We start from the raw sequence: 57,671 nt of genomic DNA on the forward strand, positions 1-57,671 counted from the left end.
TGATGATGGCTGGAGTCTTGGAAACAATTCTGGCTGCCGCCATATAGTTGGTGGTTCGCGCGATAGCGTGGCGGGGTAACTGCTGGCTGCTTAGCCAGTTATCAATTGCGCTAGTGGTGTCTCCCGTAAGGTCAGAAAAAACCACATGTGTTAATGAGACAAACTGCTCCACTGACAACGACTCTTTTACTAAGTGGTTATCTTTGCCGACTAAGCAGACAAATTTTTCTGTTCTCCACTGCTCAACTATCAAATGTGCCGGGATCTTTTGTGTTGTATCCATGCCTACGACGATATCGACCTGCCGGTTTTCCAGGCGAGTAGAAGACGCGTGTTCGCTTATCATCTCTATTTCTAATGTGATGTTGGGAGCAATAATTTGTAGGTGTTTGAGCAAGTCAGGAAAGATCACTGACTCAAAATAATCTGTGCAGGCAATGCTGAAAGTGCGGTCGCTCTTATGTGCTACGAATGAAGCAGAGGGGGCGATAGTGCGGTTGATAAGCTGCAATGCTTCTCGCACATCGGGTAGCATCTCTAATGCTCGGGGTGTGGGCTGCAAGCCATTCTGCGTTCTTATCAATAACGGATCATCGAGTTGTTGGCGTAAGCGGTTGAGTGCATGGCTCATGGCTGATTGGCTAAGAAAAACCTTTTCTGCGGCTTTGCTGACATGGCACTCAGTTATAAGCGCTTCAAAAATAATCAGTAAATTAAGATCAAACTGGCGCAGTGGTTTCATAGCGGGCTTCATAAAAGATTCGTCGAAAAATATTAACTACATGCATTTATATATTATAACTATGCATTTAACTAATAATATATTGAGGGGTATTCTGTTCTCACGTTTTGTTTAGACGCTGGTGGGTTTTAGCGCATAAATAGTGAGGAGTAGAAGATGTCTGAGGTTGATGGTAAATCGAGTCCAAGCGTCGCTAATAGCGCGGCTGTAGCTGATGCTGATATGCCCTTATATGGTGCTATGGGTATGACGTTCATGCAATTTCCTGCAGTCACCACATTGTCACAGTGTGGTGCAGAGGTGATCGTCAGTGGTGTGCCTTTTGATATGGCCACATCGGGGCGCTCGGGCTCACGCTTTGGGCCGCAAGGCATTCGCCAAGCATCGGTTAACCTAGTGTGGGAGGGAGCGCGTTGGCCTTGGGCGTTTGCTTTGGATGACCACCTTGCAGTGGCAGATGCCGGTAATGTCATCTTTAAGCATGGCGAACCACAGACATTGGTTGATAATCTTGAGGCACATATCAGTGCGATTATGCAGGCAGGAAAGAGCGCGTTAACCTTTGGCGGAGATCATTTTATTACGCTACCTATTTTGCGTGCTTACGCTAAAAAATATGGCCCGGTTGCGCTGGTTCACTTTGATGCACACACCGATACTTATTCTGGCGGCAGCAAATATGACCACGGCACCATCTTTCACCATGCAGTACAAGAAGGCTTAGTGGATACGGAACACTCTTTACAGATAGGGATTCGTACGGCGTATACCGTTGAAAACCATCCGTTTGAAGTCTTGGATGCTGCTTGGGTGGGTGATTATGGACCTGCAACAACGTTAGAGCGCATTCGACAACGTGTAGGAGATAAAAAAGTCTACGTAAGTTTTGATATTGATGGGCTAGATCCGGCCTTTGCTCCCGGTACAGGTACGCCGGTTGTTGCGGGGATTAGTATGGATTGCGCATTGAAAGTTATCCGCGGTTTACAAGGTTTAAATCTCATTGGTATGGATGTCGTTGAGGTGGCGCCTGCTTATGACCAGGCAGAGATCACTTCTTTGGCTGGAGCAACCTTAGCACTGGAATATTTATACGTATTAGCGGCTAATAAAATGGCATAAAAAAACCGCCTGCTATGGCTAGGCGGTAAAGTGCATATTCAAAGAAGAGCGTCGATGCGATATAGCATGGCGACACCATTCCTGTATCTTGCTGAATGCAAGTGGTCGCTTTATATACCCTTGAGTGGGTAGCTAATGAATGATCAACGCCTAGCAATATAGGCTACCTACTCAGGTGTATATATTGTCTGGCTAAGGTTCTCGTAGACTGGCTCTTATAAGCGATACCTACGGTTAAGCAGAGAGAGTAAATCATGACAAACCATACCCAGTGGAAAGCGTTGAGCGAATCTGTTGTTTTGCGCCATCAAGCCTATATTAATGGTGCTTTTCAGCCCGCCGTGAGTGGTGAAACGTTTCCCTGTATTAATCCGGCAACAGAGAAGCTGCTGGTTGATGTCGCAAGTTGTGATGAAGCGGATGTTAATTTAGCGGTAGACAGTGCATTACAGGCTTATCGCTCCGGTGTTTGGTCAGAGTTAGCACCTAAGCAGCGTAAACAAATATTGCTGAAACTGGCTGATCTGCTTGAGCAGCATAAAGACGAATTTGCGCTATTAGATACATTAGATATGGGGAAGTCGATCTCTGAAATGACAGCGATTGATATTCCAGACAGCATTGATTGTATTCGTTGGACAGCAGAGTGTATCGATAAGCTTTATGGTGAAATAGCGCCAACAGGTAACGATACCTTGGCCTTGATTAGTCATGAACCGGTGGGTGTTGTAGCTGCTATTACGCCGTGGAATTACCCACTCATGATGGCTACTTGGAAGCTTGCGCCAGCATTGGCCGCAGGTAACAGTGTCATTTTAAAGCCTTCAGAAAAATCACCGTTAAGTGCGCTGCGTTTAGCTGAACTAGCAACGCAGGCAGGTATCCCAGATGGGGTGTTTAATGTGTTACCAGGCTTTGGGCATACAGCGGGCAAAGCACTAGGCTTGCATCACGATGTTAATGTTCTGGCATTTACCGGCTCAACACGTGTGGCCGGTATGTTGATGGAATATGCCGGCCAATCCAACCTTAAGCGTGTTTGGTTGGAAGCCGGCGGTAAGTCACCTAATTTGATTTTTGAAGATTGTGACGATGTAAAGAAAGCCGCCGCTACTGCTGCTGCCGCTATCTTCTCAAACCAAGGTGAAGTGTGTATTGCATGCTCACGTATCTATGTACAAAAAAGTATCAAAGCAGAGTTCACTGCTGCGCTTGTTGAAGCGGCTAGTCATTACCAACCGAGTGACCCACTTGATCCTGCTACCAATATGGGGCCGATGGTTGATGGGGCGCAGTTAGAAACAGTCGCGCGCTTTATCCGTTCTGCTAAAGAAGAAGGAGGAGAGGTGTTATTGGGTGGCGTGCCAGAATATGTTGAAGGGCAGGGCTTTTATGCTAAACCGACCATTGTTTCTGAAGCGCACAATGGCATGACATTCGTACAGGAGGAGATTTTCGGGCCGGTATTAGCGGTATGTGAATTTGATACTGAAGAGGAAGCTATCGCGCTAGCGAATGACTCTAAATATGGTTTAGGAGCTTCTGTATGGACGGCTAATTTATCACGAGCGCATCGTGTTAGCCGCAAGATTCACAGCGGTATGGTCTGGGTGAATACATGGGGCGAAGGTGATTCAACCGTCCCTTTTGGTGGTGTGAAAGCATCCGGTAATGGGCGTGATAAATCATTACATGCGATGGAAAAATACACGGAACTAAAAAATGTATGGATTCGTCTATAAGGAGCTTGCACCAACAAGGTTAGCGCACTCTATGCGCTAACCTTATTTACATTTTTTGGCTTTAAATAATTAGAGAAAACTCACCCTGCCAATGCAATCTTGTTTGAGAGAGAGGCATCTGATGAAGATGTTGTCGCTTCCAGCTCGCTCAAGTGCACGAGGAAAAGTGTGAATATTTCAGATTGAGTCGATGTGTTAAGGCGGGTATGAATGTTCTTACGATGAACTTTAACTGTACCCAAACTGATATTTAGTTTGCTGGCTATCGCTTTAGAGGAGTGTCCTTGCAATATTAGCCCGGAAATTTCTTGTTCTCGCCGTGTCAATACACCACTTCCAAAAGTGTTTAATGCTTGTTTCATCGCCCCTTCAGATTTTTCGTACTGTACATACTCTTGAGACTGCGATAACCAGAACTGGCGTACTAGTGAATTAACGATGGGATATATCTCGTTGAGACGATTTAGTTCAGCGCGAGTGATAGTGCCCATGCTAGATTTTCGGCCTAAGGATATCGCGCAGGTGACGTCATTATCCAATTCGATGATCAGGTTGATCTCATCAATTAAATCAAAATCTTTATAACAGGTTTGGTAATATTCGGTGGTTTCAAATGAATCGGGTGCGATCTCAATTAAGCGGCTCAGTCCTGAATTTATACCAGTTTGTATGGCATTGAACAGCGGATCCAGAATATACGCTTGGTTGATATAGGTGCGCAGTGTTGGGCTTTGTTCAGCGGGGTCAGTGGGGTGTAAAATGATAGGTTTAAAAGACTTCTTGTAGGTTACCATTAAAATGGTGCTGATATTACACTGTGTTGCTAATAGCTCTGCCAAGGCTTTTGGGAAATTACGCAAGCGAATATGGTCGATAACGTAAGCAAGATCTTTCTGCCAGTTGGCTGATGTACTGTCCAGGCTGGGTTTATGATTCATTGCAGCTTCCCTCTATCTGGGTTCGTGTATACATCTAAGTGGCCAGAGGTGATAGTTACTGGCCATTTTTTATATGTGTTATTCGCTAACGGACTTCAGTGTTAAATCAAAGCATAAACGTGCTTTTTCACATAGCTCATCGACTTCTGCATGGCTAATAACCAGTGGTGGAGAAAGCACCATACGGCTACCCACAGCACGCATAATTAAGCCGTTATCAAAGCAGTGATCACGACAAATCAATCCTACATCTAAGTCGCTTGGGAAAAGCTCTTTGGTCTCTTTGTTTTTAACCAACGCAATACCTGCGATTAAACCAACCCCTTCAATATGACCCACTAAAGGGTGGTCTGTCAGCATATCGCGAAGTTTTTTCTGTAGGTAAGGCCCGATGTCATTAGCCACATACTCAACAATGTTTTCTTGTTTCATGAGCTTTATATTGGCAATGGCAACAGCCGCCGATACAGGGTGGCCTGAGTAAGTGAAACCGTGGTTGAAGTCGTCGTCATGCTCAATGAACGCGTTGGCAATGCGGTTGCCCACAGCTACGGCTGCAATCGGTAAATATCCAGAAGATAGTCCCTTAGCCATCGACATAATGTCCGGTGTAATACCTAATGTTTCGCTACCAAACCAGCTACCCGTACGGCCAAACCCACAAATGACTTCATCAGCTGCCAGTAGTACGTCGTATTTGGTGCATATTTTTTGAATCTCTGACCAGTAGTTCGCTGGGGGTACGATAACACCGCCTGCCCCTTGAATTGGTTCACCAACAAAGGCAGCCACATTATCAGGGCCTACTGCTAAGATTTTTTCTTCCAGCGCAGCAGCACAGGCAATGCCAAACTCTTCTTCTGACATATCACCCGCTTCACCATACCAATAAGGTTGGCGAATACGTTCGATATTGGGCAGTAGTGGCGCGCCCTGTTTGTGCATACCGCTCATACCACCAAGGCTTGTACCGCCAACGGTGCTGCCGTGGTAAGCATTTTCACGGCTAATAAGAATGCTTTTGTACGGTTTTCCTTTGATAGCCCAGTACTGGCGCACCATACGAATAATGGTGTCTATTGCTTCCGATCCTGAATTTGCAAAAAAGATATGGTTAAGGTCACCGGGAGTAACGCTAGCAATTTCTTTAGCTAATTCAGCAACAGGGGCATGTGTTGTCTGGAAAAAAGTATTGTAGAAAGGAAGCTCAGTCATCTGTTGCGTAGCGGCATCTGTTAGCTCTTGGCGCCCGTAACCCATATTGACGCACCACAGACCAGCCATGGCGTCTAAAATCTTATTGCCTTCACTGTCCCAAATGTAGACGCCTTCCCCTTTAGTGATGACACGTGCTCCCTTTTTGTTAAGAGCGCCTGTATTGGTGAAAGGGTGTAAATGGTAGCTGGCATCAAGGAACTGAATATCTGCAGTGATTGATGAGCCGTTGTTTTTATCTGTGAGCATCTCTCTCTCCACAATGCTTTCGTGAGTAGTTGAAAGCGAAAAGTTGTCACATTGAGTTATCAATTGTGATCATTAAATGGGGGGTCTCTACTGATGGTGTCATCAGATTATGATTTCATTTTGTGATCACAAAATTAAAAAGTCAATCAAAAAACATTCAGTTTTATATTTTCAGGATCATTTAAAGGCTTTTGTTAGTGTGCTTTTATAGAAGTTATGAAGAAGAGAGAGTGCGCCTTGAAGCTTACGCACATTGATAAAGTTAGTGCGCTGCGGTTCTGGATTTTTCTATAAAACGATGTAGTAATTCAGGTGTACTAGCGAAGGCGATGCCTTCGCGAATATCAGCTGTGATGGCCAGTTGTAATGCAAAAGCATCCTGCTTTTCTATGGCGAGCATCGCTTCATTATGTCTATCTATTACATAATGCTCTTCAAGTTTGCTGGTGGCTAAACGCATGAAAGGCCCTAGTTGTAACCACAAACTTTCAATGAGTGGTAAGGTTACTTGGTGTGGGTTGGCTGTGTAGAGTAAGCGGTGAAAATTTTGATTAAGAATGCTTATTTTCTCAAGGTTGCCATCTTCTTGGGCTTGGTCGATTAAGCGGTCTAGACTGTGTAACTCAGTTAAGCGTGCAGCATCTATATAAGGTAATGCTCTGGCTGCTGCATGTGACTCTATGGCAATGCGCGCCTCACATAACTCAGTGAATTTCATAGCCGTCATAGTGGGGACCATAACGCGTCGGTTGCCTTGTATTTCTAATGCACTCTCAGCGGCCAGTTGGCGTAGTGCTTCTCTTATAGGCATAGGGCTTACATCAAGTAATGCGGCTAACTCTCTAATCGTGAGCGCACGCCCAGGAAGAATTTGACCATTCATTACGGCGCCTCTTAACGTTTCATATACCCACTGGGTGATAGTTACAGAGTCATCGCGCTCAGTTAATGTAATTTGTATGGGAGACTTCTTGTCCATAATCGGTATCGGTTCTGGCTGTTTTTTTCTATTCTAATGCGATCACTAAACAGGGTGAAAGATTTTTTTCATAAAGTGTCAATTGACCTTGTTTTAAATTTTTGATTACATAAAATTATTTTTGTGATCACAAAGTATGATTTTTCTTAAAGTGATTATGTGAAACTATGTACTTAATCAGCTTCGGCTAACCGAGTGCACAAAAGATGTCGAGTGAGAATCTTATATGAATTCCAAAAAAGACAATGAGTTTGACCTATTTATTACAGACCTAAACGGTAATTTACGTGGCAAGCGCATGCCAGGAAGCGCTTTGCATAAAGTAAAGGATGAGGGTGTAAAGTTGCCTCGCTCGGTGCTGGGATTTGATTTTTGGGGTGATGATGTTTTAGAGAACGGTTTAGTTTTCGAAACAGGCGATAGTGATGGTGTTTGTATGCCTGTTCATGAAGGCTCTGTTCCCGTGCCTTGGGCTGAGTCTCCGCGTGATCAGGTTTTGGCTATGATGTTTAATCCAGACGGAACCCCGTTTGGTGCCGACCCTCGTCAGGTGTTGAGTGGTGTTGTTAAGCGCTTTAAAGCGTTGGGGTTAACACCGGTTGTTGCCACAGAACTAGAGTTTTATTTAATGGATGGGAAGTCTGAAGAAACGCAGCGCCCTCGTCCACCTATCCTGATTGAAGGCCATGGTCGTCGTTTATCTGAGACTGATTGCTACTCCATTGATGAAATGGACTGCTTATCTGCATTTTTCACTGAGGTTCGTGAAGTCTGCGATATTCAAGGCGTTCCTGCGGATACGATTATTTCTGAGTTAGGCCCAGGGCAGTTTGAGATCAATCTCAATCATGTACCAGACCCAATGCAGGCCGGTGATCAGGCGATTATGTTTAAGCGTCTTGTGAAAGGGATTGCCAGAAAACAAGGTTATGCAGCGACATTTATGGCGAAGCCGTATGCTAAGAAAAGCGGTAATGGTATGCATGTGCACTTTAGCCTATTAGATGAAGCAGGTAATAATGTTTTTGATAACGGTGGTGAAGAAGGTACTGATGTTCTCAAGCATGCAGTAGCTGGTTTGATGCATACTATGGCAGATAGCATGCTGACTTTTGCTCCACATATGAACTCATATCGCCGCTTTATGGCGGGTGCACATGCACCTACTTATGCGAGCTGGGGCTATGAAAACCGTACCGTTGCCATCCGTATACCTGAAAGCCCTCCTATTGCGCGTCGTATTGAGCACCGTGTAGCTGGGGCTGATGCTAACCCGTATTTAGTATTGGCTTCTATTTTGGCGGGTGCTCTCTACGGTATCGAAAACAAGCTATTGCCGCCTGCTCCCATTGAAGGTGATGCTAACGCTGAAAATAACGATAAGTTGGTGCTACCGAATAAGTGGGATGAATCCACAGAGATCTTTAATAAGAGCGATGTGCTTAAAGAGTATCTGGGAGAAGAGTTTATCCGAGTTTACACGGCTGCAAAGCGCCAAGAACAGAAAAAACTGCATGAACAAATTTCTGATATTGAGTATGAGGCTTACTTAGGATTGTTGTAGTAAATAGCCAATTGTTGGCCTCTACTACTTTGGGCTAAATACCCCCCGATGGGTATTTAGCCCACATACAGAGCTAGCGTAGGTTTAAGGAAGTAGATAAAAATAACAATATGCAGGACTTTGATTAACGCTTAATAGTCTGTAGTGAGAAAATGCATACTGTGCTAGTTGAGGTTTTTTGAAGAGCTGCAACTGAATACGGATGAGAATTCCTATTCGGATAATACAGGCCTAGCCTGAAATGGAGAACGTTCAATGAGTCCTAAAAAACTTGGTTTAGCCGCCGCACTGACATTCGCACTTTCTAATACTGTGGTTGCCGAAGAGCAGGTGCTTAATATCTATAACTGGTCAGACTACATCAATCCTGAAGCGGTGACCCAGTTTGAGAAAGAAACCGGTATTAAAGTTAACTATGACGTTTATGATTCTAATGAAGTATTAGAAGCTAAGCTGATGTCTGGTAGCACCGGTTATGACCTTGTTGTACCAACAGGCTCATTTTTAGAACGCCATGTGCAAGCGGGTATTTATGCTGAGGTTGATCGTTCAAAACTAACTAACTATGCCAACTTAGATACGGTGCTGGCAGAAAAAATTTCACGCCATGATGCAGGCAATAAGCATAATGTTCCTTATGCATGGGGAACCATTGGTTTGGGCTTTAACGAAGCGATGGTTAAAGAGCGCTTAGGTGAAATGCCACTCGATACATTAGATCTGATTTTTAAACCAGAAGTCGCTGCTAAGTTGGCAGACTGTGGCATCGGTTTATTAGACTCTCCTGCTGAAGTTATGTCTATTGCACTAAACTATTTAGGACTTGACCCTAACTCCGAGAAAAAATCGGATCTTAAGAAAGCAACAGCATTGGTGAAATCTGTACGTTCTAGCTATAAATATTTCCATTCAGGCCAATATATTTCTGATTTGGCAAATGGTGAAGTATGCGTCGCCTTAGGTTATAACGGAGATATTTTACAAGCGCAGAGCCGCGCGGAAGAAGCAGGCCAAGGTAATGTGATTGGCTATGCCATCCCTAAAGAGGGCACCTTGGTGTGGTTTGATTTGTTAGCCATTCCTGCGGATGCCCCGCATCCAGATGCAGCCCACAAGTTTATTGATTTTGTTCTGAAAGCAGAAACGGCGGCAGGTATTTCTAACTACGTTTATTACGCGGTAGCGAATACGGCGGCCGAACCATTATTGCTAGATGAAGTACGTAACAATCCAGGTATTTATCCTTCTGATAAAGTGAAAGCTAACCTTTTCACACAAAATGCTCATACGGCTAAATTTGACCGTTTATTAACGCGCGCTTGGAGTGGTATTAAAACGGGGCGCTAACTTCTGCTTAATAAAGCAATAAATTAGTAATAAGGGGTGTTCGGTCTGCCCCTTATTGCTCCAAGTAAGAGTCTCTAAGTAAGCCTTTTGTTTGCACCTGGAAAAATCTAACTGCCAGGTTTATTTAGAGATTCCCTGATAATAATAAATACCTGAGGGGTTGTTATGACGTCGTCTCAACTTAATGAACTAGCTACGTCTACTGTAGCTAACGCTACTGAAGTTCCTTTGTGGAAGCAGGACGGTGCAGAACCTTTTTTAAAAATTGAAAACGTCAGCAAAATGTTTGGTGAATTTACCGCTGTTGATAACATTTCGTTGGATATCTATAAAAACGAACTGTTCTGCCTTTTAGGTGGATCAGGATCAGGTAAAAGTACACTATTACGTATCTTGGCCGGGTTTGAATCGGCAACCAGTGGCCGTATTCTTATTGATGGCGTGGATATGGCGGGTATTCAGCCATGGAAGCGTCCTGTTAATATGATGTTCCAGTCCTACGCATTATTTCCTCATCTAAGTGTTGCTGATAACGTGGCATTTGGCCTTCGCCGAGAAGGCGTAGCACGTAGTGAGGTAAAGCAACGTGTTGCACAAATGTTAGATATGGTGCAATTGAGTGCTCTTGGTAAGCGTAAACCGAATCAGCTTTCCGGTGGCCAGCGCCAGCGTGTTGCATTAGCGCGCTCTCTAATTAAGCGTCCTAAGTTGTTGCTTTTAGATGAGCCTTTAGGCGCTCTTGATAAAAAGCTACGTGAAGAAACTCAGTTTGAGCTTATCAATATTCAAGAAGAGCTGGGTGTTACTTTTGTTGTCGTGACACATGACCAAGAAGAAGCGATGACGCTGGCGACGCGTATTGGCGTAATGAGTAACGGTGTGATTGTACAAACTGCTGAACCGCATGTGGTTTATGAGTACCCGAATAGTCGCTTTGTTGCCGAGTTTGTTGGTTCGGTCAATTTGTTTGAGGGTAAGGTCGTTGAAGACCTGCCTGATAGCGTACGTATCCGCTCTAAAGAAGCGGGTGTTGAGTTATTTGTTAACCACGGTATAAGTTGTGCTCCAAACCAAACCGTGCATATGGCAATACGCCCAGAAAAGATCAAAATTAGCCGTAATAGGCCAGAGCAAACAGAAAACTGTATTCAGGGTATTATCGAAGATATTGCCTATATGGGCAGTCTTTCTGTCTTTAAAGTGCGCTTAGCTAATGGCAAAGATGTTCGTGTCACTCAGCCTAATTTTGTAAGAGATATGGGCGCTCGTTTTACCTGGCATGAGCAGGTTTACTTGTCATGGGATATGGATAGCAGTGTGGTTTTGACCTCATGAGTATCCCGTCAGGATCCGCCTGGATCGATAAGTCAGCAACAGGCATGGCAAGGTATAACTTATTTAGAGGCGTCAACTGGGGGCGTTTGAGTGTTATTGCTGTCCCGGGCCTGTGGTTAGGGATCTTCTTCTTTATTCCTTTTTTGGTGGTTTTCAAAATATCGCTATCCGAATCTGCGATTGCGGTACCACCATACTCGGCGATGCTTGAATGGGATCTAGAAGAGGCTTATGCCACCTTTAAACTAAACTTTGGAAATTACCTGTATCTGTTTGAAGATACTTTCTATCTGGACGCTTATATAAGTTCGGTAAAGATAGCGTCAATATCGACCTTCTTTACATTGATCGTCGGCTTTCCTATTGCATACCTAATCGCTCGCAGTAAGCCTTCTATGCGTGTGGTATTGCTATCCTTGGTTATCTTGCCATTTTGGACGTCTTTCTTGCTGCGCGTTTATGCGTGGATGGGTTTTCTTAAAAAGAATGGCATCGTGAATGAGTTCTTGTTATCCACAGGGATTATCGACCAGCCATTAGTTATGTTGCAGACCGATTTTGCTGTTTATATTGGCATTGTTTATACCTACCTGCCATTCATGATTCTACCCTTGTATACCGCGTTAGAAAAAATGGATCTAACACTGCTGGAAGCCGCTGAAGACCTTGGCTCACGCCCTTATCAGAGCTTCTTTTTGGTGACGCTACCTTTAGCCGTGCCCGGTATTATTGCGGGTTGTATGTTGGTGTTTATACCTGCGGTAGGTGAGTTTGTTATACCTGCACTGTTGGGTGGTTCTGATACCTTAATGATTGGTCGTGTGCTTTGGGATGAGTTCTTCCTTAATCGGGATTGGCCGATGGCATCGGCAGTGGCCATTGTGATGCTGGTCGTGCTGGTATTGCCGGTAATGTTGATCCGTAATGCACAAGGAAAAGAGGAGGCTCATTCATGAGGCGTCGATCATTATTTTTAACTATTACCGCAAGCATGGGTTTTGTTTTTCTTTATGCGCCGATCATTGCATTGATCGTATATAGCTTTAACAAGTCAAAGCTCGTGACGGTGTGGGGGGGCTGGTCATTAAAGTGGTATAGCGAACTCTTCAAAAACCAACAAATTATTGATGCGGCTCTCGTTAGTTTAAAGATAGCACTTGTCAGTGCTAGTTTGGCGGTAGTGTTGGGTACGATGGCTGGCTTTGTCCTATCTAGAATGGGGCGCTTTCGTGGCAAAATGATTTTGTCTGGTTGGATTACGGCTCCCTTGATTATGCCGGAAGTTATTACTGGGCTTTCGCTACTCTTATTGTTTGTTGCAATGGAAGGGATGTTTGGCTGGCCAGCTGGACGCGGTACTGGAACGGTAATCATTGCCCATACAACGTTCTGTATGGCCTATGTGGCAGTCATTGTGCAATCGCGTTTAGCGTCAATGGATGAAACTTTGGAAGAAGCGGCAATGGACTTGGGCGCTAAGCCTTCTACCTTGTTCTTCTTGGTGACTTTACCGCTGATAGCACCGGCGCTGATTTCTGGCTGGCTGTTATCATTTACGCTGTCGCTTGATGATCTGGTTATCGCGAGTTTTGTTTCAGGACCAGGTAACAGTACTCTACCGATGGTGATCTTCTCCAAAGTGCGTTTAGGTGTAACACCAGAGGTAAATGCGTTAGCTACCATTATGATTGCGATTGTAGCGGTTGGTGTACTTGCGGCAATGTATCAGATGCGCCGACAGACCAAGCTATCAAGTGGGCAGGAGTAGAATGTAAAAGAGTTAGTGCCGCTTTTTAACAAAAGCGCATAAGTGCTGCATTAGCTTTAAATGAGAATGTATAAAATTTAAGTAACAGTTTATGTAATGGTATTAAGGTAGTGGCGGATAACATGATGAAATTAGGGATTCTGGCAACAGGTATTACTCCCGATGAACTGCTGGGTGAATTCGGCTCTTACGCAGATATGTTTGTACAGTTGTTCAACAAAGCGGATTGCCCATTTGAATACGAAGTCTTTGATGTACGTGAAAGCGACTTTCCTGAGAGTGCCTCGCAGTGTGATGGCTGGGTTATTACGGGCTCAAAGTTTAATGTTTATCAGAACTTGCCATGGATGCAGCAGCTTAAAAAGCTGATTCTTGATATTCATAAAGCAAACAAACCAATGGTCGGTATCTGCTTTGGTCACCAAATTATTGCCGAAGCGTTTAACGGAAAAGTAGATAAGTATGAAGGTGGTTGGGGTGTCGGTTTACAGCGCTACGGACTAACCGGTGAGTTTGATTTCCTACCCACAGATGTAAACTCGTACGTTATCAATGCTATGCATCAGGACCAAGTGGTTGTTAAACCCGCGAATGCGACAGTGTTTTCGGCTTCAGATTTTTGCCAATATGCTGGGCTTATCTATGATGACCGTATCATTACTTTTCAGGCCCATCCTGAATTTACGATCGAATACAGCGATCCATTGATTGATTTGCGCAAAGGTGAGGTTATTCCCACTGACGTGTCAGAACAAGGCTTAGCAACACTACGCCAACCAGAAGCAGCAACCGACTCATTAGAGATAGCGCATTGGATGGCTAAGTTTTTAAATAGTAGAGCCGCCTAGTGATAAGAGTGTAGATATAACGAAAATGTTGTCAGGTATTTAACACTACGCACAAAAAAAGCGGATGCTTTCGCACTCCGCTTTTAATCATCATTCGACAGAGACGCGATTAGTTAATCTGCAATAGATTTGGCTTGCTAACTAACAATTTGGCTGTTGTGGAAATACGATTCATCCACAAGTTTTTACGAACCAGACGGGCTTCACGTTTGTTTAATTTCTTGTATTCAGCACTTAAACGTAGGAAGTAATCTTTCTCAGCTTCACCGTGGGCTGGCTGATGGTTTTGTCTGAATTCATTGAGCTTTGTCATAAGGTTTTCTTGGTGTCCTAAATAGTCTGTACAGACTGTCAAAATTAACCATCAGCGTAAAAGGCTGAAGCGGCTTAATTATAAAAATTAGGAGCGTATATTAGTGCTGTTGCTGCGTCGCAACAAGAGATGTTTTTTTGTCATAAGCGTGAGAAAAATTCATCATTTTAATAGGGCTTATTAATAACTCGTTAATAAGCCCTAAGTCAAAAAAGAGGGTGAAGCTATTGTAGATTTCCGGTTCCTAAATTTAGCTTTTTCATATACTGAGCAAGCGCCTGATCAGCTGGGTGGTTAGATTGGCTCAATGCTGTGTAAACACCTTCCTGATCTTCACTTTTACGAAGCTGACCTAACTTAAGCTTACCGTCAATACGCGATAACTCTACTTTAATACCGACGATGCCTACTAATAACTTATCTCTGAATTCGTCAGTAATAATCTCTCTTTTCTCAAGCAGTGCGGGCTCATATTGATGAACGACTTCTTCCACCGCTTCTAACGTTTGTTTGTCATTCAATAAGCTAGCGGTTCCATATGCATGAACTGCTGCATAGTTCCACGTAGGAACTGCCGGTGCATGGGCATACCAACTGGGAGAAATGTAGCTATGTGGGCCAGAGAAGATGATCAGTACTTCTGCGTTTTCAAGCTCTTTCCAATGAGGGTTGGCTTTTGCGCAATGACTATATAGCACGCCGTACTCACCTTCGTTACGATGTAAAACAAAGGGGATGTGTGTGCCAGTTAGGGAGCCTGAGATAATGACACCAAAGCCAAACTCTTCAATAAAGTCGTGAGTAGTCGACAGATCGCTCATCTGCATGTTTTTAGGGGTATACATAATATTCCTTGTTACTTTTCAACGGTTGCCATTTTCAACCCAGCAAACACAAGCATGCAACCAGTGGTACGGTTGATCCATTTAATGATGAAGGGCTTGATACTCATTCTGAGTGATTTGTACCCCAAATACGCATAGAGCGAGTAACAAAAGAGATCGAGTAGCACGGTGATTAAACACAGAGTTATGAGTTGTGGTGCGATAGGGCGTGAGATATCAATAAACTGTGGTAATAGTGCAGAAAAATAAAGAAGCGCTTTGGAGTTGGATAACTCTAATATAAAACCGCGTAAAAAAGTTTTATGTATCGCCGCACGTCCTTTATTCGATGCGGATATGCTCAATGGCCCTGCATTGCTGAAAATAGCGCCAAACCCCAGGTAGAGTAGGTAGAGAACACCTATCCATTTAATAATGCTAAACAAGGTGCTCGATGCAATGATGAGTGCAGAGATACCTGTGGCCGATAAACCAAAGAATACTACATTGGCCGCAGCGATACCTGCAATGATTAAGGTTGATCTCTTAAAGCCATTGGAGGCAGCCTCAGCAGTTACAGTAATGGCCGCAGGCCCTGGAGAAAGTACGATTACAAAGGTAGTCACTATAAATAACATTAATGTATCGAGTGGAATCATAGTGTCACCTAAGATTTTTCTTTAAAAGAAAGGAATATATGGTTTTGACTGGTGCGTGCTCACTAGATTAACAGCCAACGCTAGTGTGTATAGATCCACTATTCGCCTGTTTAGCAGAGCCACTCTATGAGAACGTGGTAGGCATGTTTTGGCTGCTGTTTAGTGGTGTGAACGTTATCCCGCAACCGTTGCAAAGCTAAAACTCGCGTTTCGAAGAGTTTCGAAACGCTGTGGATACTGGCAGGTTTTTCTTCTTATGACTTTAGTTGTAGGAAGTTATGTTACTTAATAATATGTAATTTTAGTACTTAGTTATTCTACTCAAGTTATTAATTGATGTACTTCGCTAATCTCCACCCAAAAGGTAAATCGCTAATTTTTCTTTTTAATTTGAGCTTAAGAGGGAGTTTTATTTGAAAAAGGTCGTGGGGTACATCGCAACAAAAATTAATATGTCGCCGTGTCAGCAGTGTCGGCGTTCTAGGACTCACTGCATGTATGGACTCTGGTGAATTAAGGAATAGAACTAAAGTGTTGGCTTTATAGGGAGCAGAGTTTATTGTTGTAACTAGAGCTGGATCGATTTCTGCTGGTAAATCAGTCACGGAGACCGTTGTTTTATTTGAGTAAAGGCTTTTTTCAGCTTTACAAATTTCGAGATCACTTCCTATAGAGTCATCTTCTGGTTGTCTAAAATATAGAAGTGCTGCAAATAGCTCTGAAGGGCGATCAATATGTGGACCACGAACAGTGCGAGGTTTTTCAGAGTAGTTTATATAAAATTGGCATTCCATTGATATATCTGCTCCAGGAGCAAGTGTATCTTGCCTCCCCCCTGGACGCATGGCAACTTTGAAATCTTTTATGGGAACCCCAATGCGCTTTTCCAGCTCAGGGTTTGTCTTTATTAAAGCGTCACCTGCTATATCAACCAGCTCCAAAAAAAAATCTTTCGATGTGTGGTGGCGGAAAAAATCTTTCCATTGAGTTGATATTGTGGGATCTTTAAGGACTTTGCTCGCAGGGTAATCAAACCATGTATCTGCTTTGTTTCTTCCATCTCTAATAGTTTTGTCGCTTGGAAAAGTTGCTTGTAACTCATTGAATAGATTTTCATCTAATGCATTTTCTATAACGATATGTGGATATGGGTCAAGAATGAGTTTCGATTTACATGCGTTAGCTAAAATGCTGAGTTTATTTTTTTATACATAATCAATTTCCCTATAAGCACATTTTTTAATTTAACAATATGACAACATACATTATATGATTATAAATATACTCTAGCATATTCTAGTTTACTGTATGGCTGCCATTGTTTTACTTTTGTATATGGTTTTCTATTGGCTTACAGCTAATTAGTTAGATATGAAACGATTTATTACGCTAGGATCCATCAATTCATAGTGCTTACTTCTCTTTTATTAAACATTGAGCAATAAGAATTCTCGTTCCCAAGAACTGATCACTTTATGGAAGGTTTCAAATTCGGCACGTTTTACGCCGATATAGGCATCGATAAAGCGGGAACCCATAATTTCACGAAGCTCTGGACATTCTTCTAATAGGCGCAGGCCTTCTTCGAGAGAACGGGCAAGCTCTACCGTATCTCCTTCTTCAGCGGCGGCATCGTAAGTGGGCTTAGTGGGTCTGATTTGACCTTTTAGTCCTAAATATCCGCAGGCAAGGTTGGCCGCAATCGCCAGATAAGGGTTGCTATCTGAGCCTGGAAAACGATTTTCAATTCGAGTGGCTTCAGGTTCAGCTTTAGGGGCTCGTAATCCTGTGGTGCGATTATCTATACCCCATTTCATATTAACTGGGGCCGATATGTCTGGTGCAAAGCGGCGGTATGAATTGACGTTAGGTGCATAAAAGCTGATAGCACTGGGTGTGTATTTTTGTAACCCACCTAAGTAGTGATAAAAAGTCTTACTGTAGTCGCCATTTTCAGCACAAAAGATATTTTTCCCTGTTTTTACATCGATTAGGCTCTGGTGAATGTGCATAGAACTGCCAGGTTCATGCTGCATTGGTTTAGCCATAAAAGTCGCATAGATATTATGTTTGAGAGCGGTTTCGCGTAAGGTGCGTTTAAAGATAAAAACCTGGTCAGCCAGCTTTAGTGGGTCGCCATGAAGGAAGTTTATCTCCATTTGTGCGGCACCGGATTCGTGTATTAGCGTATCTACATCCAACCCTTGGGCTTCGCAGTAGCTATAAAGAGTATCAATGATAGGATTAAACTCATTAACAGCATCGATGCTGTATGACTGGCGTGCTGTTTCTCGTCGGCCAGAACGGCCAGTAGCTGGTTTTAATTCATTATCAGGGTCGATATTTTTTTGTATAAGGTAGAACTCAACTTCGGGTGCAATAACCGGGCGTAACCCTTCTTTCTCAAATAAGGCGAGTACTTGGCGAAGTACGGTACGTGAAGATAATGGGTGCAGCCCGCCTTGAGTGTCATAGCAGTCGTTGATGACTTGAGCGGTGGGCTCATCTGCCCAAGGAACAATGCGAAGGGTTTCTGGATCAGGTACTAAAATCATGTCTCGGTCACTGGCGTCGACAATATCGTAGTGGTTAGCTGCCCAGTCACCGGTCACTGTTTGTACAAGCAAGGTTTCAGGTATACGACCCCCTTGTTCAGCGAGGAACTTTTTAGTGGGATAAAATTTTCCACGCGCATTTCCTGTCATATCCGGCAGAGTAGACTCTACTTCTGTGATAGCGTGATCTTTGAGAAATTTTTCTACGGCTTCCATAAATCACCCTCATATTTTCTCGTCTATATTGCCCTGCTATTTATTCGCTAAGTTATAACAACAGGGTGTTTGTAGCAGTGAACATAATAAATATAGTGCCTGTTGATATTTTATGTTGTTATTGTTTCATTCACGATACCCCTAAAACAAGCTAAGAGATAACCTCAATTATGGCTGAATATGTTCCCTCATATTATATGGCTACGGCGAACATGCTGGGTGATGAAGCAGGCTGTCATGCTGAGCTAGTTGGCGAGGTAAGTGCGGATGTTTGCATTGTGGGCGCAGGTTACACAGGCCTGTCGGCGGCATTACATCTGGCTGAAAAGGGCTACTCAGTAACGTTATTAGAAGCAGAAAAAATAGGCTGGGGTGCTTCTGGTCGTAATGGTGGTCAGGTTTGCCCCGGCCATAACATGGAGTACCCAGCGCTTAAAAGTAAGGTAGGTGCTGAAAATGCCAAAGCGCTATGGGATATGTCTATTGAATCTGTGGCATTAGTGAAAAAACTCATCGCGCAGCACAATATTGACTGTGGTCAAAAGCAAGGGGTGCTGCATGTTGCAGCAAAAGCATCGCATGTAACTACGCTGCAGGAGTCGGTTGAGCATAAGCACAAAAAACTGGGTTATGAAGCAGTTCATTACCTTTCGCGTGATGAAGTAAAAGTCATGCTGGGTACTGATCATTTTTATGCTGGCGAGTACTGGAGCGATGGCATTCACTTACACCCACTTAATTATGCGTTAGGACTAGCGGGTGCCGCTTTAAGGGCTGGCGTCAGTATTTATGAAAATAGCCGGGTAAGTGCATACAAAACGGGGGATGATACGTGTGTTAGTACAGCAAAGGGGGAGGTTAAAGCGCGTTATATTTTGCTAGCCTGCAATGGTTATATAGAAGATCTAGAGCCAAGAATTGCTAGCAAGATCATGCCTATCAATAATTTTATGCTAGCAACAGAGCCATTGAGTGATGAACTGTGTAGCACTATTAATCGAGACGATGTCGCTGTTGCAGACTCAAAATTTGTTGTGAATTATTTTAGGCTATCAGCTGATCAACGCATGTTGTGGGGCGGAGGTGAAAACTACACACGGCGATTCCCACAGGATATTAAGCGTTTTGTGCAACGGCATATGCTTGAGGTCTATCCTGAATTACAAGGCGTGAAAGTAGATTATGGATGGGGCGGGACGTTAGCGATTACGCTTAATCGTATGCCTCATTTTGCCCGCATAGAGGATAACCTATTTGTTGCACAAGGATATTCTGGCCATGGTGTGGCTTTAGCTACCTTAGGGGGCAAGCTAATGGCGGAGGCGGTGAGCGGTAGTGCAGAAAAATTTGATCTGTTTGCCAAAGTGCCTATACCGGATTTTCCTGGAGGAACCTTGCTACGTTGGCCGGGATTAGTGGCGGGTATGTTGTATTACTCATTGCGCGACAGGTTTTCATAGTTAACTTATTGCTTAATATAAGTTAAAAATAAATGAATTTAATAACCTATTGAACTGGGCATAATTGAATCAATGGTATCGAATTGTAAGATCAATACAGCTCAGTCTGTTTAGCATCTATTTACAACCTATGAGGTGGCGAATGAATAAAAATAACGACGACCAGGCACTTTGCGGTTTATCTCAAGAGCAGCTAGATGCTCATTGGATGCCCTATTCAGGCAACCGAGAATTTAAGAAAGACCCGCGTCTCATTGTTTCTGCGAAAGGCAACTACTATACGTCTGCTGATGGCCGCAAAATTTTTGATGGGCTTTCTGGTTTATGGACGTGCGGCGCAGGGCATAGCCGTCCAGAAATTATCGAAGCAGTAAGCCGCCAGGTTAAAGAGTTGGATTACTCACCAGCTTTTCAATATGGGCACCCAAAGTCATTTGAACTGGCGCACCGCATTACAGAATTAATGCCAGAAGGGCTAAATCGTGTATTTTTTACCGGTTCAGGTTCTGAGTCTGTCGAAACCGCTTTGAAAGTTGCTCGTGCTTACTGGCGCAAGAAAGGTCAAGCGAGCAAAACCCGCTTTATTGGCCGGGTGAAGGGCTACCACGGAGTTAACTGGGGTGGTGTTAGTGTCGGTGGTATCGTCGGTAATCGTGCACTTTATGGGCAGGGAATAGATGCCGTACATTTGCCGCACACTATGTTACCAGAGAACTTATTTTCTAAGGGTATGCCAGAAACGGGTGCGCATTTGGCTGATGAGCTAGAAGCCATGCTTGCCTTGCATGATGCATCAAATATAGCTGCTGTTATTGTTGAACCGTTAGCTGGTTCTGCTGGTGTGATTCCACCGCCTGTAGGCTACCTAAAACGTTTACGAGAGATCTGTGATAAGCACAATATCCTGCTTATCTTTGATGAGGTAATCACAGGCTTTGGCCGAATGGGGTCAAATACAGGTGCAGAAGAGTTTGGTGTTGTGCCAGATATGATGACGATAGCGAAGCAGCTAACCAATGGTGTTATCCCTATGGGTGCTATGGTTGCTAAGCAGGAAATCTACGATACCTTTATGGAAGCCGGTGGCGCAGAATATATGCTTGAATTGCCACATGGTTATACCTATTCAGCACACCCCGTAGCCTGTGCAGCTGGTCTTGCTTCATTGGATATTTTGGCACAAGACAAGTTAGTTGAAAGAGTCAAAACTGTTTCTCCGCAGTTCCAAGAAATGCTGCATAGCCTCAAGGGCACAAAGTATGTCTCGGACATCCGAAACTACGGATTGGCTGGCGCTTTAACCATTGAATCTGCTCCAGGAGAGCCTGCGCTGCGTCCTTTCCAGATTGCGATGAAGTGTTGGGAAAAAGGTTTCTATGTACGTTGTGGTGGCGACACTATTCAGCTGGGTCTGCCATTCACTGTTGAAAATGCAGAAATTGATAACGTGATTAATGCGCTGGGCGAGTCGATTAACGAACTTGCATAAGCTCGCAACAATAAAAATTTGAGGAAAGAAAATGACAACTGTAGGCCATTTAATTAACGGTGAAATGCGTACTGATGCAGCGCGTACTCAAGATGTATTCAATCCGGCAACAGGCGAAGCTACAAAGCAAGTTGCGTTGGCGTCCGTAGAAACAGTAGAAGAAGCCATTGCTGCGGCTCAGGCGGCGTTTCCTGAATGGCGTAATACGCCAGTAGGTAAGCGTGCTGCTGTTATGTTTCGTTTTAAAGCGTTGTTAGAACAAAACGCTGATAAAATCTGCCAGATGATCGGTGAAGAGCACGGTAAAATTAGCCATGATGCAGCAGGAGAGTTGCAGCGTGGTATTGAAAATGTTGAGTATGCTTGTGGTGTTGCCGAGCTACTTAAGGGCGAGCATAGTAAAAATGTAGGCCCAAATATTGATTCATGGAGTGAGTTTCAACCGTTAGGTGTTGTGACAGGAATTACGCCTTTTAACTTTCCAGCGATGGTACCACTATGGATGTACCCAATGGCTATTGCCTGCGGTAACACATTTGTACTGAAACCTTCTGAGCGTGATCCTAGCTCTACGTTGTTTATTGCTCAGTTGTTGCAGGAAGCAGGTTTACCAGCAGGTGTAATGAACGTAGTTAACGGTGATAAAGAAGCCGTTGATGTGTTGTTAACAGATGTTCGTGTTAAAGCGGTAAGCTTCGTTGGTTCAACACCGATTGCTGAGTATATCTACAGCACAGCCAATGCAAATGGCAAACGCTGTCAGGCTTTGGGTGGTGCTAAAAACCACGCGATTGTTATGCCTGATGCTGATATGGATAATGCTGTAAACCAACTATTGGGTGCTGCTTTTGGATCATCAGGCGAGCGTTGCATGGCGTTGTCTGTTGCTGTTGCGGTAGGTGATCAGGCGGCTGATGCATTGGTCGCTAAAATGAGTGCTGCCATGCAGTCATTAAAAGTCGGCGCAGCAACTGATAGCAGCAATGATTTTGGTCCTGTTATTACACGTCAGCACCAACAGAAAGTTGTCGGTTATATTGATAGTTCAGAGCAAGACGGAGCAACTGTTGTTGTTGATGGTCGTAACCCTCAGGTAGCTGGCTACGAAGAAGGTTTCTTTGTTGGCGCGACATTGATTGATGGTGTTACACCTTCAATGGTTAGCTATCAGGAAGAGATTTTTGGCCCTGTATTGCAAATCGTGCGTGTTAATACGATGGATGAAGCGATGCAGCTGATCAATGATCACGAATACGGCAATGGTACTTGTATCTTTACCCGTGATGGCGAAGCGGCTCGTTACTTCTCTGATAATATCCAGGTGGGCATGGTAGGTATCAATGTACCACTACCTGTACCTGTTTCTTATCACAGTTTTGGTGGCTGGAAGCGCTCATTGTTTGGTGATCTTCATGCATACGGTCCGGACTCAGTACGTTTTTACACTAAACGTAAAACGATTACTCAGCGTTGGCCTTCAAGTGGTGTACGTGAAGGGGTGTCGTTCTCTTTCCCTAGCTAGATGTTTTTATGAGGAGCTCTGTTTTGCTCCTCAAGTTTTCTCCCTGGAGTAGTCTGTTCTTTCTATGATAGCTCCTACTTTATCGATAGTGGCTACTCTATTAATAAGCCTTACTTTATTGCTAGCTCTATCCTTTTTGCAGGCTTCTGATTTATCAGAGCCTGCTTTTTTTATGGGCGCTGCAAGAAGACAGTAATAGTGCAAGCAGAGGACCGTTATTCTGAGCTAGCATGAAGGCTGCTAATCGCGGACTTCTCTTTAGATAATCGTGGTTCGATATTTTCTTTTGTTAATTTGAACTCAATATTGGTAGATAAAATGTGTTCAATAATCACTTCTCCAAGTTCCTCCCGGTAGTGGGATGGCTCCCAATACCACTGCATGAATTTTCCACGCCCTTGAGGTACCGGTTCAAGGGTATATCGGTTGAAACCACTGAAATCTAATAGAGTTCCATGAGGTAAAAAGTCTAATGTGGATAGCTGGTTAACTAGCTTTCGCTTCCATGCTAGATAGAGTTCGAAATGGCCTGTTTGATTAACAATTTCAAGATAGCGTTGATGGTAAGGACTGATAAAAATATCCAGTTTAATGTCTTTGCTCTTTAGTGTATCAACCAATATTTTCAAAGCGTTAAAACTGCTGGACTGCCCTTGCTTATCCGCTAGGCTATATGACCTCCCATCAAGTCTTTTTAGTAACTCTTGCCGTTTCTGGTCAAATAGAGCTTGAGTGCCTTCATTATGGACGATAGGGATAAAACCTTGTGCTTGATTGAACCCATCCAGAGTTGTGTAGTTAGTCTGTTGATATTGTCTAGCGAGGGTTTTGATACTCGCAAGGGTAGTATCGAGTGAATATAAAGTTGCTAAGCGTGCTTTTATATTATTATTGAAGTAATAAGGATTGGGCTGTTGCAGTAAAGTTAATGGCATATTAGAGCTAGGGTAAGGTTTTGGCGGCCAGTTAACTGTCGATGTTGAACGTTGGAGGAAGTCCAAAAAATCGATGCTTAATATTACGCGCTCAGGTGTGCTTGTTTCTAGTAGGTTTAGTAGATGTTTGGTTTGTGTACCGACTCCAGCACCTCTTATGCCAAGGTTATAGACTGTCTTTCCTTTAAAAAGAGGGCTACTGGGATTGAGGCCTAACTCCGGTCGAGAGTTACCTAATATAACGATATCGGGATTAACGTGTCGCCATTGATAGGCTTTTGTTAGATATATTTTGTCTCCCGCTTCTGTTTTATGACAATTTAATCCCTCTAGGCAGCGGTTATGCCAGATTGCAAAGGGGTCTATTGCCCAGTTTAATGAAGCGATAACTATTAGTAGTACAGCTGTGACAGTAGAAAATTGTTTTAGATATGTGCTCATACTACCCTTTAAAACTGAAAGTAGAGGAAGTCACTGACTTGCCCAAGCGTCATTAAACCAATGACGAGTAACAGTGATGAAAAGCTTGCCCATACCAGTGCCGGTTGCCATGCAAGCTTACGAATGAAGCGTGGAGCAAGCCAAAAACCAGCACCTGCGGTTTCTTCTATATTGGTGAGCGATGCGTGATGCTGGCGAAATAGGTCTTGTACAGTAGGCAAACAAACAACAACAGGGATAAGTAATAGGCAATAGATCCAAGCTGATACTAAATGGCTTGCACCACCGTGGTAACCTGTCACGCCCCATGATTGAAGCATTACACCTACCTCACCTAAGCGGGCTAGGATGGCCATTGGTATTGCGACACCGTTTAGCCCGACCATTCCTTGTAAAATACTTAATGCTCCATCCAAGCTGGTGGCACGGAAAAACCCCCATGCAACAATGACAGCCAACATAGTGATGAGCCAAGCAATCGATGCATGTAATTGTAACCAGGTATGGCGCTCACTCAATAAGCGCCAGCCTTGGTGTACGGCTAGAAAACCTCCGTGGAGTGCTCCCCAAATGACGAAATTCCAACCGGCCCCATGCCATAGTCCGCCTAATAGCATTGTCGTCATAAGAAAAAGGTAGCGATAACCTTGTCCTTTACGATTTCCTCCTAGAGGTATGTAAATATAATCTCTGAGAAAGCGCGATAATGTAATGTGCCAGCGCCTCCAAAACTCTGCAATAGAGCGCGCTTTGTAAGGAGAGTAAAAATTAAGGGGGAGGATGATACCAAACATGCGAGCTAAGCCTAGCGCCATGTCTGAATATCCTGAGAAGTCGAAATATATCTGGAAGGTATAAGCGAGTATGCCAGACCATGCGAGCAATAAATCAGGTGCAGAACCTGCATCAGCGGCATTAAATACAGGGTTTGCGTAGTCGGCCATACCATCGGCAATCACCGTTTTTTTAAAAAGGCCAATCGCAAAAATACTGATACCGATTGCAATATGATTTGCGCTTATGCGAAACGCATTATTATTTTGGAATTGTGGCAGCATTTCTTTATGGTGGACGATAGGTCCGGCTATTAATTGTGGGAAAAAAGTCACAAATAAAGCGTAATGAATAAAGCGGTACTCTTCAGTTACTTGCTTGTAAGAGTCGACGAGGTAAGCAATTTGTTGAAACGTAAAAAAAGATATTGCTAATGGCAAGACTATGTTTTCGATAGACCAGTCGCTATTCGTTAACCACGCTAAATTGAAAACCAAAAAGCCTGCATATTTGAAATAGCCTAAAACAGCAAGATTGCCGACTACCCCCGCCGTTAGTAGCCATTTGCTTTTAAGGTTGTAGATATGCCGCCCTAAATGGTAATTGCATACCATAGAGCTAAGAATAATCAGAAGATAACTTGGATCCCACCAGCCATAAAAGAATAAGGAAGATAACACTAACCAGAGTATCGCTGATTCGTTACCGAAGCGGCCGGCTATCCAAAAGAAGCCAAATAAAACAATAGGAACAAATCCAAATATGAATTCGGCGGAGTTAAATAGCATTGGATACCTTTCTTATTTGAAGATCCGTTCGTTAAGATTTCCAGTATCTTATCATTGGGAAGCGTAAAAAACTGCAGGCTTTTAGTTCTGGTTTTTTAAATAAAGAGAGGTGTGAGCAGCGGGTTAATATAGCTTTCTTTAAAGCGAAAAAGCAGACGAACCTAGTAATAGGTTCGTCTGATAAAAGGTGTAAACCGTTGTGAGTTGTTTAATTGCCCATGACTAAGTTCGGTAAAAATAGTGACAGTTCAGGAACAAATGTTACGAGTAGCACCATCGGTAAATGCCCGAAGCAGAGAAACTTTAGGGTAGGTTTTATGTATTTATCCAATGAGAGTTTGCTTACTCCCCCTGCCATATAAAGCATGGGGGCACAGGGTGGAGATACATTACCTAAACCTAAGTTCACGCCAACAACAGCTGCAAAATGAATAGGATCTATGCCTAGCTGTTGTATCACAGGTAAGAAGATGACCGCTGCCAATACGCTGCCTGAAATATCATCCACTATCATGCCGATAAGTAGCAGCAGAACATTGATTAACAGCAAGATTACATACTTATTATCTGAAATTTGCAGTAATGCTTCTGCTAGCTCTTTAGGGACTTGTTCAAGAATCATCGCCCTGCTCATGATGAACAGGAAAAACAGTACTGCCATAATGGAGCCTGTCATAGTTACGGCTCGAACCGTTACAGAGCCAAGGCTGCGTAGTGATAAGCCTTTATAAACAAAAAGGCCGACAGGAATAGCATAAATCACGGCAATAGCGGCCGCTTCAGTGGGTGTGGCAATACCGCTGTATATAGCGCCTAGGATGATGATCGGCATAAGCAGAGCAAACCCTGCACTGTAACCTGCTTTAGCAACACCCACTGTCGCTTCTTTGAATGAAAGCGGTGCTTCTACTTTGATGTGCTCATTATTACGTAAGAACCAAAAGTTAAGTATGCAGTACAGCAGCGTTAGCATAATCCCAGGGATAATTGTCGATAGGAAGGCGGCTCCCACTGAAAGGCCTCCCGTTATCGAGAATATGATCATGGGAATACTGGGAGGGATCATTAATGCTAAGACGGAAGAGCAAGCCACCAGTGCCGTTGCATGCCCTTCAGGGTAACCTTCTCGTACCATGCGCGGAATCATGATCTGGCCGATTGCCGCAATGGCGGCAGATGAGCTGCCAGAAATTGCACCGAACAAGGCGCAAGTAAGGACGGTAACTGCGCCTAACCCGCCTTTGATACGGCCTACAAAGGCGTTCACAAAGTTGAGTAGCCTATCGGATATTCCGCCTTCGGCCATTAAAATACCGGCAAAGATAAATAACGGTAAAGCGAGTAACGCAAACCCACTGGCCGTTTTAAAGCCGTGAGGAATCAAAAAAGATATGTTGTTGCCAGTGGTGTAGGCAAACGTCAACGCGCCAATGCCGAAAGAAAAAGCAACGGGAATCTCAGCCAGCAGTAAAATGACAACCAGCAGCATAGTAAGAAGAAAAATAGTCATTTTAGTTTACTCCTGATGATAACGAGCCTGACGGCTTTTACGTAATGCTCGAAACTCATTAATAGCTTCCAGAAGAAAGTAGCCCGCCATCATTGAAAAGCCCACAATCATGCTGCTGCTCCAGAGTCCTCGTGGCCATTGGAGATTAATGCTCATGCGTCCTTTATCAATAACGAATAATGCGTACTTGAAAGCGAAGTAACCAAAAATACAGGCCGCTGTCATGCTGATGATGGAACCTGCAAAGCGAATCATATTTATTTTGTATGGGTCAGTAATGATGAGGCTAACAATGCCGCCGTGTATGTGTTCTCGCACACGGGTTGCGTAGCCCATTCCTAAAAAGTAGATCCAAACACCCAGTAATACAGCGGCTTCTTCTATACCTGCGAAAGGAGACTCAATCACATAGCGCATGATTATCTGGCCGAACATTAAAAAGGATAAACCGAGCCCTGTCATAATCATCAGTACACGAAAAATCCCGTCAAGAACTTGCTCGAATTTTACTAAAAGGCGCTCTATTCCTTGAGGTTCATCTTCAGGAATTGCACTTAGGTGAGGGGGGGCAGGGTGGTCAGAAAGGTCGGGATCAAAGTTATAAACGCTGCTATCACCCGCAGTGTGTTTTTGCACAGTCATCTGGGCTACCTCGAAGAGGTTGGAGAAAATACCACCACCTCATGTTGAGATGGCGGCGTAGACATCATTAATTAATTTCAACTATTGAATTAGTTAATGCCTGCGATTTTTCGCATCATGCCCATTATTTCGCTACCCACGATTTTTTCCATGTATGGCCATTCGCTGGCATACAATGCTTGTTTTGCTTTTTCCAGCTCTTGGTCATTTAGCTCTACGATTTTAATACCGTGGTCACGTACTTTTTCCAAATAGCTATTGTCGATGGCTTCTGCTTCTTGCCAAGCCCATTGGAGTGTTTCGTTAGCTGCTGCTTGAATTTTCTCGCGTTCAGCTGCTGGTAGATCTTCCCACCAGTCTTTATTCACTAACCAGAAAGCATGCTCAAAGTAGTCGCGTGTAAGAATGTAGCTTTCTAGCACATCGCGCATCTGCCAAATTTCAACAGCAGGACCAAAAGCACGTCCATCAACAGTGCCTAGCTGTAGCCCAGTATAAAGCTCTGAAAAAGGCATAGGAACGGCAGAGAATCCCCAGTTTTTAAAGCGCTCAACAGCCAGTGGCGTTGGTACTACGCGCATTTTTATGCCTTTAGCATCTTCTGGGAAGTTTGTTGGAACTTTTCCTACACCCTTGCGAATGGTGATAGAACCAAAGCCAGCAGGAATAATACCTAAAGAGACAAGGTCGTTGTCAGCTAGGATTTTGTTATACACATCAAGCATTGGACCGTTGGGGCCATAAACTTCACGTGCTTTATCCCAGCTATCTACAACATAGCCCAGCCAAGTTAGGTCTAAACGGCCATCAAATTCAGAAGCACCATACGTCATTGTCATAGGGATGACGCCTTGCATGGATTGTTCAAACTGTGAAGTCCAGTCACCTAAGTCACCACCCGGATGATAGTCTGCTGAGTAGCTGGAGTTTTGCGCAGCTAGCTCGGCCATGAACTTTTCAGATGAGGCGTGAAAAATATGATCGGTTGTCATTGCTTGAGCAAGAATGAAAGTTTCATCTGCTTGTGCTGAGTGAACCGCTGAAACAGATAGCGCTGCGGCAAGCGCGCAACTTGTGAAAACAGATTTAACGTTGTTCGTAATTGTCATAGTGACCTCTGGTATTTTTTTTGTATGGTCATTCCGTGGCTTCAATTTCTGAGAAGCTCGGTGATTTTGCGTTAAGCAGAATGTTGGTTAAATCCTAAATATTTTTAATACAGTTAAGTAAATACTTAACTGTATTATTCCAGAGATCAGGTTGAATTTATTAGGATTGAGTTGTATCAGTCAGGTTTTCTAGGTAGGTCTGCAAAACTAAATTTGAGCGTGCACCTTTGCGGGTAATTGCAGAGAATTGAGTTGAATAGTTATACCTTTCAGGAAGTAAGGCGCGCATTTTCCCGGCACCAACCCACTGAGCTGCTAAATGCGCTGGCAAATAACCAATGTAGCGCCCGGTGAGAATAAGGAAAGCAATGCCCTCTCTATCGGTGGCTGTTGCCGTGGGCTTTAGTTGTTGGTAGCACGCTTTGATTTCGGGGGTCTGTGCATAAGCAGGTACGACAGCATCCCATTCATCGAGCGTATTTAAAGCACTGTCTTGTGTTGCAAAAAGCGGGTGCCCTGATGAGCAATAGATCTGAGATTCTTCTTGGTAAAGCGAAAAGTAGTGTAGGCCTGCAAGTGGGCGTAAATCCGGTACTATTCCAATATGCAAACGTCCATCAAGTACACCTAGTTCTATTTCGTTGGGCGGAATCATTCGAATATTTACTGTTACATCGGGCCCTTGAGTTTTGAGCGCTGATAACGCGTTAGTAATTCTCATGTGTGGCATAGTGACGAGGTTGTCGGTAATGCCAATGTTTAACTCGCCTTTGAGCTGCGTATGTAGTGTGTTGACTTGGGTGCGAAAGTCTTCAATTGATGAGAGCAGCTGCAGAGTATAGTGATAAATATGTTCGCCTTCTTCTGATAGAGAAAAACCTGATCGTCCACGTTGACAGAGCCGAAAGCCAAGACGGCTTTCTAAATCAGACATAGCGATGCTGATAGCCGCTCGGCTAATGTTTAGTTCGACTTCAGCTGCTGAAAAGCCGCCGCACTCTACCACTATTTTGTATATTCGAAGCAAGCGCAGATCAATGTCGCTTAGCTGACCTTTAAATTTTATTTTACTCACGGTAATGCTCATTTATAACGTGTTAGATGTGGTTTTATTTTATTAAGTATTTTCATGTTACTTTTTTTCTAACTTAAATGTGAAGTTGAAATCAGACATCTTCACTATGAGTTGTTGCGATTTGGCGTAGGTGGGTTGCTATTATTCAGAAGCTTTCTGGATATAAAACTATTCAAACAGTGTCTTACTAGTAGAGGCACATTTCTTATATTTTTATCAAAGTAGTTAAGAGTCCGCTTTGCTGCACTGTTTGAATGATGAATGGGCTATACTTGTTACAGTGCAGTTTATTATGAAAGTTAGTAGTACAAGATTAGGTATTTGTTATGCAATTACTCACCTATTCGGCCGTTGATAATATTTTCCCCACCGACTTTTGTCGTGAACTTTCTATGTTTGGGGCTCTGACGCAAGATTGTCTTGAATTTCTGCTACAAGAAGGCAATATTTATCAATGTGAACAAGGGTATACACTGTTCTCCCCCGGTGAAGAGTCAAATTATTTCTATGTGGTATTAAATGGGCGAGTGGGGTTTTCTAGAGCTAAAGGTGACCAACAGATCTATATTCGTAGCTTCACATCAGGTGAGCAAATCGGCTTTGTTGGGATGATTGGTTTGCATGAACGCAGAGGTTTTGCTGTTGCAGAAGAGCCCACATATCTTTTAGAAATTTCATCTGCTTTATTTCATCAAGTTTGTGAAAAGTTTCCTTCAGATTTTGTGGTTTTTCTAATCAATATTACGCGCGAAATGAGTCGTGAAATCAATCATCTCGATGCACTGTGCGCTGACCTCAATACGCTTTAGCAGTAGTTCTAGTACTTAGCGTTAGTGGCCTCAAGCTTATGGTATGGGATATATTTAGTCAGGTGCTGCACTATGCTCAAGAGGTCGGACCTTAGCAGGACGTTGTCTGTCTGCTAATTCTGAAATGAGCATGCCTGATATGATTAAACCAGCGCCAATCATACCTTTTTCACCAAGCGTCTCATCTAAAAATAACCATGCTGATATGTGTGCAAATATTGGTTCTGCTGCAAAAATAAGCGCTACTTTATGCGATTCAAGTAGTTTTTGGCTTGCTGATTGTGCCCAAAAGGCATAAGCCGTTCCAAAAACACCTGCAATTAAAACTGCAAGTAACACGATTGGATTAAATAGTTGCTCATGCCAAGCGATGGGTGTTGCTTCAGGAAAGTAAAATGCTGGGTTGGGATCAGCTAACGCGGCAAAAGTACTATAAACCGCAACAGCGACGAGCTGGACGATACTTAGAGGAATAATCGGTAAGCTATCAACTAAACGGCCAGTGAGCACGATATGTGTGGCAAATGCGAATGCGCATATGAGTACTAGTACATCGCCATAATTGAACGCTAAGTTGTCCCCCATTGTTAGTAAATATAAACCGATAGTCGCGGTACAAACACCAATCCACACGGGTCTGCTGACGGCTTTTCTGAATATGAATAAACCAAGTAGAGGCACCAAGGGTACGTTCAGCCCAGTAATGAACCCGGCATTAGAAACAGAGGTAAATCGTAAACCTTCCGTTTGTGTATAAAATCCAATAAACAGTAAAAAACCTAATAACAAGCCTGCTGGTATGAGTTTGTTATAGGCTAACGGTGCTTCATTTTTCGCTGAAAACCATAATAAAGGCAGTAACGATAGGGCAGCTAAAGCAAAACGGATAGCGTTAAAGGTATGGGTTGGAATCCGGGCGATAGCAAGATCAATCAGAACAAATTCAACTCCCCAGACCAAGCTAACAAACAGCAACATGACGGTGGCAATACGAGGAGAAGTAATTGTCATGATTATGCACTTCTGTCATGAGATTAACATTTTGGTGTTAATCGATGGAATAGATTTAGGCTCAATCACTAATTTTTCATTTGATAAAATCATCTGAAAAACTAGCAAATTGAGCCAGTTTGTAGATTTAAGCCATAACAAAACCCAGTACTAACAGTGATGTAAATGCTAAAGCCGCTGCAGTCAAAGCATAGGGGATCTGTGTGAGTGCATGTTGCATTGGTGTGCAGCCCGAGCCTTGTGATGACAGTACTGTTGAGTCACTGAAGAAGCAGGCGTGGCTGCCAAATGCAGAAGCAGATAAGAGCGCACCAACGGTTAATGGCATCGACATATCAAATGCGATTGCCATAGGAATCACAATCGGCAGTGATACTACAAAAACACCCCAGCTAGAACCAGTTGCAAATACGACAGCTGCCATAGAAGCAAACACTAAGGCTGGCAGCATCTCTTTAGATAAGTAGGGTGTGAGAGAGTCGATGATATAGGGAGTCATGGCGAGTTGATCATTGATCTCTTTTACCATGAAGCCAGCACATACCACTGCGATTGGGTGTAGCATGACTTTAAAGCCATCCAGCATAGAGTCTACCAGTTGAGCAAAGCTCAATAGACGCTGCCAGAAATACAACACCATAGTAAACATTGACGCGACTAATGCACCTAATAGCAGGTCTATATCGTAGTAAATACTTGCAGCAACCAACACCGCCATTGGCAACAGGAAGTTCATTAACCCAATGAGTGGGGAGGTCTTTTTCATCTTAGATGTATCAAAACCATCCACTAAAATACCGGGAGGAATTGTTTTGCCTGCTTTAGCACGTTTTTCAGCCTGTTTCATTGCACCAAAGTCGCCCAAAATACCTGCGGCGACTAAAAATACAACCAGTAGCGCTAGCCAGCCATAAGCCATGTACGGGATAGAGTCGATATAAAGGGACATCCCTTTGCCTTCTGCTGCTGCACCGTTTTCTTCAAGTAAGGCTGCAAAATACACCGCCCATGTTGATACGGGCACAAGGATGCACACCGGGGCTGCGGTTGAGTCTACTAAAAAGGCGAGCTTTTCACGTGAGATTTTATAGTGATCGGTGAGGTTTTTCATCGATGCAGAAACGGCTAAAGAGTTTAGATAATCATCGATAAATACCATGATACCTAATGTGCAGGTTGTAAGCATGGTTCCACGACGTGTTTTAATACGTTTAGCTAGCATTTGGCCAAAGCTGAGCACGCTACCGCCGCGCTCTAGCATGTTGATTAGTCCGCCCATCATGCCACACACCAAGACAATCCAGGCAATGGTTTCATTCATAACAACAGAGATAGATAAGTCGCCTAGCCCGCTGACAATGTTGCTGGGGTCTAGTAATAATAATCCTGCGATAATACCTGCAAAGATAGATTCAAGAGGTTTTTTAGTAATAACAGCGACAAATAGGATCAATAGAGCAGGCAGCAGGCTATAAAAACCGTAAGATTCCCCTTCAACATGTTGTGTTGAAAGGTAGGCGAAGAAGGCCATAATGCCACCGAAAAATAGTAACCATTTTTGAGGGCTACTCGTAGTCTCTTGTAAGTGTGTTGAGGTGCTATTTTCAATGCTCGGCTGAGCTAAATCTGTACTCATGGAAATACCTTGGTCATTTTTATATTTTTTGGAGCCATTGGCTGTGGGCAATGCAGTTAGGCGCTGTGTTAATAAAAACTAAACGCCTAGTTTATCGCGCATGTTGTAGTACCAAGCGCCCATGGCAGTATAAGGAATGCGGAAAGTCCGGCCGCCTGGGAAAGGGTATTGAGGAAGGCTTGCAAAAATATCATAACGAGCCGCTTGCCCCTGAATAGCATCAGAAAGTACTTTTCCAGCGAGGTGTGAAGAGGTAATGCCGTGGCCACTGTAGCCTTGTGCATAGTAGATATTAGTACCGATACGGCCAAATTGAGGCAAACGCATGAGGGTTAATAAAAAGTTACCCGTCCATGCGTAATCAACTTTAACGCCTTTAAGCTGCGGAAATGTTTTTAGCATATTCGGCACGATAAGAGACTCAATTTTGCTTGGCTCTCGTGCGCCGTAGGTCACGCCGCCGCCATAAATTAAACGGCCGTCACCGGATAAGCGGAAGTAGTCCAGTAGGTAGTTGCAGTCTTCTACGCAGTTGTCTTGAGGTAGCAGTTCTTTTTGCTGAGCTTCACTTAGCGGGGCCGTGGTGATGACTTGCGTACCGCATGGCATTGCTTTTTGTTCAAGCTTTGGAATGAGCCCGCCGAGGTAAGCGTTACCCGCAACAACAACAAAATCAGCCGTTACGCAGCCGTTTTTAGTATGAACTTTGGCTTTACCGCCTTCTTCAACGCGGGTGACTTCGGAGTCTTCATAAATGACTCCACCTAAAGATTCCAGCGCGGCTGCTTCACCTAATACAAGGTTAAGCGGATGAAAATGGCCACCGCTTTTATCCAGTAAGCCGCCTTCATAGCGTGTAGAACCGACATGCTGTTGAATACTGTCAGCTGAGAGCATTTCTAACTGAGTATGCCCGTGCGCTTCCCACAGCTGCTTTTTACTTTCCATTTCTTGCAGTTGTTTAGCATTACAGGCGGCGAATATACCGGCTTCTTTGAGGTCGCACTGGATGCCGTATTTGCTGATGAAGTGGCGGATTATTTTCCCGCCTTCAAAAGCCATTTTACCCATCTCGGTGCCCGTCTCTTTGCCGTAGTGCTTCTCGATAAAATCAATATCACGGCTAAAGCTATGGACGATTTGCCCACCGTTACGCCCTGAGGCGCCAAAGCCAATGCGGCTACCCTCAAGTACAACAACCTTGAAGCCGCTTTCGGCGAGATGTAGTGCTGTAGAAAGTCCGGTGTAACCTGCACCAATAACACAGATGTCTGCAGTAATCTGCTCGCTTAGTGCTGGGCGTATGTTCTTATCGTTAGCCGAGGCGGCATAGTAAGACGTTGTGTGTGATGGTGCTGCCATAATAAACCTCTATATCACGACCGGCAGGTAGCTGGTCGATTTTGGCTTCGGGTGTTTGATAAACCCATCAAGTTACTTGTTCGCCGTCATAACTATTTGGCTGAGGGTTTATATAGCTGAGGCTAATAAAGATACTTTGCAGGGGATCATTGTTGATATACCCAGTAGGGTATATTTTATCAAACGTAAAGTAGTAGTGAACTGTACGTGTACGGCATGCCGTTTAGTTTAGTATGGAACGTTTATCTGGGTATCACTAAAAAAGTGGTGCGCCATCTTGATGTTTCGGTCTTTATCATTAGCTATTTTCTTTTTTTGTACCCGCAATGGATTGTCGAAGGCATTGATTGAAGATGTTGATTATCAACTCGTTACTACGTTTTTTCCGGGTGATGGCGTGAAAAACATTGGTATAGCCGTATGTGTCAATAAATAAGGGGTGCATCTGTGCTTCTAACCCCCAGTTTTTGACTAAATGACGAGGAAGAAAGCCTAAGTAGTGGCCGCTTAAAATTAATGTTGCTCGGGATTCCTGATGATGAGCTTTGGCTTGTTTATTCCAAAGCTTCATATCAGGGTGGGTTTCTCTGCCAGGCATTAACCGAGGGGATTCGACGAAAGGAAACTGCAGTAACTCTTCTCGTGTGATTTCTTTGTTTTGTTTTTTAAACAGAGGGTGACCTTGTGCGCAATAAAGGCGCATCTCTTCATCAAAGAGTGGCAATGTTTCTAGTTCTGGATACTGGTGCGGTAGAACGGTGATGCCAATATCGACTTGTTTATCCATAACTGCAGTAGTGACTTCATCAGAACTCATAGTGCTGATTTGTACATGTACGTCGGGGGCTTGCTGCGAAAAACTATCCATAGCATTAACAATGCAGGAGTTGTGAGCTCCTAGCATATGTTCTGCAAAGCCTAAATGAAGTTGTCCAAAAATACGGTTGTGTGAGTGATTAATTCGCTGCTTGAATTGCTCTAACGCGCCAACAAGCTCCAGGGTAGCTGCATAAACAACTTCTCCTTGCTCTGTTAGGCGAAAGCCACCTCGGCCACGCTCGCACAGGTGCATATCCAAACGCTTTTCAAGATCGGAAATATAGTTAGATATGGTTGAGTTAGCGAGATTTAGACGGATTTCAGCCGCCGTAAATCCTCCTGCATCAACGACTGCAGTGAAAACCCGGAGCAAACGAAGGTCAATGTCAGCTAATTGGCCAGAAATGGCTGCTTTTTTGCGGCCCATAATAACCTCCAAGATAAAATTCGGGATGAAAGCAAATATTACATTTGTATATTTAAATGTAAATGGATTTAAATCATTATATAAGCCAATGAAAAACTGATTTATAAATACACAACATTAAGTGATAGCACGAATTCTAGCTATCGGACTGTCGGAGAAGTGAGCATGACAATGCAGTTAAAAGATCCTAGCTTGTTAAAAACACAGGCGTATATAAATGGCCAATGGGTCGATGGTACCGACGGTGAAACGTTTGCAGTGACTAACCCCGCAACGGGTGAACATTTGGCAGATGTTGCTAGTGTTGGTGCAGATGAGACGCGACGTGCAATCTTGGCAGCACAAGAAGCCATGATTAGCTGGAGAGCTTTGCCCGCAAAAACGCGTTCAGAGTTATTGGAGCGCTGGTTTTCTCTGATCATTGATAATCAAGAAGACTTGGCTGTATTGATGACGGCTGAGCAAGGCAAGACTTTGTTTGAATCTCGCGGTGAGGTGGCTTACGGCGCTTCATTTATTAAATGGTTTGCCGAAGAAGGTAAGCGTGTTTATGGCGATATAATCCCTACTCCTGGAGACCGTCGTGGTGTTGTTGTTAAGCAGCCGGTAGGTGTTGTGGCTGCTATTACGCCATGGAATTTTCCTAACGCGATGATCACACGAAAAGTGGCCCCTGCGCTTGCTGTAGGGTGTTCCATGGTACTTAAACCGGCGGCAGAGACACCATTGTCTGCGTTGGCATTGGTTGAATTGGCTCACCGTGCTGGATTACCAGCAGGCCTGTTTAGTGTCCTTCCTGGTATGGATGCAAAAGCGATTGGTGCAGAGATGACCTCTAATCCTATCGTGAAAAAAGTCACTTTTACGGGCTCAACACCCGTTGGCAAGCTATTAATGAAGCAGTGTGCTGATACAGTTAAGCGCACCTCTATGGAGTTGGGCGGTAATGCACCCGTCATTATTTTTGATGATGCTGACTTAGATGCTGCCGTTGCTGGCGTAATAGTTGCTAAATATCGTAACTCAGGCCAAACCTGTATCTGTGCAAATCGTATTCTTGTACAGGATGGTATCTATGATGCATTTGTTGAGAGATTTGCAGAAGCGGTAAAAGGCTTTCGTGTTGGTAATGGTATGGATAATGACTCCACTCATGGTCCGGTTATTACTGAAAAAGCCGCTGCTGAAATTCACGCTAAGGTTCAAAGTGCTGTGTCTGAAGGTGCTCATGTTGTCTTGGGCGGTAAGCCCGGTGCGTTAGGTGGCTGTTTTTATGAACCGACAATTTTGACCAATGTTACCAACAAGATGCGTGTGTTCCGTGAAGAGATCTTTGGCCCTGTTGCGCCTGTATTCAAGTTCTCGAGCGAAGAAGAAGCAATCGCAATGGCAAATGATACTGAGTTTGGCCTAGCTGCTTACCTCTATACAGAAAACTTAGGCCGTATATGGCGCGTATCAGAAGGTGTGGATTACGGCATGGTTGGCGTGAATGAAACAGCTATCAGCTCTGAAGTTATTCCTTTTGGTGGGATGAAAGAGTCCGGTCAAGGGCGTGAAGGTTCAAAGTACGGTCTAGATGATTATCTAGAAACCAAATATATCTGTATGGGCGGTCTTAACCGTTAATATTTAGACGTTATCAATGGTGCCTATCTGCTCCCTAATTAGACATATTTAGAAGCATATAGGTGTCTTGAGTGTTCTCGAGGAAAGAGAGTATGAGCAGTATTATATACCCAACAACCAACTTTAAAGCGACCCGTACCCTGACTATCGAACGAGGGGAAGGTGCATATGTGTATGACAGTGAAGGTAATCAATACCTTGAAGCACTGGCAGGTCTTTGGTGTACATCGTTGGGTTATAACAATCGTGAGCTAGTCGATACAGCAAGCGAACAGATGAGTAAGTTATCATTCTCCCATATGTTTGGTGGTAAGACACACCAGGTCGGTATGGATTTGGGAGTTAAGCTCTCTGAAATGGTTCCAGTAGAGAATGCTAAAGTTTTTTTTGGTAGTTCTGGAAGTGATGCAAACGATACGCATATAAAACTGCTGCGTTATTATTTTAATGCCATTGGCAAACCTGAAAAATACAAAATTATCGCACGCGAGCGCTCTTATCATGGTGTTACAGTGGCAGCCGCATCATTAACAGGTTTACCGCCAAACCATACGCATTTTGATTTGCCGTTTGGTGCTTTGGGTGTGTTGAGAACGGATGCGCCACACTACTTCCGTGGCGCTCTGGCGGGTGAGAGTGAATCACAGTTTGTTGATCGAATCACCAATAACCTAGAACAGCTCATTCTTAAAGAAGGGCCAGACACTATTGCTGCATTCATTGCTGAGCCGATCACAGGGGCTAGTGGTGTCATCGTACCGCCTGAGGGCTATTACGAAAAAGTACAAGCGATATTAAATAAGTACGGTATTCTTTTTTGGGCCGATGAAGTGATCACAGGCTTCGGGCGTACAGGAAATGACTTTGGCTGTACAACCATGGGTATTGAGAAGCCTGCGATGATGACATTTGCTAAGCAGCTATCTTCTGCGTATATGCCGATTAGTGCATCAGTAATACGTGGTGATATGTACGATGCCATGGTAGATCAAAGTTCTTCTGTTGGTGTTTTTGGTCATGGGTATACGTATTCGGGCCATCCTGTTGCTTGTGCGGTCGCATTGAAAACGCTAGAAATTTATGAGCGAGATAACATGTTCGCTCGTGCCGCTGTCCTGGGTGAGTATATGCAGAAACGTTTAGGTGAGTTTCTTGAGCATCCCCTGGTAGGGGAGATTCGTGGGAAAGGCATGATTGCCGCTGTTGAGATGGTTGCTAATAAGCAAACAGGTGAAGCATTTAATGGGGGAGCCGTCGGTGCTTTTGCACAACAAGCTTGCCAGAACCACGGCATGATAACGCGTGCTGTTGCAGGTTCGTCCTTAGCGTTTTGCCCACCACTGATTGTTACCGAAGCGCAGATTGATGAAATGATTGAGAAATTCAGTAAAGCACTGGATGACACTTACAAATTTGTTAAGCAAGAGGGTCTATTAACAAGTTAGTAAGCTAGCGGTAATTGTGTTTCCGGGTCTGACCATTAAGGTCATTTTGTGGGGAGGATAATATCCTCCCTTTTTTTATCAAAACTTACCCTACCTATCTTTAAGCGATCTTGTCGTTTAGTTTCTTGCTACTTACTGTTTCCTCATACGACTATCGTAAAACTCAGTCATTGTGTAATTAATGGCTGCAACGTCTATCTATTATTGATACTTTTCTTCTATGTGATTTAGAGCATGCTTCTTACGAAGCTGTATGGGTAAGTTATTATCAATAGAATGCTTACAGTCTTGTGTTTTTTAATTGAATTTTGAGTGTTTTTAGGGAGCCTAATGTCAAATTTAGCAGAAGAGGCAGGGATAGCACTCAAGTCACATGCCGCAGTGTTAGCTACTGCTGAATCTTGTACAGGCGGTGGCATTGCACAAGCAGTTACAGCGGTGGCGGGAAGTTCTGAGTGGTTTGGTTGTGGTTATGTGACCTACTCTAACGAAGCGAAGCAGCAAATGTTGGGTGTTAACCCAGATGTTATTGAGGCACATGGCGCAGTGAGCGAGGCGGTCGTTAGGCAAATGGCAGAAGGTGCGTTGTCTCAAAGTGGTGCTGATATTGCCGTTGCCGTGAGTGGAGTGGCAGGTCCTGGAGGTGGAACAAAAGATAAGCCTGTTGGTACTGTATGGCTTGCATGGGCTATACGGGGGGAGGCTACAGTGGCTATCGGTAATCTGTTCTTAGGGGATCGTGAGCAGGTGCGAAATCAAAGTATTGAAAAGGCATTAGAAGGTATTATTAGCTTACTTTAAGAAATAAATTAAGATGCTTGCAATTAAATAGCGATATCGTAATAATACTGTCCATACATACAGTATTATTGTCAGGCAGTCTAAAGGGTTGAATATGGACGATAACAGAAAAAAAGCGCTTGATGCCGCTTTATCACAGATTGAACGTCAATTCGGTAAAGGCGCTGTTATGCGCATGGGAGATCAGCCGCGTGAGGCTATTCCTTCCGTTTCAACTGGTTCATTAGGTTTGGATGTCGCGCTGGGTATTGGTGGTCTTCCTTATGGTCGTGTCGTAGAAATCTATGGGCCTGAGTCTTCTGGTAAAACGACCCTTACATTGCAAGTTGTTGCTGAAGCACAAAAGCAGGGTAAAACCTGTGCATTTGTGGATGCTGAGCATGCACTAGATCCTAACTATGCTGAAAAACTCGGGGTTAATGTTGACGAGTTGCTTGTGTCTCAGCCGGATACAGGAGAGCAAGCGCTAGAAATTTGTGACATGTTGGTTCGATCAAATGCTGTTGATGTGATTATTGTTGACTCGGTAGCTGCGCTAACACCTAAAGCTGAGATTGAAGGCGAGATGGGTGATTCGCATATGGGCTTACAGGCGCGTTTGATGTCTCAAGCACTGCGCAAAATGACAGGTCATGTAAAAAGCTCAAACTGCCTGCTGATTTTCATTAACCAGATTCGTATGAAAATTGGTGTAATGTTTGGTTCGCCAGAGACAACAACAGGTGGTAATGCATTAAAGTTTTATGCTTCTGTTCGTTTGGATATTCGTCGTATTGGTGCTGTTAAGCAGGGCGATGAAATTATCGGTAACGAAACGCGTGTTAAAGTTGTTAAGAATAAGGTATCTCCTCCCTTTAAGCAGACGGAGTTTCAGATTTTATACGGTCAAGGTATTTACCGTATGGGCGAGATTATTGATCTAGGCGTACAGAACGGTTTTGTCGATAAGGCAGGGGCTTGGTATGCTTACAATGGGGATAAAATTGGTCAAGGTAAAGCCAATGCTGCTAAGTATTTAACTGAGCATCCAGAGGCTGCACAAGCGATAGAGAGTGCTTTGCGCGACAAGTTGCTGACGTCACAGGTTCCTGATAAAGAAGAAAAAGCAGATGCTGAGCAGTTGGATCTGTAAACCTTATTTAGAGTAAGGTTGTTATCATAATTAAAGGCCGTTTTTACGGCCTTTTTTATTGCCTAAAAATCATATAGGCGGAGCAAATATGGAAGCCGAAGCTGAAATCAGGTGTGCTGTTATTGCTTTATTGGCACGACGCGAATATAGCCGTGCTGAAATTGAGCAAAAATATCGGAACAAATATGATGAGGAGCTATTGTCACGTGTTCTAGATAAGTGTCAGGAAAGTGGTTATCAAAGTGATCAGCGTTTTGCTGAGATGTTAGTGAGAAGTAAAACAGGTCAAGGTTATGGTTTGTTGCGGATACTGCAAGAGGGTAAGCGTAAAGGCTTAAATGAAAACTTATTAAAAGACTGTATTCAAGAGCAGCAACCTGACTGGTTTGAATTGGCGGCTTCGTTATGCCAGCGAAAGTTTAAGGAAAAAACGGACAAACAAGACAGGAAGCTTTATGAGAAGCGCGTGCGCTTTTTACTCAGTCGTGGTTTCTCTTATGAGCAAGTTAAATATGCTCTTGAATTGGCTAATAACGAAATGGAATAGACTAATTGCTGTTTTATATCTCATCATCTATTGACAAAAAGATTCGAACAAATTCCGGCTGCGATATATACTTGTTCGCCATTTTACGTGTGATTTGCATTAAATAGCTCGTTAAAAGGGCTTTTTTTAGGTGTGTAACCAGCAGCGGAACGATTCATCCATATGAAATACATGACAAGTGCCGAAATTCGCCAGGCTTTCCTGGATTATTACAATAAACAGGGACATGAAATAGTGGCGTCAAGCTCACTGATTCCTGCGAATGACCCAACTTTGCTGTTTACCAATGCCGGTATGGTGCAGTTTAAAGACGTATTCCTTGGTGATGATAAGCGTGCTTATAGTCGCGCTACAACATCTCAGCGTTGTGTGCGGGCCGGTGGTAAGCACAATGATCTTGAAAATGTTGGCTACACAGCTCGTCACCATACATTTTTTGAAATGCTTGGTAATTTTAGCTTCGGTGATTATTTTAAACCTGAAGCTATTCGCTTTGCTTGGGTTTTCCTTACAGAAGTGATGGGTCTGCCTAAAGAAAAGCTTTGGATCACGGTACATCACTCAGACGCTGAAGCTGAGCGTATTTGGAAAGAAGAAATTGGTGTAGATCCAGAGCGTTTTTCGCAGCTAGATGAAGATAATTTTTGGGCAATGGGTGATACCGGCCCGTGCGGTCCTTGTACTGAGATTTTCTTTGACCATGGTGAAGAGATTTTTGGTGGCCCTCCAGGAAGCCCTGACGAAGACGGTGACCGCTACATCGAGATTTGGAATGTAGTATTCATGCAGTACAACCGCACAGCTGATGGTGAAATGACGCCATTACCACGCCCATCTGTTGATACAGGTATGGGGCTGGAGCGTATTGCTGCTGTCATGCAGGGTGTGCATAGCAACTATGAAATTGATCTGTTTCAAAACCTGTTAAAAGCAGCGGCAAAAGCAGTAAAAACAGATGATCTAGACAGTAAGTCATTACGTGTTATTGCAGATCATATTCGTTCGTGTTCATTTTTGATTACCGATGGTATTACACCTTCAAATGAAGGGCGTGGCTATGTATTGCGCCGTATCATTCGTCGTGCGATTCGCCACGGTAACAAGTTGGGTATGAAAGGACCTTTCTTCAATTCATTGGTAGCGTCTTTAGCAAAAGAGATGGGTGAGGCTTACCCTGAGTTGATTAAAATGCAGTCTCAGATTGAGCGTGTTCTTCTGAAGGAAGAGCAGCAATTTGCTAAAACGTTAGATAATGGTATGCGTTTATTAACGCAAGCTATTAATGATCTTGAAGGATCGATTCTATCCGGTGAAACTGTCTTTAAGTTATATGATACTTACGGTTTTCCCGCAGATTTGACCGCTGATGTTGCCCGTGAGCATGACTTAACGTTAGATATGGAAGGCTTTGAGTTGGCTATGGAGCAGCAGCGCCAGCGCGCACGTGCTTCGGGCGGATTTGCTGTTGATTACAATGACAAGCTTGAGCTAAGCGGTGAAACTGAATTTGTTGGCTATGAGAGCTTAGAAGGTAGCTCTAATGTTGTTGCTATCTTTGTTGATGGTGAAGCGGTTAAGCAGTTAACAGCAGGGCAGTCTGGCATTGTTGTGTTGGATCATACACCGTTCTATGCTGAGTCTGGCGGGCAGGCAGGTGATCAGGGGCAGTTGAGCTGGGATCAAGGGCAATTTAGCGTTACTGACTGTACTAAAGAAGCTAAGAGCCATTTACATATAGGTGAATTAGCAGAAGGTGTTTTGTCTGTCGGCGATAAGGTCTTTGCACATGTCGATGAGGCCGCTCGATTGGCGACGGCTAACAACCATTCGGCTACACATCTGTTACATGAAGCATTACGCAGAGTCCTTGGTGAGCATGTGCAGCAAAAAGGCTCGTTAGTGAACCCTGAAAGATTGCGTTTTGACTTTGCTCATTTTGAGGCCCTCACTTCAGATGAAGTGACGCAAGTAGAGGCTATGGTTAATAGTCAAATCCGTGCAAACTCTGATGTCAAAACGGATGTTATGGCGATAGAAGATGCTAGGCAAACGGGTGCTCAAGCGTTGTTTGGTGAAAAGTACGATGATCAAGTACGGGTACTAACGCTTGGAGAGGGTTTCTCTGTTGAGTTGTGTGGTGGTACTCATGCAAAACGTACCGGTGATCTTGGTTTCTTGCACATAGTGTCAGAAGGTGGCATTGCAGCGGGAGTACGCCGTATTGAAGCAGTGACTGGCCAGGCTGCGTTGGAGTATGTAGCAGCTAATACTTATCACTTGAATGAAATATCGGCGCTGGTCAAAGGCTCTCGTGAGACCGTTGTTGAGAAAGTTCAGGGTCTGTCTGATCGTAATCGGCAACTAGAAAAAGAGTTAGATCGTTTGAAAATGATGCTTGCTTCGGCGAAAAGTGGAGATCTTGTCTCTAATGCCGTAGAAGTGAATGGTATTAAATTGCTGGTTGAGAACCTTGATGGTGCCGACCCTAAAGCACTACGCGATACCATTGATCAACTGAAAAATAAGTTAGGGTCAGCAGTGGTTGTGCTGGCTACAGAGAGTGAAGGGAAGGTGAGTTTGGCGGCAGGTGTGACTAAGGACCTGACAAGTCGTGTTAAAGCGGGTGATTTAGTACGTGAACTGACAGCTAAATTAGGCGGTAAAGGCGGCGGTCGTCCAGACTTTGCACAAGGTGGAGGGGTGGATTGTGCTGCATTACCTGCAGTGCTTGAGAGTGTTAAAACCTTGATCGCCGATCGATAGCATGGGTAAACGACATAAATAGCTGATGGAGACTGATAGGCAATGGCTCTATTTGTACAGAAATATGGTGGGACTTCGGTTGGTTCTGTTGAACGAATCGAAGCGGTTGCAGATAAGCTGCAGCGCTTTCGTGAGCAAGGGCATGATTTAGTAGTAGCTGTATCAGCAATGAGCGGTGAGACAAATCGATTGGTAGGTTTGGCTAGCAGTATTCAAGACGCACCAAGCCTGCGAGAGATGGATGTGCTCTTGTCTACCGGTGAGCAGGTAACGATTGCGTTGCTGTGCATGGCGTTGGAAAAACGTGGTATAGCTGCACGCTCTTATACGGGTAGTCAGGTTCGTATTCTTACGGATAGCTCGCATACCAAAGCACGTATTCAAGATATAGACGTTGAGCGAATTCAAGCGGATATAGCGGCAGGGTGTGTCGTAGTTGTTGCTGGGTTTCAAGGAGCAGATGCTCAAGGCAATATAACAACGTTAGGCCGTGGCGGTTCTGATACTACGGGTGTGGCTTTAGCTGCCGCCTTAAAGGCTGATGAGTGCCAAATATATACGGATGTAGATGGTGTTTATACAACAGATCCGAGGGTTGTTGAGGGCGCCCAGCGTCTTGAAAAAATAACCTTTGAAGAAATGCTAGAGATGGCAAGTCTTGGATCTAAAATATTACAAATTCGTTCGGTCGAATTTGCCGGTAAGTACAAAGTACCTTTGCGTGTGCTGTCTAGTTTTGAAGATGGACCGGGTACTCTGATTACTATAGAGGAAGATGATACAGTGGAAAAGCCAGTTATTTCAGGAATTGCATTCAACCGTGACGAAGCAAAACTTACTGTATTAGGTGTGCCTGATATACCGGGTGTGGCTTCAAAGATATTAGGGCCGATCAGTCGTGCTAATATCGAAGTTGATATGATTGTTCAGAATATCGCAGCAGATCAGACCACAGACTTTACTTTTACTGTACATCGTAATGATTACAGTAAAGCTGAAGAGATACTTCGCCAAGTCGCTAGTGATCTTTCAGCAAGGGAAGTGGTGGGGAACAATAAAATCGCTAAGGTGTCTATTGTTGGTGTTGGTATGCGTTCTCATGCAGGCGTGGCAACTAAGATGTTTGATTCTTTGGCCAGTGAAAATATCAATATTCAAATGATATCTACGTCAGAAATTAAGGTTTCTGTTGTAATCGCAGAGAAGTACCTTGAGTTAGCTGTCCGTGGATTACATTCGGCATTTGAACTGGATAAAGTCGATACTGTCAGTGAATGACGACGCTTAATATTTAGTCTATAGTGTAGGCTCACAGTGACTAGGTCAGGTAATAATCATTACCTGATCGGGTTTTGTGGTACTAAGGGACGATTGGGAGATCCGAAATGCTAATTTTAACTCGCCGTGTAGGTGAAACCTTAATGGTAGGTGACGAAGTCACCGTGACTGTACTAGGTGTAAAGGGTAATCAGGTACGCATTGGGGTTAATGCGCCTAAAGACGTAGCAGTACATCGTGAAGAGATTTACGACCGTATTCAGCGTGAAAAAGACGGTGAAACCGACAGTACTGAAACACAAGATTAAATTTTTTAGAATAAATGCTTTTCTTTTTAAAATCAGTCTTGTATAGTACGCCGCGTTGACCAGGTGAGATGGCCGAGTGGCTGAAGGCGCGCCCCTGCTAAGGGCGTATAGGGGAAACTCTATCGAGGGTTCGAATCCCTCTCTCACCGCCATTTGCGCCCGTAGCTCAGCTGGATAGAGTACTTGGCTACGAACCAGGCGGTCGCACGTTCGAATCGTGCCGGGCGCACCAGTCAACAGTGTGAATCGATTTAACAATCGATAGTGTAAAAGTTATACCTAGTAAGTGTTAAGCGCGCCCGTAGCTCAGCTGGATAGAGTACTTGGCTACGAACCAGGCGGTCGCACGTTCGAATCGTGCCGGGCGCACCACTTAACGAAACTAGTAGTATGATCAGTAACACAATATGCCTCAAAAAGTGTAAGCGCGCCCGTAGCTCAGCTGGATAGAGTACTTGGCTACGAACCAGGCGGTCAGAGGTTCGAATCCTCTCGGGCGCACCACTTCCTCTCCTTGTATTATCATTCAGTTCAATCCCTTAATTTAAGAAAGCTCTTTGATATGAAATTCATCGTCAAATTATTCCCAGAAATTACTATTAAAAGCCGTCCAGTGCGTAAGCGCTTTATTCAGCGATTGCAAAATAATTTACAAATACAGTTAAAGCGTATCGTAGATGAAATAACTGTCAGTGGCTTTTGGGATAAAATTGAGGTTGTTCTACCTGAAGAGTCGATAAACTCTTATGAAGCAGTTTGTGACGTTATGCAGCGCACCCCTGGTGTGCAGTTCTTCATTCAGGTGACTGAATTCCCGCTAGGTGATTTCCAGGATGTTTTTGAAAAAACGTTGCCTCTGTACATTGAGCGTATTAAAGGCAAAACATTTAAAGTACGTGTAAAGCGTAGTGGTAAGCATGAATTTACCTCTGTTGATCTGGAGAGGTACGTTGGTGGTGGTTTGTTACAGCACTGTGAGTCGGCTGGTGTCGATGTGCACAAGCCTGATGTATATGTTGATATGGAAGTGCGTGATCAGCGTTTATATATTGTTGAGAAGCAGTTACAGGGCTTAGGTGGTTACCCGTTAGGCTCTCAAGAGGCTGTCCTGTCTTTGATCTCTGGTGGTTTTGATTCTGTAGTAGCGTCTTACATGACCATGCGTCGTGGTTCTAAAACACATTTTTTGTTTTTTAATCTTGGTGGTAAAGCCCACGAAATAGGTGTTCAGCAAGTCGCACTTCATTTATGGCAGCGTTATGGTTCATCTGCACGTGTAAAGTTTATCTCAGTACCTTTTGATGAGGTGGTTGGTGATATTTTGCAAAATGTACATCATTCGCATATGGGCGTTGTGCTGAAAAGACAGATGATGAGAGCTGCTGAGCAAGTGGCTGATTTCATGAAAATTGATGCGATTGTTACTGGCGAAAGTATTGCTCAAGTTTCCAGTCAGACAATTCCTAATTTAACAGTGATTGATCAGGCCACAAGCAAGCTAGTTATCCGCCCGCTAATTACGATGGATAAACAAGAAATTGTAGATAAAACAAAAGCGCTAGGCTGCTTTGATATTGTTAAAATGATTCCGGAGTATTGTGGTGTTATTTCCGATAGACCAACTACTCAAGCGAAAATGACAAAAGTCTTAGAAGAAGAAGCCTGTTTGGATATGGATGTTTTGAATAAGGCTGTTGTGGATTGTAAGGTTATAGCGATCGATCAAATTATAGAAAATCTTGATGTTCAAAGTGACATTGAGGCAATGAGTAAAGTTTCTGAAAATCAAGTGATTGTTGATGTACGTGCACCAAATGAGCAAGAACGTAAGCCGTTAAATATGCCAGGGTGTGAAATTATCCTTGTTCCTTTTTACGAACTTGAAGCGGCAGTAGTGACGTGGTCTGAGAATAAAGAGTATCTCTTGTATTGTGACAAAGGTGTTATGAGTCGTTTACATGCACAAAATTTGCAAGAAAAAGGCTTTAATCATGTAAAAATATTTCGTCCGTTAGTCTAATCGATAGGCTGGTTGATGCGCTATTTTAATATATCTTATTGATTTTTATAGTTAATAATATTGTCGACAATCCATAGTTGTATCGACGAAAATAAATCTAAAACACAGAGGTAAAGTTGCTACAACGTGCCTTTTGAGGTTTAATTGCCTCTGTCATAAATTTCTTTTATTACGCGCTATATTCAATTTTACGAAGATACGCGTTGCTATTAGGGGTTTATACATACTTTTCTTATTATTAAATTAGGAGCAGCCACAGATGGATAATCTGTTATCAGAAGGCCTTACACTGATGGTCTTTGGTATGGGCTTTGTTTTTACGTTCCTGACGCTGTTAGTTGGTGTAACAACTCTCATGTCAAAGCTGGTCGTTAAATATGAACCAGCACCGCAACCTAAAGCAGCCCCTTCAAGATCAGCTTCACCTGCAGTTGCGCAGGGTGGAAGTGATGAGCTTGTCGCTGTAATTACAGCTGCGGTACATAAATATCGTTCATAAGAAACGATAAATAACACTATAAATTATTCGTGCACTATTATCGACAGAAGGCCTTTTACCCATGTCCGATGCAAAGAAACCGCTAGGTATTACTGATGTAGTTTTACGTGACGCTCATCAGTCTCTCTTCGCTACGCGTATGCGTATTGATGATATGTTACCGATCGCAGAGAAGCTTGATAAAATTGGTTACTGGTCCCTAGAAAGCTGGGGCGGAGCTACTTTTGACTCTTGTATCCGTTTTATCGGAGAAGATCCATGGGATCGTATTCGTGAACTAAAAGCGGCTATGCCAAATACCCCTCAGCAGATGTTATTACGTGGTCAAAACCTACTGGGTTACCGCCATTATGCTGATGATGTGGTACATAAATTTGTAGAACGTGCGGCTACTAATGGTGTAGACGTATTCCGTATCTTTGATGCGATGAATGACCCACGTAACCTTGAAACTGCGATCAAAGCAGTGAAGGAAACGGGCAAGCATGCACAAGGTACTCTATCGTTTACAACCAGCCCTGTTCATACGACTGATATGTGGGTTGAATACGCTAAAACGTTAGAAGATATGGGCGCAGACTCAATCGCTATTAAGGATATGTCAGGAATACTGACGCCTTACGCTGCATTTGATCTTGTTTCTCGTCTTAAAGCGCAAACTGATTTAGAAGTGCAGCTTCATGCACATGCGACTTCAGGTCTGTCGGATATGACGATTCTGAAAGCGGTAGAAGCAGGGATTGACCGTGTTGATACAGCTATATCTTCAATGTCGATGACATATGGTCATAGCTCGACTGAGTCTGTAGTAGCTGCATTGGCAGGTACTGATCGTGATACCGGTCTGAACTTAGAAGCCTTGGAAGACGTAGCAGCCTACTTTAGAGAAGTACGTAAGAAATATGCTAAATTTGAAGGTTCTTTACGCGGTACAGATTCACGTATTCTGATTGCTCAAGTACCTGGTGGCATGTTGACAAACATGGAAGGCCAGCTAAAAGAGCAAGGCGCTTCAGATAAGTTTGATGAAGTACTCGCTGAAATACCTCGTATTCGTAAAGACTTGGGTTATATCCCACTGGTTACGCCTACTTCTCAAATTGTTGGTACACAGGCTGTTATCAATGTTTTGATGGGTGAGCGATACAAAACTATATCTAAAGAAGTTCAGGGTATCCTTAAAGGTGAGTATGGCGCAGCTCCTGCACCATATAACGCTGAACTTCAGTCACGTGTGTTGGATGGGGCAGAAGAATTAACTTGTCGCCCTGCTGATATGCTTGAATCAGAAGTTGAAAAACTGACAACCGAACTGCGCGCTGTGGCTAATGAAAAAGGCCTCACTCTGGCTGGCGCAGATAAAGAAATTGATGATGTATTAACCTATGCATTATTCCCGCAGATCGGTTTGAAATTCCTGGAAAATCGCGGCAACCCTGACGCGTTTGAACCTGCCCCTACATTAGAGGATGCTATGGCTATGGCTGCACCTAAAAATACTGGACCACAAGTTTATACTATTACTGTCAATGGTCAGAATTATGTTGTTCAAGTGGCTGAAGGAGGAGATGTTTCTTCAATTACTCCTGCTGCTCCTGTTGCTGCCGCGGCGCCAGCTGCTACTTCGGGTGATCCTGTATCAGCACCTTTGGCTGGTAATATCTGGAAAGTTCAGGTAACTCCTGGACAGGCACTTCAAGAAGGTGATGTGATCGTAATCCTCGAAGCAATGAAAATGGAAACTGAAGTACGTGCTGCAAGAGCTGGTACAGTTGTTTCTGTTGACGTTAAAGAGGGTGATGCAGTTCAGGTGGGTGATACCCTTATCACTTTAGCGTAAGGGGTCTATCGAATGGATAAGCTTCTCGACCTGTGGCTAGCCTCAGGTATTTATAATATTTCGGTAGGGCAATTTGCAATGATCGTTGTCGGTCTATTGCTGCTTTACTTGGCGATTCGTAAAAACTTTGAGCCTCTATTGCTTGTTCCAATAGGTTTTGGTGGCATTCTGGCAAATATTCCAGAAGCAGGGTTGGCATTTTCTGCAGTAGAAAATGCGGTACATTTTGCTACCCCTGAGTTGTTATCGGGCCTTGCAGGTATTCTAGGTATTGCGAGTGTTGATCCGCATGATGTTTTACATGCATATCATACCTCTAGTGCTAGTGTGCATGCGGCGGCGACACTGTTTGCAAACGATAATAGCTTCAATAACGGCATGCTGTATAACTTTTATACAGTAGCGATCGCTTCAGGTGCAGCACCTTTGATTATTTTCATGGGTGTGGGCGCAATGACGGACTTCGGCCCCTTGTTAGCGAATCCTAAAACCTTGTTTTTAGGCGCCGCTGCACAGTTTGGTATTTTTGCTACTGTACTGGGTGCTGTGACTCTGACGAGCATGGGATTAATGGACTTCAGCATTCAAGATGCTGCTGCTATTGGTATCATTGGTGGGGCTGATGGTCCTACGGCGATCTATGTGGCGAGCTTGTTGTCTCCTCAATTGCTGGGTGCAATTGCAGTAGCTGCATATTCGTACATGGCGCTTGTTCCTTTGATCCAACCGCCTATTATGCGTGCTTTAACAACGGAAGCTGAGCGTAAGATCCAAATGGTGCAGCTGCGCCATATCTCGAAGTTAGAGAAAATCTTATTCCCATTGTCGCTGCTAATATTGGTAGCTATGTTGCTGCCAGATGCTGCGCCTCTGTTGGGTATGTTCTGTTTCGGTAACCTAATGCGTGAATGTGGTGTTGTTGATCGCTTAAGTGATACTGCACAAAATGCATTGATCAATATTGTTACTATCTTCTTGGGGCTTTCAGTTGGATCTAAACTTTCCGCTGATAAATTCCTGGATATAGAGACATTAGGTATCTTAGTACTAGGTATTGTTGCTTTTGGTATCGGTACTGCGATGGGTATCTTAATGGCTAAGTTTATGAACAAACTGGCAGGTGGTAACTCTATCAATCCATTGATTGGATCTGCTGGTGTATCTGCTGTACCTATGGCAGCTCGTGTTTCGAACAAGTTGGGCCTTGAGGCTAACTCTCAAAACTTCTTGTTGATGCACGCTATGGGGCCAAACGTTGCAGGTGTAATCGGTTCTGCGGTTGCTGCAGGCGTTATGATTAAGTTTGTTGGCTAATAGTTTCAAAGTAAATAAAAAGGCCGCTCATTGAGCGGCCTTTTTTGTTTCTAAGTGTGTACGATAAATATTAATAACCCGCCAGTGTTTCCACATGAGCTTCAACACTAAATGCTAGTGCTACAGGGTTGTAGCCACCTTCTAATACAGACACTAAACGACCTTGAGAATATACGCGGGCTACGTCCATGAGGAGTTTGGTTACCCAGCGATAATCGTCCTCATTTAAGTTTATGTCTGCCATGGGGTCTTCGTGATGAGCATCGAAGCCTGCTGAGATAAAAATCATATCAGGTTTGTGGTTTTGTAATGCAGGCAGCCAGTGCTTCTCAACTATATTTCTAAAAAATGCGCTATCGCTGTGAGCAGGCATTGGGCAGTTAACGATGTTTGGTCGTTGAATATCACAATATCTCTCAGGATAGTAAGGGTGCTGAAAAGTCGAGCAAACTAGCACTTCGGGCTTATCTTTAAATATATCAACCGTACCGTTGCAATGGTGTACATCAAAATCGACAACAGCCACACGGTTAACTTGTGGATGCTGCAATGCTTGCATTGCACCTATAGCCACGTTGTTGAAAAAGCAAAACCCCATCGGTGTATTATGCTCAGCATGGTGCCCTGGCGGCCTTACCGCACAAAAAGCATTATCAGTTTTACCTGCAAGCACTCGGTTAGTGGCAAGGATTGTTGAGCCAGCGGCTAAGCTTGCTGCATGTAAAGAATCAGGACATAAGGCTGTATCTTCATCTGCATAAACGATGCCTTCTTCAGGCAGTTTCATTTCTAAGCGTTTTTGATGGAGTGAGGCGTGTGCCATTGCTATCTGTTCAGGAGTAACATGAATAGATTGCATAGTTTCTAATTGCTGAATTAACCCCGTCCTTTCAAGGACCTTGCGTATTGCTAATAGTCTAATTGGGCTTTCTGGATGTTCAGGTCCCATATTATGAAGACCACAATCGTCATGGGTAATAAAAGTAGTTGTCATATTCCCTTCAACTCTCATTCTTTTTTATCAGTGTACTGGAAAACAGCATTATGGACTGCTTAGCCGAAGGTCTAAATATGCGTGTAGTCGACTTTTTCTTGATTTAGGTCATGGGTCTTAAGTACGTGTAAAGATAAGATGTTAACCACAGCATAGAACTGTATTAGACACCGCGTGTTCACCCTCGCCGGTGTTTTTTTTGAGTAAACTACTGACTCCTTCCCCCCGCCATCAATGGCTCCTATACTATGACCTGAAAACTTTATTCTTGCAGAAGGATTGCTGATTTAGTGCACCCGCCGAAGATTGACTACTCTAGTAAGCGTGTCCTGTTGATCGAAAGCAGTGGAAACATGCGTTCGACAATTGTTTACATGTTAAGGCAGTTAGGAATTGCCAATATCCAGGCGGTAACTATTAATAGTCACGTATTGGAACTGATCAAAGATGGAGCCTTTGATATTATCCTATTAGGGCATAATGGAAGTGACCCGCTAACGGGTTTGCAATTACTTGAAGAGTCTCGCTTTCTTGGTTATATAAAACCTGAGGCTTGCTGGATGTTTATGACAGGAGATTCCTCGCAAGAAGTCATATTACATGCTATTGATAATCAGCCTGATGCGTTGTTAACCAAACCCTTTTCAATGGACGAGCTTAAATCAAGATTAGATTCAGTGATATTTCGTAAGGATGCGTTACGCGAAGTGGATGCGCTTGTGGAGCGCGGTCAGCTAGATATGGCGGTTAAAGCTTGTGATCAAATTGAGTTATCTGGAAGTGATTATGATTACGTACAGATGACGAAAGGAAAGTTGCTGCTACAACTAAATCGTTTTGAAGAAGCCGAACGTTTTTTTAAGCAGCGCTTTACGCATCATAAAGAAAAAGAGAGTGGCTTATGTCTTGCACAAGCCTGTATGGGGCAAGGTAAATACTCTATTGCAAAACCTCTGCTCATTAAGCTTGTCGCGAAGTTTCCGCTTTTTTTATCTGCTTATGATTTACTCGCTAAATTGTATGAGCATGAGGGTGAACTAATTCCCGTGCAAGATACATTAAAAGATGCTACTCAAAAATCCCCACTAAGTCTGTTAAGGCAAATGGAACTTGGCAGGGTTGCAGTTTATACAAAAACATTAGAGTTGGCTGAAGGAGCATACCGGAAGTCTATCTCATTAGGACGAGATAGTTGTTATAGCTCCCCTGAGCCCTTCTTACGTTTAGCTAACATTCGTCGATTAGAAATGGCAGAGCTTCCTGAAAGTGAGCAAGTAGGCCTTCAGGGGCAATTTGATGAATTGCTAAATACTGCAAGTTACCAGTACCCCAAAGATAAAGCCCTTAAGGTTAAGGCTGCGCTCTTACGCAGTCAGTTAAGTAGTGATATGGGCAATGAGGATGATGCAAACCGCTACATGGGTGAGGCATCTAAGCTTGCAGGGCAGCTTGATCAATCGCTAGATTTGCAAAGAGAGTTGTTGGATATAATAGGCGACCGTTTACCTATTCTCGAGGAGCGACCCGCTCCAGAGAAGGATAAGCCTAAGGGGCATACGCATGACCCAGAAATGAGTATTCGAGTGAATCGCTTAGGTGTTAAGCATTACCTTGCAGACAAGGTTCCTCAGGCAATTCGTTACTTTGGTTTAGCCATTGAAAATGATCCCAAAAACTCACGGGCATTGCTTAACTTAGCGCAGTTATTTCTAGAATCTGCAAAACAAGAATCCACCCGTCGAGAAGAGCGCCTTAAAATGGTGACACGGTATCTACGTTTGGCAGAGCGCATGACATTGAATGAATTGGAAACTAAAAAACTCATCTTGCTTAAGGCTTGCAGTAAAGTGTCTTTAGAGAAGCTTCCTGAAGGGAGTTTAGGTGTCTTGCTTAAATAGTAGAAAGGTCACTTTAAAAAATAAAATGACTTTTACTGATAGTTTAACTTTCCAGTTTTTTTAATCGGTAGGCGAGTTGCGGGCGAGTTATTCCTAGTAAACGTGCCGCTTTTGAAATATTTCCTTGGGATTGCTCCATCGCCTCTAATAACAGAGCCGACTCAAACTCATCAAGATTTACACTATTATTTAATAGCTCTTTACAGATGCTCTTGTAAGAGTTGCTTTTGGAGTTATCCGTCTCGCTATTCGTTATTTGAGGTGATGCATCTAGAGCACGTTTACTCATGATATTAAGTGGATGGCTGGGCTCTGATAATGAGGGGAAAAATGAATCTAAGCCAATAGTGTGATTGTTTTCACTGAGGATTACACCGCGTTCTATCATATTTTCCAATTCACGAATATTGCCCGGCCACTTGTATTCCATCAATGCTTGCATAGCCATATCTGAAACACCCAGCGTTCTCTTGTTGTAGAAGTTATGATACTTCTCTAAAAAGTGATTGATCAGTAACGGGATATCTTCACCGCGTTCACGCAGGGGAGGGATGTGTACTGGATAAATATTAAGACGATAGTAAAGGTCTTCACGAAACACACCATCTTGTACTGCTTTTTCTAAATTGATGTTGGCCGCAGCAACTACTCTCACATCAATAAAGCGGGTACGGTTATCACCCACTCTTTCTAGCTCGCTTTCTTGTAGAACTCTAAGCAAAGAGGCTTGCGCGCGAGCTGAAAGATCAACAACTTCATCAAGAAAAAGAGTGCCTCCGTTCGCACGTTCAAAGCGCCCTTCGCGAGATTGTGTAGCACCAGTAAAGGCGCCTTTCTCTACACCAAATAGTTCGGCCTCGATAAGGTCTGGTGAAATACAGGCACAATTAACCGCTATAAAAGGTTTATCGGAGCGATCCGAACTTTGATGGAGTCCGCGGGCAAATATTTCTTTACCTACGCCGGTTTCACCCTGCAGTAATACAGTGACTTTGCTAGTTGATGCTTTGTGAATTAGTTGGCAGGCATTTCGAAAAGTTGATGATTGACCCACTGAGTTGAGTAATGAATCTCCCTCTTTTTCGCTGTTGCCAAAGTTAGCACGAAGCTCACTTAGTTGGCTTTGTAATGAAAATAGTTCTTCGGCGATAGGGTCAGGGAGCAGCATGCTTTCAAGCTCAACAGAGTCTTCCCACTCTTCAACAGGCTTTCCAATGATATGGCAATGATCCGCACCAGCACCTTTGCACATTGACTCCTTAAAGATGATTTGGCGCCCCATATAGTAAGTAGTATATCCACTGGCATATCCGATCAGTGTCCAGCAAATAGGGTCCTCTGAAATACCGCATTCCTGGAGGTGGATTTCTGCTTCATAAGAGTCGAACCAGTCGAATTCTCCGTCAAACGTGCCGCTATCTAGATCGAAATCAAGAGAAGTAGGTTTGACATTCACCATGCCTTTTATGATGTGTAATTGCGGCCCCATGTAGAAAGACTGCTTTTTTGACAAATCCGGTCTTATCTTGCTAACAAGCTCAGCATCTTTCCAACCAGAGTGGTAGCCAAACCGCATTAAAAAACCTCGTGCTCTTTGAACACCTAAGGTCTCAATAAGTTCTTTTCGTAGTAAGCCCATCACGCTTGCGTGAATCAATAACATCCTTTGCTCATTAAACCAGATTTTTCCGTTTTCATGATCAAAGTGAAGTTGTGACAGGAGATCCTCACTGCCGGGAAACTGAAGTTCAGGTTGTTTAGACATTATTATTTTTATACCAACTTAGACTGTATGGAAATTATTATGGAGTATTTTCTTGATGATTGTCGAATGGTTTTTAATCAAGTCATAAGCTCTCGGTCTTGCTAATTCGATTTGACCGCGTGTTTTAATTTTTCTCTTTCTAGGCGTTGTGAGTGATCAAATGATCAAATGAGCAAGGTGGTTTTTTAATCATTTGCTGAGATGAGTAAATATTGATGAACTCATATCTGGCGTTGACTTACTTCAGTTGTTTTTTATTATTTTATTTTATTTTCTTTATTAAACAAATAGTTATATTTATTGGTTCTTTTAAATAAGGTTGTTATTAAATTATGGCACAACGGTTGCTCTAGGTTCTAGTGAGATGATTAATGCCACAGGGGCTATTCGTAATGAGCAAATCAATACTTGTGACTAATAACAAAAAAATTGGCTCTTCGTTTGAACAATTAGAGAAGTATGTACGTGTGCACAGCAACCCTGATGTTCCTTTTGTCGAATTCGACTTTGCTATTGGTGCTCCAGAATTGTTCGTTGAACTTGTATTGCCACGGCTTGCGTTTGAGGCTTTTTGTAAGAGTAATTCAGTCGTTCATATGAGCAATGAGCAGATCGCCATTGTAGATGCCGAAAGTAAAAAGTGGCGTTACGGCGAAGATACGCTCATGGCAAGTAATCATGCTCAATCTCCTTCATAACAGTAACTATCAGCTGGGAAAAGTTCGATGACCATTGAAATCAAAACTTCGATGCTGGAGCCGGTTCGTCATACCTTTGCGCATATAGAGCGCCGTTTCGGTGACAAACCAGCCACTCGCTATCAGGAAGCTACGTATGACGTTCAATCAGAAACTAACTTCCATTATCGTCCTTTGTGGCAACCTGACTTAGAGCTCAACGATCCGCGTCGTACCGATATTCAGATGAATGATTGGTATGCCTTCAAGGATCCACGCCAATTTTACTATGGCTCGTACGTGCAGCAACGCGCAAAAATGCAAGAGGCTGCTGAAAACAATTATGCTTTTTTTGAAAAGCGTAATCTTGCAGACCACCTTAGCGAAGAGTTACGTGCCAGTCTAATTCGTTTTTTAGTGCCGTTTCGCCATGTTGAGCATACCGCCAACTTAAACAATGTTTATGGTGCTGCTTATGGATATGGAACCGCGATTACTCAGGCGCTGATGTTTGATGGTATGGACCGTCTTGGGAT

48 protein-coding genes and 4 tRNA genes (2 of these 52 only partly in view) are annotated in these 57,671 nt (G+C 43.6%); 31 read left to right on the plus strand and 21 right to left on the minus strand.

All coding sequences use genetic code 11. From position 1 onward, the window contains the following. Positions 1–742, minus strand: partial view of a LysR family transcriptional regulator gene (locus tag NEJAP_RS03135; RefSeq protein WP_201349254.1) — the 5' portion only. The gene continues 182 nt to the left of window position 1, outside the view; the window shows 742 of its 924 coding nt (coding positions 1–742); it begins with the start codon at positions 740–742; its stop codon lies beyond the left edge, outside the window. A 156-nt stretch (positions 743–898) separates the two neighbouring features. Between NEJAP_RS03135 and speB the strand changes: the two genes are divergently transcribed. Both speB and NEJAP_RS03145 read left to right on the plus strand, forming a co-directional pair. After that, positions 899–1,864, plus strand: a complete 966-nt coding sequence (gene speB, locus NEJAP_RS03140) for an agmatinase (RefSeq protein WP_236591046.1) — start codon at positions 899–901, stop codon at positions 1,862–1,864. A gap of 254 nt (positions 1,865–2,118) precedes the next feature. Further along, complete coding sequence (locus NEJAP_RS03145) at positions 2,119–3,606, plus strand: aldehyde dehydrogenase (RefSeq protein WP_201349255.1); 1,488 nt, start codon at positions 2,119–2,121, stop codon at positions 3,604–3,606. Positions 3,607–3,686: 80 nt separating this feature from the next. On the opposite strand, the gene NEJAP_RS03150 is transcribed toward NEJAP_RS03145, so the two are convergent. The 3 genes from NEJAP_RS03150 to NEJAP_RS03160 form a co-directional block, all read right to left on the minus strand. After that, positions 3,687–4,544, minus strand: a complete 858-nt coding sequence (locus NEJAP_RS03150) for a helix-turn-helix domain-containing protein (RefSeq protein WP_201349256.1) — start codon at positions 4,542–4,544, stop codon at positions 3,687–3,689. Between the two features lie 78 nt (positions 4,545–4,622). Then, on the minus strand, positions 4,623–6,008 hold the full coding sequence (locus tag NEJAP_RS03155) for an aspartate aminotransferase family protein (RefSeq protein WP_201349257.1): 1,386 nt from the start codon (positions 6,006–6,008) through the stop codon (positions 4,623–4,625). A gap of 262 nt (positions 6,009–6,270) precedes the next feature. Beyond that, positions 6,271–6,987, minus strand: coding sequence for a GntR family transcriptional regulator (locus tag NEJAP_RS03160; protein ID WP_201349258.1), 717 nt, complete (start codon positions 6,985–6,987; stop codon positions 6,271–6,273). Positions 6,988–7,213: 226 nt separating this feature from the next. Here NEJAP_RS03160 and NEJAP_RS03165 point away from each other — a divergent pair, with 226 nt between their 5' ends. The 6 genes from NEJAP_RS03165 to NEJAP_RS03190 all read left to right on the plus strand — a co-directional run bounded on the left by NEJAP_RS03165 (position 7,214) and on the right by NEJAP_RS03190 (position 13,849). After that, positions 7,214–8,551, plus strand: coding sequence for a glutamine synthetase family protein (locus NEJAP_RS03165; RefSeq protein WP_201349259.1), 1,338 nt, complete (start codon positions 7,214–7,216; stop codon positions 8,549–8,551). A 255-nt stretch (positions 8,552–8,806) separates the two neighbouring features. Then, positions 8,807–9,898, plus strand: coding sequence for a polyamine ABC transporter substrate-binding protein (locus NEJAP_RS03170; protein ID WP_201349260.1), 1,092 nt, complete (start codon positions 8,807–8,809; stop codon positions 9,896–9,898). Between the two features lie 165 nt (positions 9,899–10,063). Then, complete coding sequence (locus NEJAP_RS03175; RefSeq protein ID WP_201349261.1) at positions 10,064–11,233, plus strand: ABC transporter ATP-binding protein; 1,170 nt, start codon at positions 10,064–10,066, stop codon at positions 11,231–11,233. Beyond that, on the plus strand, positions 11,230–12,189 hold the full coding sequence (locus NEJAP_RS03180) for an ABC transporter permease subunit (protein ID WP_201349262.1): 960 nt from the start codon (positions 11,230–11,232) through the stop codon (positions 12,187–12,189). The genes NEJAP_RS03175 and NEJAP_RS03180 overlap by 4 nt, the downstream gene beginning before the upstream one ends. Next, the gene (locus NEJAP_RS03185) at positions 12,186–13,001 is read left to right on the plus strand and encodes an ABC transporter permease subunit (protein WP_201349263.1); all 816 of its coding nucleotides are present in this window, start codon (positions 12,186–12,188) and stop codon (positions 12,999–13,001) included. The genes NEJAP_RS03180 and NEJAP_RS03185 overlap by 4 nt, the downstream gene beginning before the upstream one ends. A gap of 122 nt (positions 13,002–13,123) precedes the next feature. After that, positions 13,124–13,849 carry a glutamine amidotransferase-related protein gene (locus NEJAP_RS03190; RefSeq protein WP_329610927.1) on the plus strand — a complete coding sequence of 242 codons (726 nt, stop codon included), beginning with the start codon at positions 13,124–13,126 and terminating at the stop codon, positions 13,847–13,849. Between the two features lie 109 nt (positions 13,850–13,958). Here the strand turns inward: NEJAP_RS03190 and NEJAP_RS03195 are convergent, their stop codons facing one another. The 5 genes from NEJAP_RS03195 to NEJAP_RS03215 all read right to left on the minus strand — a co-directional run bounded on the left by NEJAP_RS03195 (position 13,959) and on the right by NEJAP_RS03215 (position 18,416). Next, positions 13,959–14,162 carry a hypothetical protein gene (locus NEJAP_RS03195; RefSeq protein WP_201349264.1) on the minus strand — a complete coding sequence of 68 codons (204 nt, stop codon included), beginning with the start codon at positions 14,160–14,162 and terminating at the stop codon, positions 13,959–13,961. A gap of 224 nt (positions 14,163–14,386) precedes the next feature. Beyond that, positions 14,387–15,007, minus strand: coding sequence for an FMN-binding negative transcriptional regulator (locus tag NEJAP_RS03200; protein WP_201349265.1), 621 nt, complete (start codon positions 15,005–15,007; stop codon positions 14,387–14,389). An 11-nt stretch (positions 15,008–15,018) separates the two neighbouring features. Further along, complete coding sequence (locus NEJAP_RS03205; protein ID WP_201349266.1) at positions 15,019–15,645, minus strand: LysE family translocator; 627 nt, start codon at positions 15,643–15,645, stop codon at positions 15,019–15,021. A gap of 329 nt (positions 15,646–15,974) precedes the next feature. Continuing rightward, entirely contained in the window at positions 15,975–16,586 is a 612-nt protein-coding gene (locus NEJAP_RS03210; RefSeq protein ID WP_201349267.1) for a 2OG-Fe(II) oxygenase, read from the minus strand. Between the two features lie 486 nt (positions 16,587–17,072). Beyond that, positions 17,073–18,416 carry a glutamine synthetase family protein gene (locus NEJAP_RS03215; protein WP_201349268.1) on the minus strand — a complete coding sequence of 448 codons (1,344 nt, stop codon included), beginning with the start codon at positions 18,414–18,416 and terminating at the stop codon, positions 17,073–17,075. 170 nt (positions 18,417–18,586) lie between these two features. Between NEJAP_RS03215 and NEJAP_RS03220 the strand changes: the two genes are divergently transcribed. The 3 genes from NEJAP_RS03220 to NEJAP_RS03230 all read left to right on the plus strand — a co-directional run bounded on the left by NEJAP_RS03220 (position 18,587) and on the right by NEJAP_RS03230 (position 22,887). Next, entirely contained in the window at positions 18,587–19,876 is a 1,290-nt protein-coding gene (locus NEJAP_RS03220) for an NAD(P)/FAD-dependent oxidoreductase (protein ID WP_201349269.1), read from the plus strand. Between the two features lie 142 nt (positions 19,877–20,018). Then, positions 20,019–21,365, plus strand: coding sequence for an aspartate aminotransferase family protein (locus NEJAP_RS03225; RefSeq protein WP_201349270.1), 1,347 nt, complete (start codon positions 20,019–20,021; stop codon positions 21,363–21,365). Positions 21,366–21,396: 31 nt separating this feature from the next. Beyond that, entirely contained in the window at positions 21,397–22,887 is a 1,491-nt protein-coding gene (locus NEJAP_RS03230) for a CoA-acylating methylmalonate-semialdehyde dehydrogenase (RefSeq protein ID WP_201349271.1), read from the plus strand. 215 nt (positions 22,888–23,102) lie between these two features. Here the strand turns inward: NEJAP_RS03230 and NEJAP_RS03235 are convergent, their stop codons facing one another. The 6 genes from NEJAP_RS03235 to NEJAP_RS03260 all read right to left on the minus strand — a co-directional run bounded on the left by NEJAP_RS03235 (position 23,103) and on the right by NEJAP_RS03260 (position 30,173). Next, entirely contained in the window at positions 23,103–24,263 is a 1,161-nt protein-coding gene (locus NEJAP_RS03235; protein ID WP_201349272.1) for a hypothetical protein, read from the minus strand. A gap of 8 nt (positions 24,264–24,271) precedes the next feature. Beyond that, positions 24,272–25,825 (minus strand): MBOAT family O-acyltransferase, encoded by a 1,554-nt coding sequence (locus NEJAP_RS03240; protein WP_201349273.1) that lies wholly within the window; start codon positions 25,823–25,825, stop codon positions 24,272–24,274. 208 nt (positions 25,826–26,033) lie between these two features. Beyond that, the gene (locus NEJAP_RS03245) at positions 26,034–27,335 is read right to left on the minus strand and encodes a TRAP transporter large permease (protein WP_201349274.1); all 1,302 of its coding nucleotides are present in this window, start codon (positions 27,333–27,335) and stop codon (positions 26,034–26,036) included. A 6-nt stretch (positions 27,336–27,341) separates the two neighbouring features. After that, positions 27,342–27,977, minus strand: a complete 636-nt coding sequence (locus NEJAP_RS03250; RefSeq protein ID WP_201349275.1) for a TRAP transporter small permease — start codon at positions 27,975–27,977, stop codon at positions 27,342–27,344. An 89-nt stretch (positions 27,978–28,066) separates the two neighbouring features. Continuing rightward, entirely contained in the window at positions 28,067–29,086 is a 1,020-nt protein-coding gene (gene dctP, locus NEJAP_RS03255; RefSeq protein ID WP_201349276.1) for a TRAP transporter substrate-binding protein DctP, read from the minus strand. A 160-nt stretch (positions 29,087–29,246) separates the two neighbouring features. Continuing rightward, a complete protein-coding gene (locus tag NEJAP_RS03260) occupies positions 29,247–30,173 on the minus strand; it encodes a LysR family transcriptional regulator (RefSeq protein WP_201349277.1) in 927 nt (308 codons plus the stop codon). 314 nt (positions 30,174–30,487) lie between these two features. On the opposite strand from NEJAP_RS03260, the gene NEJAP_RS03265 reads away from it, so the two are divergent. Beyond that, positions 30,488–30,970 (plus strand): Crp/Fnr family transcriptional regulator, encoded by a 483-nt coding sequence (locus NEJAP_RS03265; RefSeq protein WP_201349278.1) that lies wholly within the window; start codon positions 30,488–30,490, stop codon positions 30,968–30,970. A gap of 54 nt (positions 30,971–31,024) precedes the next feature. On the opposite strand, the gene NEJAP_RS03270 is transcribed toward NEJAP_RS03265, so the two are convergent. The 4 genes from NEJAP_RS03270 to NEJAP_RS03285 all read right to left on the minus strand — a co-directional run bounded on the left by NEJAP_RS03270 (position 31,025) and on the right by NEJAP_RS03285 (position 36,225). Continuing rightward, positions 31,025–31,981 (minus strand): DMT family transporter, encoded by a 957-nt coding sequence (locus NEJAP_RS03270; RefSeq protein ID WP_201349279.1) that lies wholly within the window; start codon positions 31,979–31,981, stop codon positions 31,025–31,027. Between the two features lie 127 nt (positions 31,982–32,108). Beyond that, positions 32,109–33,617, minus strand: a complete 1,509-nt coding sequence (locus tag NEJAP_RS03275; RefSeq protein WP_201349280.1) for a Na+/H+ antiporter NhaC family protein — start codon at positions 33,615–33,617, stop codon at positions 32,109–32,111. A 78-nt stretch (positions 33,618–33,695) separates the two neighbouring features. Next, positions 33,696–34,979 (minus strand): NAD(P)/FAD-dependent oxidoreductase, encoded by a 1,284-nt coding sequence (locus NEJAP_RS03280; protein WP_201349281.1) that lies wholly within the window; start codon positions 34,977–34,979, stop codon positions 33,696–33,698. A 298-nt stretch (positions 34,980–35,277) separates the two neighbouring features. Further along, positions 35,278–36,225 carry a LysR family transcriptional regulator gene (locus tag NEJAP_RS03285; RefSeq protein ID WP_201349282.1) on the minus strand — a complete coding sequence of 316 codons (948 nt, stop codon included), beginning with the start codon at positions 36,223–36,225 and terminating at the stop codon, positions 35,278–35,280. A 165-nt stretch (positions 36,226–36,390) separates the two neighbouring features. On the opposite strand from NEJAP_RS03285, the gene NEJAP_RS03290 reads away from it, so the two are divergent. From NEJAP_RS03290 to NEJAP_RS03365, 16 genes are all read left to right on the plus strand, one after another. Further along, positions 36,391–37,854 carry an NAD-dependent succinate-semialdehyde dehydrogenase gene (locus NEJAP_RS03290; protein WP_201349283.1) on the plus strand — a complete coding sequence of 488 codons (1,464 nt, stop codon included), beginning with the start codon at positions 36,391–36,393 and terminating at the stop codon, positions 37,852–37,854. A 92-nt stretch (positions 37,855–37,946) separates the two neighbouring features. Then, positions 37,947–39,299 (plus strand): aminotransferase, encoded by a 1,353-nt coding sequence (locus NEJAP_RS03295; RefSeq protein WP_201349284.1) that lies wholly within the window; start codon positions 37,947–37,949, stop codon positions 39,297–39,299. A gap of 330 nt (positions 39,300–39,629) precedes the next feature. After that, on the plus strand, positions 39,630–40,100 hold the full coding sequence (locus NEJAP_RS03300) for a CinA family protein (protein WP_201349285.1): 471 nt from the start codon (positions 39,630–39,632) through the stop codon (positions 40,098–40,100). 94 nt (positions 40,101–40,194) lie between these two features. Beyond that, a complete protein-coding gene (gene recA / locus NEJAP_RS03305) occupies positions 40,195–41,232 on the plus strand; it encodes a recombinase RecA (protein WP_201349286.1) in 1,038 nt (345 codons plus the stop codon). 88 nt (positions 41,233–41,320) lie between these two features. Then, positions 41,321–41,779, plus strand: coding sequence for a regulatory protein RecX (locus tag NEJAP_RS03310; RefSeq protein WP_201349287.1), 459 nt, complete (start codon positions 41,321–41,323; stop codon positions 41,777–41,779). A gap of 171 nt (positions 41,780–41,950) precedes the next feature. After that, complete coding sequence (gene alaS, locus NEJAP_RS03315) at positions 41,951–44,542, plus strand: alanine--tRNA ligase (protein ID WP_201350450.1); 2,592 nt, start codon at positions 41,951–41,953, stop codon at positions 44,540–44,542. A 42-nt stretch (positions 44,543–44,584) separates the two neighbouring features. After that, positions 44,585–45,820: an aspartate kinase gene (locus tag NEJAP_RS03320; RefSeq protein ID WP_201349288.1), complete on the plus strand. Its 1,236-nt coding sequence runs from the start codon at positions 44,585–44,587 to the stop codon at positions 45,818–45,820. Positions 45,821–45,927: 107 nt separating this feature from the next. Beyond that, positions 45,928–46,128 carry a carbon storage regulator CsrA gene (csrA, locus tag NEJAP_RS03325; protein WP_201349289.1) on the plus strand — a complete coding sequence of 67 codons (201 nt, stop codon included), beginning with the start codon at positions 45,928–45,930 and terminating at the stop codon, positions 46,126–46,128. Between the two features lie 62 nt (positions 46,129–46,190). Then, a tRNA-Ser gene (locus NEJAP_RS03330) sits at positions 46,191–46,280 on the plus strand. 3 nt (positions 46,281–46,283) lie between these two features. Continuing rightward, positions 46,284–46,360: transfer RNA gene (locus NEJAP_RS03335), tRNA-Arg, on the plus strand. Positions 46,361–46,423: 63 nt separating this feature from the next. Next, a tRNA-Arg gene (locus NEJAP_RS03340) sits at positions 46,424–46,500 on the plus strand. A gap of 55 nt (positions 46,501–46,555) precedes the next feature. After that, a tRNA-Arg gene (locus NEJAP_RS03345) sits at positions 46,556–46,632 on the plus strand. Between the two features lie 58 nt (positions 46,633–46,690). After that, complete coding sequence (gene thiI, locus NEJAP_RS03350) at positions 46,691–48,148, plus strand: tRNA uracil 4-sulfurtransferase ThiI (RefSeq protein ID WP_201349290.1); 1,458 nt, start codon at positions 46,691–46,693, stop codon at positions 48,146–48,148. 259 nt (positions 48,149–48,407) lie between these two features. Further along, positions 48,408–48,647 carry an OadG family protein gene (locus NEJAP_RS03355; RefSeq protein ID WP_201349291.1) on the plus strand — a complete coding sequence of 80 codons (240 nt, stop codon included), beginning with the start codon at positions 48,408–48,410 and terminating at the stop codon, positions 48,645–48,647. A gap of 61 nt (positions 48,648–48,708) precedes the next feature. Next, entirely contained in the window at positions 48,709–50,487 is a 1,779-nt protein-coding gene (gene oadA / locus NEJAP_RS03360; protein WP_201349292.1) for a sodium-extruding oxaloacetate decarboxylase subunit alpha, read from the plus strand. Positions 50,488–50,499: 12 nt separating this feature from the next. After that, entirely contained in the window at positions 50,500–51,801 is a 1,302-nt protein-coding gene (locus NEJAP_RS03365) for a sodium ion-translocating decarboxylase subunit beta (protein WP_201349293.1), read from the plus strand. A 70-nt stretch (positions 51,802–51,871) separates the two neighbouring features. Here the strand turns inward: NEJAP_RS03365 and NEJAP_RS03370 are convergent, their stop codons facing one another. Then, positions 51,872–52,795 carry a histone deacetylase family protein gene (locus NEJAP_RS03370; protein WP_201349294.1) on the minus strand — a complete coding sequence of 308 codons (924 nt, stop codon included), beginning with the start codon at positions 52,793–52,795 and terminating at the stop codon, positions 51,872–51,874. Positions 52,796–53,085: 290 nt separating this feature from the next. Here NEJAP_RS03370 and NEJAP_RS03375 point away from each other — a divergent pair, with 290 nt between their 5' ends. Next, positions 53,086–54,693 carry a response regulator gene (locus NEJAP_RS03375; RefSeq protein ID WP_201349295.1) on the plus strand — a complete coding sequence of 536 codons (1,608 nt, stop codon included), beginning with the start codon at positions 53,086–53,088 and terminating at the stop codon, positions 54,691–54,693. Positions 54,694–54,736: 43 nt separating this feature from the next. Here the strand turns inward: NEJAP_RS03375 and NEJAP_RS03380 are convergent, their stop codons facing one another. After that, positions 54,737–56,458 carry a sigma-54-dependent Fis family transcriptional regulator gene (locus tag NEJAP_RS03380; protein ID WP_201349296.1) on the minus strand — a complete coding sequence of 574 codons (1,722 nt, stop codon included), beginning with the start codon at positions 56,456–56,458 and terminating at the stop codon, positions 54,737–54,739. A 392-nt stretch (positions 56,459–56,850) separates the two neighbouring features. Between NEJAP_RS03380 and NEJAP_RS03385 the strand changes: the two genes are divergently transcribed. Beyond that, on the plus strand, positions 56,851–57,156 hold the full coding sequence (locus tag NEJAP_RS03385) for a phenol hydroxylase subunit (protein WP_201349297.1): 306 nt from the start codon (positions 56,851–56,853) through the stop codon (positions 57,154–57,156). 27 nt (positions 57,157–57,183) lie between these two features. Continuing rightward, positions 57,184–57,671, plus strand: the start of a protein-coding gene (locus tag NEJAP_RS03390) for an aromatic/alkene monooxygenase hydroxylase subunit beta (protein ID WP_201349298.1). Its footprint extends 496 nt past the window's final position; the window shows 488 of its 984 coding nt (coding positions 1–488); its start codon is at positions 57,184–57,186; its stop codon lies beyond the right edge, outside the window.

This window comes from Neptunomonas japonica JAMM 1380 (genome assembly GCF_016592555.1).
GTDB lineage: Bacteria > Pseudomonadota > Gammaproteobacteria > Pseudomonadales > Balneatricaceae > Neptunomonas > Neptunomonas japonica_A.

Coding starts and splice junctions, on each gene's coding strand:
- speB (WP_236591046.1), top strand. CDS start 899: ATGTCTGAGGTTGATGGTAAATCGAGTCCAAGCGTCGCTAATAGCGCG.
- NEJAP_RS03145 (WP_201349255.1), top strand. CDS start 2,119: ATGACAAACCATACCCAGTGGAAAGCGTTGAGCGAATCTGTTGTTTTG.
- NEJAP_RS03150 (WP_201349256.1), bottom strand. CDS start 4,544: ATGAATCATAAACCCAGCCTGGACAGTACATCAGCCAACTGGCAGAAA.
- NEJAP_RS03155 (WP_201349257.1), bottom strand. CDS start 6,008: ATGCTCACAGATAAAAACAACGGCTCATCAATCACTGCAGATATTCAG.
- NEJAP_RS03160 (WP_201349258.1), bottom strand. CDS start 6,987: ATGGACAAGAAGTCTCCCATACAAATTACATTAACTGAGCGCGATGAC.
- NEJAP_RS03165 (WP_201349259.1), top strand. CDS start 7,214: ATGAATTCCAAAAAAGACAATGAGTTTGACCTATTTATTACAGACCTA.
- NEJAP_RS03170 (WP_201349260.1), top strand. CDS start 8,807: ATGAGTCCTAAAAAACTTGGTTTAGCCGCCGCACTGACATTCGCACTT.
- NEJAP_RS03175 (WP_201349261.1), top strand. CDS start 10,064: ATGACGTCGTCTCAACTTAATGAACTAGCTACGTCTACTGTAGCTAAC.
- NEJAP_RS03180 (WP_201349262.1), top strand. CDS start 11,230: ATGAGTATCCCGTCAGGATCCGCCTGGATCGATAAGTCAGCAACAGGC.
- NEJAP_RS03185 (WP_201349263.1), top strand. CDS start 12,186: ATGAGGCGTCGATCATTATTTTTAACTATTACCGCAAGCATGGGTTTT.
- NEJAP_RS03190 (WP_329610927.1), top strand. CDS start 13,124: ATGATGAAATTAGGGATTCTGGCAACAGGTATTACTCCCGATGAACTG.
- NEJAP_RS03195 (WP_201349264.1), bottom strand. CDS start 14,162: ATGACAAAGCTCAATGAATTCAGACAAAACCATCAGCCAGCCCACGGT.
- NEJAP_RS03200 (WP_201349265.1), bottom strand. CDS start 15,007: ATGTATACCCCTAAAAACATGCAGATGAGCGATCTGTCGACTACTCAC.
- NEJAP_RS03205 (WP_201349266.1), bottom strand. CDS start 15,645: ATGATTCCACTCGATACATTAATGTTATTTATAGTGACTACCTTTGTA.
- NEJAP_RS03215 (WP_201349268.1), bottom strand. CDS start 18,416: ATGGAAGCCGTAGAAAAATTTCTCAAAGATCACGCTATCACAGAAGTA.
- NEJAP_RS03220 (WP_201349269.1), top strand. CDS start 18,587: ATGGCTGAATATGTTCCCTCATATTATATGGCTACGGCGAACATGCTG.
- NEJAP_RS03225 (WP_201349270.1), top strand. CDS start 20,019: ATGAATAAAAATAACGACGACCAGGCACTTTGCGGTTTATCTCAAGAG.
- NEJAP_RS03230 (WP_201349271.1), top strand. CDS start 21,397: ATGACAACTGTAGGCCATTTAATTAACGGTGAAATGCGTACTGATGCA.
- NEJAP_RS03235 (WP_201349272.1), bottom strand. CDS start 24,263: ATGAGCACATATCTAAAACAATTTTCTACTGTCACAGCTGTACTACTA.
- NEJAP_RS03240 (WP_201349273.1), bottom strand. CDS start 25,825: ATGCTATTTAACTCCGCCGAATTCATATTTGGATTTGTTCCTATTGTT.
- NEJAP_RS03245 (WP_201349274.1), bottom strand. CDS start 27,335: ATGACTATTTTTCTTCTTACTATGCTGCTGGTTGTCATTTTACTGCTG.
- NEJAP_RS03250 (WP_201349275.1), bottom strand. CDS start 27,977: ATGACTGTGCAAAAACACACTGCGGGTGATAGCAGCGTTTATAACTTT.
- dctP (WP_201349276.1), bottom strand. CDS start 29,086: ATGACAATTACGAACAACGTTAAATCTGTTTTCACAAGTTGCGCGCTT.
- NEJAP_RS03260 (WP_201349277.1), bottom strand. CDS start 30,173: ATGAGCATTACCGTGAGTAAAATAAAATTTAAAGGTCAGCTAAGCGAC.
- NEJAP_RS03265 (WP_201349278.1), top strand. CDS start 30,488: ATGCAATTACTCACCTATTCGGCCGTTGATAATATTTTCCCCACCGAC.
- NEJAP_RS03270 (WP_201349279.1), bottom strand. CDS start 31,981: ATGACAATTACTTCTCCTCGTATTGCCACCGTCATGTTGCTGTTTGTT.
- NEJAP_RS03275 (WP_201349280.1), bottom strand. CDS start 33,617: ATGAGTACAGATTTAGCTCAGCCGAGCATTGAAAATAGCACCTCAACA.
- NEJAP_RS03280 (WP_201349281.1), bottom strand. CDS start 34,979: ATGGCAGCACCATCACACACAACGTCTTACTATGCCGCCTCGGCTAAC.
- NEJAP_RS03285 (WP_201349282.1), bottom strand. CDS start 36,225: ATGGGCCGCAAAAAAGCAGCCATTTCTGGCCAATTAGCTGACATTGAC.
- NEJAP_RS03290 (WP_201349283.1), top strand. CDS start 36,391: ATGACAATGCAGTTAAAAGATCCTAGCTTGTTAAAAACACAGGCGTAT.
- NEJAP_RS03295 (WP_201349284.1), top strand. CDS start 37,947: ATGAGCAGTATTATATACCCAACAACCAACTTTAAAGCGACCCGTACC.
- NEJAP_RS03300 (WP_201349285.1), top strand. CDS start 39,630: ATGTCAAATTTAGCAGAAGAGGCAGGGATAGCACTCAAGTCACATGCC.
- recA (WP_201349286.1), top strand. CDS start 40,195: ATGGACGATAACAGAAAAAAAGCGCTTGATGCCGCTTTATCACAGATT.
- NEJAP_RS03310 (WP_201349287.1), top strand. CDS start 41,321: ATGGAAGCCGAAGCTGAAATCAGGTGTGCTGTTATTGCTTTATTGGCA.
- alaS (WP_201350450.1), top strand. CDS start 41,951: ATGACAAGTGCCGAAATTCGCCAGGCTTTCCTGGATTATTACAATAAA.
- NEJAP_RS03320 (WP_201349288.1), top strand. CDS start 44,585: ATGGCTCTATTTGTACAGAAATATGGTGGGACTTCGGTTGGTTCTGTT.
- csrA (WP_201349289.1), top strand. CDS start 45,928: ATGCTAATTTTAACTCGCCGTGTAGGTGAAACCTTAATGGTAGGTGAC.
- thiI (WP_201349290.1), top strand. CDS start 46,691: ATGAAATTCATCGTCAAATTATTCCCAGAAATTACTATTAAAAGCCGT.
- NEJAP_RS03355 (WP_201349291.1), top strand. CDS start 48,408: ATGGATAATCTGTTATCAGAAGGCCTTACACTGATGGTCTTTGGTATG.
- oadA (WP_201349292.1), top strand. CDS start 48,709: ATGTCCGATGCAAAGAAACCGCTAGGTATTACTGATGTAGTTTTACGT.
- NEJAP_RS03365 (WP_201349293.1), top strand. CDS start 50,500: ATGGATAAGCTTCTCGACCTGTGGCTAGCCTCAGGTATTTATAATATT.
- NEJAP_RS03370 (WP_201349294.1), bottom strand. CDS start 52,795: ATGACAACTACTTTTATTACCCATGACGATTGTGGTCTTCATAATATG.
- NEJAP_RS03380 (WP_201349296.1), bottom strand. CDS start 56,458: ATGTCTAAACAACCTGAACTTCAGTTTCCCGGCAGTGAGGATCTCCTG.
- NEJAP_RS03385 (WP_201349297.1), top strand. CDS start 56,851: ATGAGCAAATCAATACTTGTGACTAATAACAAAAAAATTGGCTCTTCG.